Origin of the sequence: Acidovorax sp. MR-S7 (genome assembly GCF_000400995.2) — a bacterium.
Taxonomy (GTDB): domain Bacteria; phylum Pseudomonadota; class Gammaproteobacteria; order Burkholderiales; family Burkholderiaceae_C; genus MR-S7.
In genome coordinates, this window is record NZ_DF238893.1 from 54,112 (window position 1) to 111,782 (window position 57,671).

Below are 57,671 nucleotides of genomic sequence, written 5' to 3' on the forward strand. Positions count from 1 at the left end.
CGCGCACCTCGTCTAGCTTGAAGGGTTTGATGATGGCGGTGACCATTTTCATGATCGGCTCCTTGGAAATCGGTTAGAGGGTCTTGGTGAGCGTGAGGATCAGGCGCGCCTTGTTCGCGTCGCCGAAGAAGCCCTTCTTGTTGGCGCCCGCCACCATGGCCGACAGCGACAGGCCGTCGCCGAAGTCGTAGGCGCCGCCCACGCTGTAGTCGACGTAGTTGGGCACGCCGAGGTCCTTGATGTCGCTGGCGAAGCGCGTGAAGCCCACGGCTGCCTTGAGCGTGACCGAGGGCGCCACCTCCTGCGCGAAGGCCAGGTTCAGGTAGCCCGTATTGCGCCCCTTCAGGCTGGAGGTCTTGGCGCCGGCCCAGCCGAAGTAGTCCTTGGAGACGGTGTGCGAATACTTGGCCGTGAGCGGCCCGAAGGTGGCCGCGCCATACAGCTCGGTGGTGTTGCCGTTGGTGTTGCCGGGGTAGACGTAGGTGAGCGCGCCCACGTCCAGGTCCACGTCGCCGGCCTTGAACTTGTAGCCGCCGTAGAAATCGACCTCGACCGAGTTGCCGTCCAGCCAGTCGACGCTGGAGTTCCAGTTGCCCACGTAGAAGCCGCTCTCGCCGAAGGTGTAGTCGAAGCCGCCCTGGATGGCCGGGTTCACGCCCTTGATGCGGTTCACGTCCTGGTCCTGACCGCGGAACTTGTAGTTGCTGGTCAGCGACACGTTGGCCGTCAGTTCGGCGCTCGCCAGGGTGGGCACGACCGCAGCGGCCAGCGCCAGGCTCAGGGACTTCAGGGATGCAGGGGACATGGTTCCTCCGGGATGTGTTGAAAGCGGATGCATCCCTGCAATGCATGGAGCGTGCCAGGCGCCGTTGCCGCTACATTTGGCGACATGCGTGCACGGGAGCAGGTCCATCGCGCACCAGATTGGGGAGAGTCCGCGCAATGAGTCTTGCTTTGGTGCAAAGCCGCGCCCTGATGGGCCTACAGGCGCCCGCCGTCACCGTCGAGGTGCATCTGGCCAATGGCCTGCCCAGCTTCACGCTGGTGGGCCTGGCCGAGGTCGAGGTGAAGGAGGCGCGCGAGCGCGTGCGCTCCGCGCTGCAGAACGCGGGGCTGGAGTTCCCCTCGAACAAGAAGATCACCGTCAACCTCGCCCCCGCCGACCTGCCCAAGGACTCGGGCCGGTTCGACCTGCCCATCGCCCTGGGGCTGCTCGCGGCCAGCGGCCAGATCAATGCCGCGCGGCTGGCGGGCTGGGAGTTCTCGGGCGAGCTGTCGCTGTCCGGCCAGCTGCGGCCGGTGCGCGGCGCGCTGGCCACGGCGCTGGCGCTGCGCACCCAGGAGCAGCCTGCGCGCATGGTGCTGCCGCTCGGCAGCGCCGAGGAGGCCGCGCTGGTGCCCGGCACGGAGATCTACGGCGCGCGCCACCTGCTGGACGTGGTGCGCCAGTTCCTGCCCGTGGACCCCGGCCCCGATACCCAAGCCGATGGCTGGCAGCGCCTGCAGTCCACGCCGCCGCCCATGCCCGCCAGCGGCCCCGACCTCGCCGACGTGAAAGGGCAGGCCGCTCCCAAGCGCGCGCTGGAGATCGCCGCCGCCGGCGGCCACGGCCTGCTGCTGGTGGGCCCGCCGGGCTCGGGCAAGTCCATGCTGGCCCAGCGCTTCGCCGGCCTGCTGCCGCCCATGGACGTGGAGCAGGCGCTGGAAAGCGCAGCCATCGCCAGCCTGGCCGGGCGCTTCACGCCCGCGCAATGGATGCAGCGCGCCACCGCCAGCCCGCACCACACGAGCAGCGCCGTGGCCCTGGTGGGCGGCGGCTCACCGCCGAGGCCCGGCGAGATCTCCCTGGCCCACGAAGGCGTTCTGTATCTGGACGAATTCCCCGAGTTCGCCCGCAGCGCGCTGGAGGCGCTGCGCGAGCCGCTGGAGACCGGCCGCATCACCATCGCCCGCGCGGCGCAGCGCGCCGAGTTCCCCGCGCGCTTCCAACTCATCGCCGCCATGAACCCCTGCCCATGCGGCTTCGCGGGCTCCACCCAGCGCGCCTGCCGCTGCACGCCCGACCAGGTCGCGCGCTACCAGGGCAAGCTGAGCGGCCCGCTGCTCGACCGCATCGACCTGCACGTGGAAGTGCCCGCCCTGCCCCCGCAGGAACTGCTGCACGCCCCGCCGGGCGAGGCCAGCCACGCCGTGCGCGCACGCGTGGCCGCCGCGCGCGAACGGGCCCTGGCGCGCCAGGGCAAGCCCAACCACGCGCTGCAGGGGCAGGAGATCGACACGCACCTGGCACTGCAGGACGCCGCCGCGCAGTTCCTGCAGACCGCTGCCACGCGCCTGGGCTGGTCGGCACGCAGCACGCACCGGGCGCTGAAAGTGGCCCGCACCATCGCCGATCTGGCGGGCAGCGACATGGTGGGCACGGCCCACGTGGCCGAGGCCGTGCAGTACCGGCGCGTGCTGCGGGGCACGTCGCTATAGAGGCAGCCTTGCGGCTACGCCAATGCGTCGGTGATCGGCTTCATGTTCTCCGCGCAGGCGTGCAGGGCGGGCACGATGCGCCGCTCCACTTCTTCCGTCGTCCAGGGCTCGCCGATGGAGGTCACGTTGAGCCCGACCGTGCTCCACCCCGTGGCACTGGGCAAGGCGATGGCAGCACCGAACAATCCGTGCACCAGTTCGGAATTGACGAAGCTCCACCCGCGTTCGCGGATACGCGACAGCTCCTGATGGAGGCTCGCGCGCGTCGTGACGGTATGCGGCGCGAGCCGGTTGAGCGCGCCCGCAGGCAGGTGGTCCGCGAGCTGCGCGGGTGGCAATTGCGCCAGCAGCACCCTGCCCAATGAATGCGCGAAAGCGGGCAGCCGGTCGCCGGCACGCAGATCCAGCTTGATGGGCCGGTCCGCCTCGATCCGCTCGATGAACAGCACATCCGGGCCAGACAGCACGCCCAGCGCCACGCCCACACCCATCTCGCGGGACAGCGCGAACAGGTGGGGCCGCGCCGAGGCCGCCAGGCCCAGGGAGCGGAAATAGCGGTAGCCCAGCTCGATCGACTTGGGCGCAAGCGAGAAGAAGCGGTCGCGCACCTGCAGGTAGCCCAATTCGGCCAACGTCAGCAGGATGCGCCGCGAGGCCGGCCGCGTGATGCCCAGCAGCTCCGCGGCGGACTGGATGGTGACGCTGTGCGTCTGCTCATCGAACATTTCCAGCAACTGCAGGCCGTTGGCCAGAGCATCGAGAAATTCGCGTTTCCCTTCGTTCCCGGCAGCCGCGGCCACCCCCTTGCGTTCCATACGTTCTCCATGTTCACCGCCGCGCGCACGGCGCGCAGCGCGTTTAACAGCCTAACCCAATGCCGATAGAGTTATTAGCGAACATTTGTTCGCCATTCATTGATCGGAAACAAACCCCATGCAGATTTCCCCGCTTTCCGAGCGATTCGGCGTTGCCATCGACGGCATCGACCTGGGCAGCGCGCTGGACCCAGAGGCGTTCGACCGCCTGCACCGGCTGTTCGTGGACCACAAGCTGGTGTGCTTCAAGAACCAGTCGCTGTCGGCCGAGGCGCAGATCGCTTTCAGCCGCCGCTTCGGCCCCCTGGAAGTCCACATCCTGTCGCAGTACAACCACCCGGAGCATCCCGAAATCTTCCGCCTGTCCAACCGCGTCGTGGATGGCAAGCCCATGGGCATCTCCGATGGCGGCTCCTACTGGCACTCCGACCTGGCGTTCCAGGAACAGCCGGCCAAGGCCACCATCCTGAACGCGCTGGAAATCCCGCCCGAGGGAGGCGACACGCTGTTCGTGAACATGGAGGCTGCCTATGAAGCCCTCTCCGACGAATGGAAGCAACGGCTGCAGGGGCTGCAAGCCGTCCACCGCTACCGCCGCAAGCAAACCACCGACGGGCAAAGCACCCAGGTCGAACTGAACGACGCGCAGAAGAACCAGACCCCCGACGTGGTGCACCCGCTGATTCGCACCAACCCCGACACGGGCCGCCAATCCATCTTCGCGCACAAGGGCATGACGGCCGAGATCGTGGGCCTGCCCCGTGAGGAAAGCGACCGCATCCTGGACTTCCTGTTCGAGCATACGGTCCAGCCGCAGTTTCGCTACGACTTCCGCTGGAGCCCCGGCGACGTGGTGATGTGGGACAACCGCTCCACCATGCACAGCGCCACCACGCGCGACCTGCCGCCCGGCCAGTACCGCAGCCTGTACCGCACCACAGTGCGCGGCGAGCGCCCCATCTGAGCGCCAGCCGCATGCACTCCGTGGCAACGCAGCACCTGCACATCGGCGGCTTCCGCCTTGCCGATGGCACGCCTGTGAACTTGCGGCTGGCCTACACGCGCTGCGGCCCCGAGGATGCTCCCGCCTACCTGATCCTGCACGGCTATGCGGGCAGCCACCATGCCCTGGCCCCGCATCCTGACGCGATTGATGGCGGCTGGGCCGCGGCCTGGGCCGGTCCGGGCCGGGCCCTGGACACGGACAGCGTGCAGGTGCTGACCGTGAACCTGCCAGGCTCCGCCTACGGCTCCTGCTGGGAGGGCGCACCGCACACCCATGCGAGCGTGGAGGGCATGGCGCAGGCCATCGCCCGGCTGCTCGACCACCTGGGCATAGCGCAATTGGCGGGCGCCATCGGCTACTCCTTCGGCGGCTACGTCGCGCAACAGCTCAAAGCCAGCCACCCCGGGCGGGTGCGCCGGGTGCTGGGGCTGTGCACCGCGCCCCGCGGGCGCGGCAACCCGGACGAGCTCGCGTTCCTGCGCGGGCTCACCGATGCCGCCGCACGCGCGGACTTCCGCCGGTCCGTCCTGCTGCACGCCGGCGTGCGCGAATGGGCACAAGACCATGGAGACGCCGCGCTCGCGCGGGAATGGCAAGCCGTCGACCGATGGGCACTGCAATTCAATGCGGCCGCGCTGTGGCGCCTGCGCGCAGCGGCGCTCGGCTTCGCGCTAGAGCGCAGCCCGGACGGCACCACCCTGCTCTACGCCTCTTCCGATGCCCTGTTCCCGCCACCCTTTCCTCTGGCTACCCATGAGGCCGTGGTGAGCACCCGCTACGGCCACCAGGCGCTGTTGCTCGACCCCGGCCCGTGGGTGGAGCCGATACGCGCCTGGATCCAGCAAAGCTGACCCACCCCTTTTTCCCGCAAGCCCCACTTCACAAAAAGACGAGACAAACCATGAAGCTCCTCCGCAGAACCCTGCTCGCCCTCCTGCCCCTGTCCACGCTGCTGGCGCCCTCGGGTGCTGGCGCCCAGGCCCCGGCCTGGCCCACCAAGCCGGTGCGCATCATCGTGGCCTATCCACCGGGCGGCGCCACCGACATGCAGGCCCGTCTGGTCGGCCAGCGCCTGTCCGAGAAATGGAAGCAGCCCGTCATCGTGGAAAACAAGCCCGGCGGCAATACCGTGATCGCCACCGACGCGGTGGCCAAGGCCGCCCCCGACGGGCACACGCTGCTGCTCACCGCCATGCCGTTCGCGCTCAACCCCATCCTGATGGACAAGCTGCCCTACGACTCGGCCCGCGACCTGGCGCCCGTCACCGTGCTCACCACCATTTCCAACGTGCTGGTGACCGCTCCCGAAACGGGTATCCGCAGCGTGCAGGACCTGATCGCGCGCGGCAAGGCGGAGCCGGGCTCCATCTCGTTCGCCTCGACCGGGCTGGCCACGTCCACCCATCTGTCGGGCGAGCTGTTCTCCAGCATGGCAGGCGTCCAGCTCACGCACGTGCCCTACAAAGGCAGCGCGCCGGCGCACCAGGATCTGCTGAGCGGCCGCGTGAAGGTCATGTTCGACAACGGCGTGCTGCAGCACATCAAGTCGGGCCGGGTGATTCCTCTGGGCGTGACCTCGGCCAAGCGCCTGCCCTGGCTGCCCAACGTGCCCACCATCGCGGAGCAGGGTCTGCCGGGCTATGAGGCGTCGGCCTGGTACGGCATCTTCGCCACCGGCGGCACGCCGGCCGACGTGGTGCAGCAGCTGGCGGCCGACATCACCGCCGCGATCCGGGCTCCCGACATGGAGCCCAAGCTGGAGGGCATCGGCGCCACCGCCGGCGGCGGCACCCCCGAGGAATTCCGCCGCTTCCTGGCACAGGAAACCACCCGCTGGGGCCAGCTGGTACGCGAGCGCAACATCCGCGTGGAGTAGCCGCGCCTGCCGCGCAGGGACAGGCGGTACAGTGGCGGCCGTGCTTCCCAAGGAGCCTTCCATGTCCTTCCTGCTGCGCCATGCCCTGGCCTGTGCCGTCGCTGCCTTCGCCCTGCCCAACGCCCAGGCGCAAGCGCCCTGGCCGCCAGTGCCCGCGCTCAGCGCCCACCGGGGCGCCTCGGCGCTCTACCCGGAGATGACCCAGCCCGCGTTCGTGCAGGCCCTGCAGGACGGCGCCGACCTGCTGGAGCTGGACGTGGTCCTGAGCAGGGACGGCGTGCCCGTGGTGCGGCACGATGCCGCCCTGGCGGCGCCCGAAGTGGGCGAAGGCACGCCGTTCGCGACGACCGACGTCGCCACGCGGCCCGAATTCGCGCAGCGCAAGACCACCAAGACGGTGGACGGCGTCCGCCAGACCGGCTGGTTCGCGGAAGACTTCACGCTGCAGGAGCTCAAGACCCTGCGCACCGTGGAGCGCTTCGCCCAGCTGCGCCCCGGCAGCGCGGCGCACGACGGCCAGCACCCGCTGCTGACGCTGCAGGAGGTGGCCGACCTGGCCAAGGCGCACACCGCCCGGACGGGCCGCACGGCGGGCCTGCTGATCGAGCTCAAGCACGCGGCCTACCTGCAGGCCCAAGGGCTCGACCTGGGCCGTGCGCTGCTGGAGTTCCTGGAGCGCAACCAATGGAGCAGCGCCCAGGCGCCCGTGATCGTGCAGTCGTTCGAGGTGCAGGTGCTCAAGGAGCTGCGCGCGCGCAGCCCCGTGCGCATCCTGCAGCTGCTGGGCGGCAAGGGCGGCCCGCCGGACCGCGCCACGCAGGGCGCGACCTATGCGCAGATGGCCTCCGCGCAAGGCATGGCTGCCATCGCCGCCTATGCCCAGGGCGTGGCCCTGCCGCGCCAGCTGGCGATGGCGATGGACAAGGGCCGCTGGATCGCCCCCTCGGCCGCCACGCGCGAGGCCAAGGCGGCCGGCCTGGTCGTGCACGTCTGGACGCTGCGGCCGGAAAACCAGTTCCTGCCCCCCGCCTACCGCAAGGGCACGAACCCTGCGGACCGGGGCGACGCGCTGGCCGAGGCGCGGGCCATCCTGGGCAGCGGCGGCGTGGACGGGCTCATCGCGGACGACCCCGCCGCCATCCGCGACGCGTTCCGGCGCTGAGCGCGCTCACGCGCCTGCGGGCCGTGCGCGCTGGTGCCACTCGGTGGGCGACAGTCCGAAGCGCGTCCGGAACAGCTTGGCGAAGTCCGACGGGCTGGCGAAGCCGCAGCGCCACGACAGCGCGCCCACGTGCAGCCGCGGGCTTCGCACGATGAGCGCCTGGGCGCGCTGCAGGCGCAACTCGCGCAGCGCGCCCATCACCGTCTGGCCTTCGGCCGCGAAGGCTTCGTAGAGTCGGGTGCGTGAGCAGCCCACGCCGCGCGCGATGGCCGCGGCATCCAGGTCGGCACGATGGGCATGCAGCTGCATGAAGCGCAGCGCCGCCGCACGGCGGCCGGCGTGCAGGCTCTCGTGGGTATCGGCCAGGTCGGTGCTGTTGCCCTGGCGGCCCAGGTTGCGCAGCGTGAGCAGCGCCAGCGCGCGGGTGGCGTCCAGCAGGCCCGCGTACTCGGCCGCATCGACGTGCCGGGGTTGCCGCGCCAGCAGCGCCAAATGGCCCAGTTGCGCCGCGAGCAACGGCGCCAGGGCGCGCCGCCGCGCGCATGTCGTAGGCCGTCGACGCCATGGTGCCGAACACGCTGCCGCCGCCGCGCAGCATCAGCAGCTCGACCTCCAGTGCGGCGCCCGGCGGCGGAGGCAGCATCTCCACCCACTGGTGCGCACGCTCGCGCCAGGCATCGAAGCGCAGTGCCGGCTCCACGTCGTGGGTGTGCAGGCGCTCCAGCACGCAGGGCGGCGGCAAGGAGGGTGGCATGGGGCGGGATTGCATTTTTAGTCTTTTGGGCCTGCAGCGCTTGTCCATCCAGCGCAAGCAGCTATCAAAACCATAGGAACCGGTGTCAGCACGGCCCGCTCAGCCACAGGCTCATCAATTCGGCACGGCTGCGCACGCCGAACTTGCGGAACAGCGCCACGACGTGCTGGTGGGTGGTGGAAACAGCCAGGCCCAGCTGCTCGGCGATGCGCTTTTCCGGCGCCTTGGTCAGCAGCAGCCCGAGCACCTTGCGCTCGGTGGGCGTCAAGGGTGCCCTGGCCACCAGCGGGCCGCTGGTGAGCATCACCTGCCGGTGGAACCACTTGATACCGCGCAGCGCATAGGCCAGCAGCGCGATCTCGCGTTCGGTGAAGACATGCCGCGCGTAGAACCCGAAGTGCGATTCGGCGTCGCCGTTGATCGGGAAGCCCACCCAGACCGAATCGACGGTGCCGTAGCGGCCGCAGAAGGCCTGGTAGACCGGGCCGTCGAACCAGTCCGCGGGCATGTCGCGCCGGTGCCCGTAGGTCCTGAACGTGCCCACGCCGCGCATGGGCAGCAGGAAGGACGGGTCCATGTCGCGGCGGTTCCAGCGCTCCTGCAGCTCCTTGAACGGTCCGTCCTCCACAGGCGCCTCGAAGGGGTGAAGCAGCCGCGTGACGGCCACACGCCAGCCCTGCAGCGGGTCCCCGACCGCACTGCCCGGATCGAAGCGGATCGCCCCGCCCCAGGTCGAGTTCCAGGCACCGACCATGCGGCACAGCCGCTCCTGCAGGTGCCGGGCAGCCGCGTCGGTCTGGCCCGCATCGAAGTCGGTGATCTCGTCCCACAACCGGTGGATGTCCTCCAGTTCGCCTTACTCCAGCACGCCCGCACCCCTACTGATTAGTGGATAGGAGCGGCGCGGCTTCGCCACTACGCTCCCGATAGCCATTGCCCGGCGCAGGCCCGGCGTCATTTGCTTTATTCAATCACAGCATTCACCCGTCCGGCCGGCACCGGACCGGGTGGCACGGAGGGACGGCACATGGGCCGTGGGGATCGACGATCAGGCACCGCGGCGCAGCGCCGGCTCCATCCACACCCGCCGGTGCCATTCGGTGGGCGACAGCCCGAAGCGCGCGCGGAACAGCTTGCTGAAGTCCGACGGATCGGCGAAGCCGCAGCGCCACGACAGCGCGCCCACGTGCAGGCGCGGGCTGTGCTCGACGAACGCGCGGGCGCGCTGCAGGCGCAGCTCGCGCAGGGCGCCCATCACCGTCTGGCCCTGCGCCGCGAACGCCTCGTAGAGCCGGGTGCGCGAACAGCCCGCGCCGCGCGCGATGACTGCAGCGTCCAGCCCCTGGCGGTGCGCATGCTGCTCCATGAAGCGCAGTGCCGCCGCGTGCCGGCCGGCGTGCAGGTTTTCTTCGAGGTCGGGCAGATCGGCCGCCTCGCCCTGGCGGCCCAGGTTGCGCAGCGTGAGCAGGGCCAGCGCGCGCGTGGCATCCAGCAGCCCCGCGTATTCCACCGCACTGACCCGGCCGGGCTGGCGCGCCAGCAGCCCCAGGTGGGCGAGCTGCGCGGCCAGCGCCGGGGCCAGGGCGCAGCGCTGCGGCGTCAGCAGCAGGTTGCCCGGCTCGCGCCCCAGCGCGGCCAGCACCACGCTGCGCGGCAGCGCCACGTAGGTCTGGCGCGCGCCCTCGCCCCAGTGGTAGCAGGCCTCCTGCCGGGGAGCGTACAGGCCCAGCATGCCCGCCGTGGCGTGCTGGTGCTCGCCGGGCGCGGCGTTCAGCCGCATCTCCCCGGCTTCCAGCAGCGAGATCACCACCATGTCCTCGCCCGGCGGCACGTGCCTGGGGCTGGTGCGCATCTCGTAGGCGGTGGAGCGCTTGGTGCCGAAGAAGCAGTTCTCGCCGCGCAGCAGCGACCACGACGCCTCCAGCGCGTCGCCCGGCGAGAGGGGCTGCACGTCCACCCAGTTGTGCGCCACGTCGCGCCAGTAGTCGAGCCGGATCGAAGGATCGACCTCGCTGGAAGACCAGTGCTCCAGCACGCAGGGCGGTGGTGTGGACGTCATGCGCGGGATTGTAGTTACGACTGGATACGCGGGATACATGCCGCACCGCTGCGATCAGCGGCCGTGAGGCTCAACACAGTTTTGGCCTCCAGCGCTTATCCAGTAAGCGCAAGCAGCTATCGAAAACAAAGCGTATCAACCGCCATGGGCCGCGTCCGCCCACGCCCGCTGGTGCCACTCGGTGGGCGACAGTCCGAAGCGCGCGCGGAACAGCTTGCTGAAGTCCGACTGGCTCACGAAGCCGCAGCGCCACGACAGCGCCCCCACGTGCAGCCGCGGGCCCTGCTCGATCAGGCCCCGGGCGTGCTGCAGGCGGATCTCGCGCAGCGTGCCCATCACCGTCTGCCCCTGCGCAGCAAACGCCTCGTACAGCCGCGAGCGCGAGCAGCCCGCGCCTTGCGCGATGGCCGCGGCATCCAGGCCGTGGTGGTGGGCCTGCCGCCGCATGAAATGCACGGCCGCCGCATGCCGGCCCCGGTGCAGGTGGTCTTGCAGGGCGGCGCCCCGGGGGTCGGGCGCATCGGCGCGCTCGCCCTCGCGGCCCAGGTTGCGCAGCGCCAGCAGCGCGAGCGAGCGCACGCCCTCCAGCAGGCCCGCGTATTCCACGGCGTCGAGCTGGCCGGGCCGGCGCGCCAGCAGAGCCAGGTGGCCGAGCTGGCCGGCCAGCGCCGGGGCCAGCGCGCAGCGCGAGAGGTCCAGATTGCCCGGCTCGCGCCCCAGCGCAGCCAGCACCTCGCGGCGCGGCAGGTCGATGAACGCCTGGCGCGCGTGGTGGCTCCAGCGGTAGTGGCCTGCCAGGCGCGGCATGAACAGCCCCAGCGCCCCCGCACCCATGTGCCGGGGCTCGCCGGGCGCGGCATTCAGGAGCAGATCGCCCGCCTCGATCAGCGAAATCACCACCAGCTCCTCCAGCGGCTCGGCGCGGTGAAAGCCCGTGCGCATGTCGTAGGCCGACGAGCGCGTGCTGCCGAAGATCGCGGCGCTGCTGCGCAGCATGTGCATATCGGCGTCCAGCGGCACGTCGGGCGAGGGCAGGAACTCCACCTGCCAGTGCGCCACCTCGCGCCACGCATCGCGGCGCAGCGCGGGCTCCACGTCGCCCGAATGGCGGTGCTCCAGCACACAGGGCGGCGGCAGAGCGGGCGCGGACGGCATGGCGCGATTCTAGGAAGCGGCAAGCCCCCGGCCCGGCAGTGGCGCGCACGCCGCGGGACGCATTCCCCCGACCTGGGACGCCTGCCCTTCACTCGGCCCGCAGCGCCGCAGTCCGTGTAACTAGACTTTTCTCGAAGTGCATCCAGCCCCGGAAAGAACCTCGTATTTCTTCCATGAACGCTGACTGAGCAAGCGCATGAAGCTATTAAAAATGAAGCACTCACAACGCCGCCACTTCATGGCCGCTGCCGCCGCCAGCCTGGCCCTGCCCGTGCTGGCACAGCCCCGGCCTGCCGCCGGGACGGAGCGCGGCAGCACCCGCGTGGCAGGCTTTGCCAACGCCGAGATGGACTACCAGTTGATGCGCCAGCTCGGCACGGCGCGCTACGGCGGCGCGGCGGTGGGCGAATGCCTGGCGCTGGCGCAGCGCATACAGGACGGCGTACCGGCCAGTTGGGTGATGGAGTTCAGTGCAGCCGCGCAGCGCCAGGAGGCCGGCGCACAGGCCCGCGCCCTGCGGGGCCATGCCGTCAGCGCGCGCGAACAGTACCTGGTGGCCTGCAACAGCTACCGCGCCGCCGAGTACTACTGCGGCGTGCTGGATCCGGAGCACACGCGCCTGGGACGCAAAAGCCGTGAATGCTTCCTGGCCGCCGTGCGCGGGCAGGACGTGGAAGAGGTGTTTCTGCCCTTCGGCGGCGCGCAGTTGCCCGCGTACTACGTGCGCGCGCCCCGCCCGCACGACCAGCGTCCCGGGCGCCCCGGCAAGACGCTGCTGCTCATCAGTGGCTACGACGGCACGCTGGAGGAAACCTGGCCGTCCTACGGCCTGGCGGCGCTGGAGCGCGGCTACCACCTGCTGCTGTTCACCGGCCCGGGGCAGATGGACACGCTGCGCTTCCACCCCGGCATGGCCTTCATCCCGGAATACGAACACGTAGGCCGCCTGGCGCTCGACTACGTGCTGGCGCGTCGCGAGACCGACCCGCGCCGCGTGGCACTCATGGGCATCAGCTTCGGCGGCTACTTCGCCACCCGCATCGCGGCGCACGAGCCGCGCGTGCGCGCCCTCATCGCCAACTCGCCCATCGTCGATCTGCACGCCTACATGGCCGCGTTCGTGGGGTTCGACCCGGCCCTGCTGCCCGATGACGAGGACGTGCGGCTGGAAGACATCGACCACATCCCCGACAGCGCCATCCCCCCGCAGACCCGCGAGATGATGCGCAACCTGATCGTGCGGCTGGGCCAGGCCAGTTTTCGCCAGGCCTACCTGCGCCTGCACGACTTCCGGGTTCCGGATGCCAGCCTGCGCAACATCCGCTGCCCCTCGCTGGCCCTGGTGGGCGCAGGCGAGGGGGGTGAGCCTCTGGCCCAGTGCGAGCGCTTCCAGCGCGCCGTCGGCGGCCCGGTCTGGGGCCACGTCTTCACCGCCGAGGAAGGGGCCGAAGGCCACTGCCAGACCGGCAACCTGGCCTATTCCGCCGCCGTGTCGATGGACTGGCTGGACGAAGTGTTCGGCGGCTGACCATGCGGACGCTCCACCTTCTCCGTTCCTCCCTCGCCGCCGCGCTGCTGGCCGCCGTCCTTTCGGCCTGCGGCGGCGGCAATGGCGCCGACGCGCCCAACGCCACCACGGTGCGCCAGGCCGCCGCCCGGCTCGACACCCTGGTGCCTCAGTGGATGGCGCGCACCGGCGTGCCCGGCGTGGCCGTTGCGGTGGTGCATGGCGGCCGGACGGTGTATGCCCAGGGCTTCGGCCTGCGCCGGGCGGACGGCAGCGAGGCCGTGGATGCCGACACGGTGTTCCAGCTCGCCTCGGTCTCCAAGTCCCTCGCCGCCACGGTGATGGCGGCGCAGATGCCCCCCGGCGTGGATTGGGACATCCCTATCCAGCGCCTGCTGCCCGGCTTCGCGCTGGCCTACCCCGAGGCGCAGGACAACGCCCGCCTGAGCCTGGGCGACCTGTTCGCCCACCGCAGCGGCCTGCCCGACCACGCGGGCGACCATCTCGAAGACCTGGGCTACACGCGCGGCGACATCCTGCAGCGCCTGCGCCACGCCGCCCTGAACCCCTACGGCAGCTACGCCTACACCAACTTCGGCCTGACGGCCGCCGCCGAGGCGCTGGCCCAGGCGCGCGGCACCGACTGGGCCACGCTCTCCGCGCAGGCCCTGTACCAGCCACTGGGCATGGCCCACGCCAGCTCGCGCTACGCCGACTTTGCCGCCCGGCCCAACCGCGCCTGGGGCCACGTGCAAGCGGGCCTGGGCTACGACAGCTACGGCGCGCAGCCCGCCCGCTACACCGTGCAGCAGCCCCCGCGCCAGCCCGATGCGCAGTCGCCCGCAGGCGGTGCCAGCGCCAGCGCGGCGGACATGGCGCGCTGGATGGCGCTGGTGTTGGAGCAGGGCCGTTGGCAGGGCCAGCAGCTCGTTGACCCCGCCGCGCTGCAAGCGGCCATGACGGCCCGCCCCGGCGGTGCCTACGGCTACGGCTTCAACGTGGGGCCGGACCCGCACGGCCACGCCAGCGTCTCGCACTCCGGCGCGTTTTTGCTCGGCGCGCACACCGCCTTCATCCTGTGGCCGCAGGCCGGGCTGGGCATCACCGTGCTCACCAACGCGCAGCCGCGCGGCCTGGCCGAGGCCATTGCGCTGGCCTTCGGCGAGCGGGCCTGGGGCGACGTGGCCGAGGGCGCGCCCGGCACCGATTGGCTGGCCACCATGCAAGCCAGGATGCACGAGATGTACCGGCCGCTGGGCCGCCTGGCCGGTCAGCCCGCACCCGCAGCGCCCGCGCCAGCCCAGCCCCTGGCCCGCTACGCCGGGCGCTATGCCAACGCCTATTACGGCGATGCCCAGGTGGTTCTCGGCGCGGATGGCACGGCGCTGGACCTCGTCCTCGGCCCCGCCCAGGCGCGCTACCGCCTGCGCCACCACGACGGCGACCTGTTCGCCTTCGACCTGGAGGGCGAGAACGCCCCGCCGGGCTCTGTCTCAGCCGTGCAGTTCAGCCTAGGCGACCCAGGGCGGATGCAGGTCGAGTTCTACGCCGAAGACCTGACGCACGGGCTTTTCGAGCGCGTGCCCGATGGCCAATAACACCTACGAGGAGTCTCTGAAATGCACAACACCCCATCACCTTCCCACATCGCCCTGCTGGCGGCGCTTGCCCTGGCGGGCTGCGGCGGCAGCGGCGGCTCCAGCCCCGGCGGCGAAACCGCGCCCCCGCCGGGCGCGGGCGCGCCCCAGGGCTCCGTCGTCTGCAAGGACTACGACATGCAGGACGTGACGATCGCGCCCAAGACCATCACCATCCGCAACAACGCCGATGAGCAGATCTACCCCGTGCTCTCCACCAGCACGAATGCGGAGAACCTGTGGGTGCAGGGCTGCCTGCGCACCACCGAGGCGCTGCCCACCGACGTGGTTTACAAGCTCTACGTCAACGACGGCCAGGGCATTCCGCCCGGCTCCGAAGTCACCATCACCCTGCCGCTCTACAGCGAACTCGGCCCCCGGCAGTACATCACCTGGTGGAACGGCGGCCGCGTGCTGCTGGCCGACCGCAACAAGCGCCTGCGCAACGACGAAGACAAGTCCATCGCCACCCCCGCCGAGGTGACCTGCCAGGCGCAGGGCACGGCGTGCGCGCTGACCACGTACGCCAGCAAGGTGCAGTTCCCCGAGGACGCCTTCGCGCAACTGTCCGAATACACCTTCGGCGACTCCGACATCCCCGCGGGGCAGGCCGCACGGCTGCTCAAGCCCGCCAACGTGGGCTACAACATTTCCTACGTCGATCACGTCTACATGCCCGTGGCGATCGGCCCCAAGGACAACCCCTACATCGGCTACAGCGGCTCCGTGCAAAAGCCCGCCGATTTCCGCAAGGCGCTGCACAGCTTCCTGGGCGGCCTGGGCGAAGGCTGGCCGGTCTACAACATGAGCGAAGTGCGCCTGCCCGGCGGCTACAACATCTTTGCCCAGCGCGGCGGCTACCTGATCCAGGACCCCGACGTGCCCGTGCAGCCGCCGGACGGCCAGAACCCGCCCGTGCTCACCGTGCAGAAGTGCATCGACAAGCAATGCACGCCCGAGGAGCAGCGCAGCCTGCAATGGGGCCAGTCGGTGCAGAACATCCAGGATTTGTGGGGCGCGTGCGTCGATTGGGGCAGCGAGGACATTTCCGCCTACACCAGCAAGAAGTACCCGCAAGACTGCCCCGCCCCGCAGGAGATGCAGGGCAAGCTGGCCCTGGTCAAGGACTTCTTCGCCGAGAACCACAAGAAGTATTTGGCGATGTACGACGCCAAGCAATGCACCGGCGAGCCCAAGGGCTCGGGCAAGATTCCGCCGCACGTCGCCGAGTTCAAGTTCTGGGAGGCCATCAAGCACATCTACGGCTGGGTGCCCTACAACGAAGGCTGCGGCGCGGGCGCCAACAAACTGAGCGCCACCACGGCCCACGGCCGCGACCACGCCTACGTGCAGGCCATGTACATCCAGGACCTGCAATACAACTACGGCCAGGCCGCCGTCCAGGCCAACCCCAAGCTCGCCTTCAACCCCTACGTCAAGCTGATCCACGACGACCTGGGCATGAGCGCCTACGGCTTCTCGGTGGATGACGCCGTGGGCTTCATGAGCGAGCTGGGCAACGGCCTGGTGTTCACCGTCGGCGGCGTGCAGGGGCTGGAGAACGGCAGCGCCTTCAACTACCACGACGGCTTCGACGTGCTGCTGGGCAACCCCGCCGACCGGGTGCCCGAGAACAAGCCGCTGCTCAAGAAGTACGGGGCCTGCTCGCTCGGCCACGACGCCAGCGACCCGGACTGCAACAACGTCAAGCAAGACGTGCTCATGCCCGACGCCAACCGCATCGTGGGCTTTCGCGTCGGCACCATGCCCTCTTACCCCATGAAGGTGCGCTTCACCGACGCGCAGGACAACGTCTATACCTTGCTCGTCAAGGAGAAGTTCGCCGCCTGCACCGGCAAGCTCGCCGACTGCCCGCCCAACCGGGCCGCCATCGTCGATGCGGGCGCATGCAGCGTCACGACCCCGGCGGGGGCCAAGCACCCCAAATCCGACATGTGGTGCGTGGGTGCCAACCCCAACCAGAGCCGCGAGAACGACGAGGCCGCCATCAAGAACCACCTGAGCTACCCCGTGCCGGTGGAATACCTGCCCTGAGGTTTTGCAAGCCAAATCAGGCTACAGCGCTTACTGGGTAAGCGCTGGCAGCTATGAATAACGGAGTATCCGCATGCTCAGAAGCCAAACACCCCCCGCCCTGCTGCCCACCGCGCTGGCCTGCCTGCTGCTGCTCGCCAGCTGCGGCGGCGGCTCGGACGACGCGCCGCCCACCCATGCCTCGCGCTACCCCGCGCTGGCCGCGCACGCCGACATGGACGAGGAAGACTTCGAGCGCCTCCTGCTCGCCGCAGGCCGGGGCACCGACATCACGACCGAAACCATCAAGTCGCTCTCCGTCGGCTCCAGCATCAACTCGGCCGCCTCCACCTACAACCTGCGCCCCATCTTCGACCTGGGCCGCTTGAAGGAAGACGGACGGCTGAACGTGGACACCACCCGCTCGCAGCAGGTCACCGCGCTGCGCATCACCAGCAACAGGAACGCCAGCACGGAAAGCAGCCAGTTCACCCTCGACGCATCGCTCTCGGGCTCCCTCGGCCACTACAAGGCCGCCGCCGCCTTCCACCATGCCGAAGCCCGGCGCAACACCCAGTCCGACGGCACCGTCAACGTGCAACTGGTGTCGGCCAACACCAACAACCTCGTCTCGATCCTCAGCAGCGGCTTCAGCGGCAGCGAGAACTTCACCGGCTACCTCACCGGCACCAAGCTGACCGACGAGCTGCTGCGCGGCTACGTCAGCACCACCGAAAGCACGCCCACCGGCATCTGCGGCGGCAAGCCCTACACCACCAGCGTCACCGTCAGCCGCTACAAGCTGTCCGACACCGAGCCCTACGCCAACATCCAGATCCTCTCGCGCATGGAAAGCGTCTTTGCCGACCTGCGGGCGCAATATGACCTGTGCGCCGACGCCTCCATCCAGACCGTGCTGGTGCGCCAGATGACCGAGCTGCGCGGCAAGATCCAAAGCGCCATCGCCGACTTCTACGCCTTCAACGGCGACTCGTTCGTCTCCCGAACCGCCTCGATGAACCAGGCCGTCGGCAATGGCCAGCTCACGTTCAACACCTCCGACGGCAACGCCGAGGCACAAAACGGCGCATCCCTCTCGGGCAAATACCAGACGCCGGCCGGCGGCGCGGGCGGGTCAACCACCTTGCAGTTCTACAAGCAGAACGGCTGGGCCAAGGCCCTGCAAAACGTGCAAGTCTCCGCCGAGGCCAAGCCCGCCGGCGTGGCCGACACCACGGCCTGGGTCAGCAGCATCCACACCATGCTCAAGGACCAGGGCAGCTCCCTGGTGCCGCCCATGGGCAGCCTGCCCAAGGACCCCGGCGTGAAGCTGCCCGACCCGGTCGGCCCCCACAAGGACGAGACAGACCCGCCGGACGTGGCCTTCACCTCCTACGACCAGTGGAAGAAGTTCCAGGAGGACAAGAAAGCCGCCAAGGACGCGGCGGAACTGGCGCGCGCGCAACAGCGGGTCGAGCAGGAACCCCTGGTCGTCAACGAAAACAGGTTGCTGCTCAAGGCCGGCGAGGCCGATGCCTACCAGCAGCTCATCGCCGAGCTGGACGCGCTCAAGGAACGCGCCAAGGCCCCCCAGGCACCGCCGCAGGCCAATGACGGCAACCTGGTGCGCTTCGACAAGATGTACGTCAGCGGCTTCGAGACGCTGCCCTACGACGCCGTCATCCCCCAGCTGCGCCCCAACCTGGACATACCCGGCCTGGACAAAGCCATCGGCAGCTTCCCCAACCTGATGGAAATCATGCTGGTGAGCGAAAAGCTCGGGCGGCTCGACGCCTACCTGGCCTTCCTCGCCACCCTCTCGGTCAGCAACGTCACGCCCCAGATGAGCGAGCGCTACCACCAGTTCTTCCAGAAGGCGTCCAGCCGCGCGTACGACCTGGTGGGCCTGGCCTTGAGCCAGGGCACCGACCTCGCGCCCGCCGTGCTGGCAGGCTACAAGAAAGCCATGCTCGGCACCGAATCCACCAAGACGCAAAGCGAGCTGTACCAGAACCTGCAAGACATCGACTACTACAACTACGTGGTGGGCACGCTGCTCGACCCCGCCAAGGGCAAGGCATGGACCGTCGCGCCCGGCGGCTACATCCCCATGCGCTGGAAGAACGACGGCAGCGGCGGCGTGGAACTGGTCACCTGGACCGCGCTGTCGCAAGAGCGCGGCGGGCACCGGGGCAAGGAAGGCGTGGTGGCCATCGACTTCAGCAACCCCAACGCCGACCCGCTCAAGCTCTACCGCGACGGCATGAAGACCCCGCAAACCCCCTGGTACCCGGTCTATGTCTTCAACCTGAGCCAGGCACCGTCGCTGGTGTTCGTGCAGCACTTCGGGGCCTACCAGGCCATCTACGGCCCCCGGTGGGTGACGCGGCCCAATGACGGGGACACGCCCGTCACCCCGAGCCTGGTGCCCAAGTGGCAGGACTACCAGCCGCTGGGCCACAGCGACATGCGCACGGTCATGACGCACAACAGCAACGACTTTCTGCCGTTCATGCGCTGGCAGTATTCGCTGTACTTCCCCAATGCCAGCAACGACCCCCCGCGCTTGCAGAAATACAAAGCGCTCCTTCTGGAGCCGCCCGCCGATTACAAGGAAAGCGATGGACAGACCGTTCATGCCGCCGCGCATTCGGCGGCGGTGCGCGACTTCAAGAAAAGCGAGTACGACCGCACAGCCCGATCCGACGCCACCTACAACGCCTTCCGGCTGCCCCTCAAGGAGCGCTGGATGCGGCTGACTGATGACCACGGATTCAAGAGGGACGTCACGCGTAGCCAAGACATCACCATGTCGGACCCCTGGACGAACTTGCTGCTGCTGCCCCTGAACACCACCACCACCGGCGAGAGCCTGAAGCAGGCGTTCAACTACGCCCCCGAGCGCGCGCCCCTGGACATCGTCACCACCACCAGCCTCGACCTCGTCAACAAGCTGGCCGTGCTGCAAAAGTAAGCAAGTGCCTTTTTGGCTGCTTGCGCTTTGCGGACAAGCGCAAGCAGCTATCAAAATAAGAGTGACCCGCGCATGCACATCCCCCGCCTTGCCACCCTGGCCGCGCTGACCGCACTCTTGGCCTGCGCCCACACCCATGCCTTCGATGTGACGGTGACCACCGCCCCCACCAGCGGCGGTGCATGGGCCGGCAGCACCTTCACCCCCACGACGCCGGGCGCCACCGTGAACGCGGGCGAGGTACAAACGCGCCTGGCCGGCGGCGCGGTCACGGTGCAGTCCACCGGAGGCGACGCGCTGGCCGTGCGCGCGCCCATCGCCTGGGCCGCCAACGTGCTCACGCTGGCGGCGGGCGGCAGCCTGGCCGTGCAGGCGCAGCTCGACGCCACGGGCGCCGCCGGGCTGGCGTTGCACTACGGGCAGGGCGCGGTGGCGGCGGGCAACACGGCGGACTACCTGGTCAGCGCGCCCGTCAACCTGGCCGCCACCGGCAGTTACCAGACGCGGCTGGGCAGCGACGGCGCGGTGCGCAGCTACACCATCCTGACCACGCTGGGCGCCGAGGGCAGCACCACGGGCGCGGACTTGCAGGGCATGAACGGCGACTGGGCGCGCAACTACGCATTGGGCGCGGACATCGATGCCAGCGCCACGGCGGGCTGGGCAGGCGGCTTTGGGCCGATTGCGCCCAGCACCACCCGCATCGACGGCTTCACGGGCCGCTTCGACGGGCTGGGCCATGTGATCGACCGGCTCACCATCGACCGGCCCAGCAACAACTACGTGGGCCTGTTCGGCAACTCACGCGATGGCGCGCTGGTGAACGTGGGCCTCACCCACGCCAGCGTGGCGGGGGGCGTGAGCGTGGGCATCCTCGCGGGCGGCACCAACACCATGACGGTGCGCAACGTCCATACCACCGGCAGCGTGACGGGCGCGAACGCCGTGGGCGGCGTGGCGGGCGACAGCTTCGTCGATCTGATGCTGGACGGCGTGTGGAGCAAGGCCTCCGTCACCGCCACGCAGATGGGCGCGGGCACGGGCGCGCCGTCCCTGGGCGGCATTGCGGGCGGGCTGGTGGGCGGCAGCGTCTCGCGCGGCCCCACCATCGTGCGCAGCTACGCGCTGGGCGCGGTCAGCGGCAGCGACTTCGTGGGCGGCCTGCTGGGCCACACGGGCCAGCGGCCCGAGATCCACGACAGCTACTTCGCGGGCACGCTGGCCTCCAACAAGGCCACACCCCTGGGCCTGGGCGCCATCGCCGGGCGCACCCAATTGGGCAACGTGGGCAACGTGACGTGGAACAGCGACAGCGCGGGCGCCGCCGGCATCGGCGAAAACACCGGCAACAGCACCAGCGTGGTCGCCACCACGCCGCTGACGCTGGCCCAGATGCGCAACGCCGCCAACTACCCGCCGCTGTTCACCTTCACCACCACGCCGGGCGCGGGCACGAATTCAGGCTGGGTGCTGCTGGGCAGCAACGGCGGCCTGAACAACGCCAGCGGCACCGTGCTGCCCCTGCGGTCCAGCGAATGGGCCGCCAGCGTGGGCAGCGCGCACCAGCTCCAGTTGATGGCCCTGAAGCCTGACGCCGCCTACACCCTGGCGCGCGACGTGGACGCCGCCCCCACCGCCGGGGCCGCCAACGACGTGTGGCAGGGCAGCAGCTTCATGCCCGTGGGCAAGGGCACGGCCTTCAGCGGCAGCTTTGACGGGCTGGGCCGCACGATCAGCCAGCTCGCCATCGCCCGCCCCGGCGCGCTGAACGTGGGCCTGTTCAGCCAGACCAGCGGCGCGGCGCTGAGCAACGTGGGCCTGCTGGGCAGCACCGTGGAAGGCGGCACCAGCGTGGGCGCGCTGCTGGGCCTGGGCAGCGCCACCATCACCCACGCCTATGTGCACGGCGGCGCCGTGGTGGGCGGCAGCGGCGTGGGCGGGCTGGCCGGCGTGCTGCTGGGCGGCAGCGTGGTCGAGAGCTACGCCCACGCCGCCGTGAGCAACAGCACCGGGGGCAATGCCACCGGCGGCCTGGCCGGCAGCGCCGCCAACGCCCTCATCGCCGACAGCTACGCCAGCGGCAGCGTGGCGGGCTTTTTCCATACCGGCGGCCTGGCGGGCAGTCTGATGAACAACGCCGTCGTCGCCCGCAGCTACGCCACCGGCGCCGTCTCCGGCCCCAGCTTTCTGCGCGGCCTGGTGGGCGATGTGAACACGGGCGCCAGCGTGGTCAGCAGCTTCTGGGACACGCAAACCACCGGCCAGGGCACCAGCGCGGGAGGCGCGGGCGCGGTGGGCCGCACCACGGCGCAGATGCAGCAGCTCGCCACCTTCACCGCCGCAGGCTGGGCCATCGACGACGCGGGCGGCACCGGCACCGGCTGGCGCATCTACGAAGGGCATACCGCGCCGCTGCTGCGCCACTTCTTCACCGCGCCGCTCACCGCCACCGCCGCCAGCGGCAGCAAGCCCTTTGACGGCACCGCCGCCACCAGCCTGGCCGTGACCTACACCCCCGCCGCGCCGGATGCCCGCCTGCTGGGCACCGCCAGCGTGGTGGCCGATGACAGCGCACCCGGCACGCATACGGCGCGCGTCACCGGCATTTATTCGGCCCAGCATGGCTACGACATCGCGCGCGTGGCGGGCACCATCACCATCACGCCGCTGGCCCCCCCCACCGCCGCCATCACCACCAGCGCGGGAACGGGCGGCACCCTCGCCTGCACGCCCAACCCCGCGCCCCTGGGCGCGCCCGCCACCTGCACCGCCGCGCCCAGCGCGGGCTACACCACGCAATCGATCAGCGGCTGCGGCGGCACGGCCACGGGCGCGGGGGCCAACGGCTACACCACCGGCAACATCACCGGCGCCTGCACCGTCACCGCGCAGTTCGCGCTGAGCCACTACACCATCACCGTCACGCCCGGCGCTGGCGGCAGCGCCAGCTGCACCCCCAACCCAGTGCCGCACGGCGCCAGCGCCACCTGCGCGGCCGCGCCGGATGCAGGCTACACCTTCACCGGCTGGAGCGGCGCTTGCACCGGCCCCGCCTGCACCCTGGCCAGCGTGCAGGCGCCCCAGGCCGTGGGCGCGCAGTTCACCCGCGCTGCGCTCGTGCCTACGCTGTCGCAGTGGGGCATGCTGCTGCTCACGCTGGTTTTGGGTGTTTTAGGCCTCCAGCGCTTGTCTTTCAAGCGCAAATAGCTATCAAAAAGAGAGTGTTTCGACCATGACCCTGTCCTTGAAAAACCTGCTGCGCCGCGTGGCGCTGCCCCTGTTGCTGGCGGGCGCGGCCGGCGCATCGCACGCTGCCATCTGCCGCGCCGCGCCCACGGTCAGCGGCAGCGCCAACGGCACCACCTGGGCCGACGCGATGACGCTGCAAGCCGCCTTGGGCAACAGCGGCTGCGACGAAATCTGGCTGAAGCAGGGCCTGTACAAGCCCGGCACCCAGCGCACCGACGCCTTCGCCATCAACCGGCCCGTGCAGCTCTACGGCGGCTTCGCGGGCGGCGAGACGGCGCGCGGCCAGCGCGGCACCAGCAGCCGCCTGACGGTGCTGTCGGGCGACATCGACAACAACGACACCACCGATGCCAACGGCATCGTGCTGGACGCTGACCACCAGACCGGCGGCGGCAACAGCTACCACGTGGTGACCGTCCGATGGCTTCAAACCTTCTCCGCCACGCGCAGCAATACGGTCATCGACGGCCTGACCATCACCGGCGGGCGGGCCACTGGCAGCGTCGACGACAGCCGGGGCGGCGGGTTGCACTGCAATACGCAGGGCGGCCAATGCAGCCCGACCCTGCGCAACGTCACCTTCAGCGGCAACTACGCCAGTTCCGGCGGCGCCATCTACAACTCGGGCAACAGCGGCGACGCCAGCCCGCTCATCACGCACGCCACCTTCACCGGCAACGTGGCAGGCGGCTCCGGGGGCGCCATCTACAACCGTGTTTCCGGCACGGGCAGCGCAAGCCCTGCCATCGAACAGTCCACCTTCAGCAGCAACCGGGCTGGATATCGTGGCGGCGCCGTCCTCAACGACGGTGCAGTCCAGCTCGGCATTGCGTTCTCCACTTTTTACGGCAACACCGCCGCCAACCAGGGCGGCGCCATCAGCAGCGAGGGTGGCGCCCAGGCCGCCATCACCGCATCGGTCTTCTGGGGCAACACGGCCAGCGGCCCGGGCAAGCAGGTCTTTGACGACGGCAGCGGCGCCCAAGCCTTCGGCGGCAATCTGGTGCAGGGCGGGTGCAGCGGCGTGTACCTGCCCTACGGCACCTGCACCGGCAACCCGCTGCCCGGCGACCCCCTGCTCGGCACGCTGCAAGATAACGGCGGCCCCACCTGGACGATGCTGCCCGGTGCGGGCAGCCCAGCCTTGGGCGCCGCCACTTGCAGCGCGGGCGAGACCGACCAGCGCGGCGTGGCGCGCCCCACGGGCGCCTGCGCCCTCGGCGCGGTGGAGCGGCAGGCCAGCCTGCCCGGCTTCCCTGCCAGCATCAACACGACCAGCAACCAAGTGCGCCAAATCACCCTGGATTGGCCGCCCGTTGCATACGCGGCGGCCTACGTGGTGGCGACGGTGCCGGGCGGCCAGGAGGTCTGCCACACCTCGGCTGCCGCCTGCGTGGTGACGGGGCTGGACAACGGCCAGACCTACAACTTCACGCTGACCGCGCTCAACGAAGTGGGCAGCGGCACACCCATCGGGCTCTCAGGCAGCACCCTGGCCCTGCCCGATGCACCCGCCAGCTTCACCGCTTCCCCGGCAGGCGAAACGGAAATTACCCTGGCCTGGACAGCCGCCAGCGGCGCCACCGGCTATCGGGTGGTCAACACCGCCACCAGCGCCACCGTGTGCGCCACCGCCAGCACCAGTTGCAGCCACACCGGCCTGGCGGCGGGCACGGCCTACGGCTACAGCCTGGTCGCCACCAACGCGGCGGGCGACAGCAGCCCCCCGGCGGCCACCGCCAGCGCCACCACGCTGCGGCGCAGCTTCACCAGCGGCGGGGTGACGGCCAGCGTCATCGGCGGCGGCGCCCTGTGCACCTTCGACACCGCCGCCCTGCTGGCCGCGCCCGCCGCCGTGCCCGGCAGCGTGCCCGCCTTCGCGCAGGGCGTGCTGGACTTCGAACTGGCGGGCTGCACCGGCCCCGTGACCATGACCGTGGCCTACCCCGCGCCGCTGGCTGCGGGCACTAAATACTGGAAGCAACGCGGCGGCGCCTGGAGCGAATACCCCGCCGCCATCGACCTCGCCGCAGGCACGGCCGTCTTCACCCTCACCGACGGCGGGCCGGGCGACGATGGCCCTGCGGGCGACGGCCGCATCCAGGACCCCTCCGGCGCAGGGCTGATGGCGCTGGCCCCAGGCAACGCGGCGGCCATTCCCACTCTGTCGCAGTGGGGCGCGCTGCTGCTCACACTGGTTTTGGGTGTTTTCGGCCTCCAGCGCTTTTCCAGTCTGCGCAAGCAGCTATCAAAAATTGAGTGAAGCGGAGAACGCCCCCCATGCCCTGCCCACCCCTTTCTCCCCTGCGCGCCCTGGCCGCCTTCGCATTGCTGGCAGCTTTGGCGGTCCCGGCGCGGGCCGACACCGTGGTGTTCTCCGAGGACTTCGGCACGCAGGACTGGGGCACGCCCGACGCCCAGTCCTGCAACCCTGACTTTCCCGCTGGCTGGACGCGCCACGACGTGGACGCCCGCCCGCCCGCCGCGCAGACCGCCTGGGTCAACGATGCCTGGGTGGTCAGCAGCGTGTGGGCGGCGGCCGAGGGCAACTGCGTCGCCTACTCCACCTCGTACTACGACCCCGCGGGCGCGGCGGACGACTGGCTGGTGACGCCCGCCATCGCCATCCCCGCCGTGAACCCCCGGCTGCGCTTTCGGGCGCAGGTGTCCGATGCCGCCTACGCCGATGGCTACGAGGTGCGCTGGGGCACCGCCAACAGCGTCCCGGCCCTGTCCGCCAACCCCGCGCTGCTCACGGTGGCGGCGGAGAACGCCACGTGGACCATGCGCGAGATCGATCTGTCCGCCCTGGCCGGGCAGACGGTGCACCTCGCGTTCCGCAACACATCCGTGGACAAGTTCCTGCTGATGCTGGACGAGGTGCAGGTGGTCAGCGTGCTGGTGCACGACGCCGCCATCACCGCCGCGCTGCGCCCCCATGCCGAGCTGCTGCGCGTGCCCGTGGGCCAGGCCCCGGCGCTGCAACTGGGCGCCACCGTGCGCAACGGCGGCGCCAGCGCCCTCACCAACGCGGTGGTCACGGCGCAAGTGCTGCTGGACGGCAGCCCGGTGCACAGCGTGCAGGCCGCCGCCATCCCCAGCCTGGCCCCCGGCGCCACGGCGGACGTGACCATGCCCGCCTACACCGTGGTCACGCCCGGCGCCGTCACCGTGCAATACACCGTGGCCACGGCCGAAGCCGACGACGACGCCAGCAACAACGCCATGGCCTCCGCCAGCCTGGAGGTGACGGACTGGGAGCTGGGGCGCGACGACGGCGCCGCCGTGCTGGCCCTGGGCATCGGCGGCGATGGCGGCCAGGTCGGCACGCACTACACCCTGGCGCAGCCCGCCTGGGCGCATGCCGTGCGCTACTACGCCCGCGCCACCAACGCCGAACTGGCGGGCGCGGCGATCACCGGCGAGATCCGCGCCATGAGCGCGGGCCAGCCCGGCGCGCTGCTGGCGCAGACGCTGCCCTTCACCGTGCCCACGCCGCCGGCGGCGGGCTTCGTCGATCTGCCGCTGGCCGCACCGCTGCTGCTGCCCGCAGGGGACTATTACTTCGGCCTGGTGGAGCCCGCGTCCGCCCCCGGGCTGAATAGAACCCTGGACCTGGGGCTGTCGGCCACGCTATACCAGGCTGGGCGCAACTGGGCGCGGTTCACGCCCGGCGCGCCGGACTGGAGCCTGGTGGAGGCGCTGAACCCCGTGTTCGCCCGCGCGGCGATGCTGCGCGTGGTCTTCGGCCCCGCCGACACCACGCCCCCGGCCTTCACCGCCAGCCCCACGGTCACGCCGCCCGCGGCGGGCGGCACCACCGCCACGGCCAGCGTGGCGGTGAACGAGCCCGCCACCGGCTACTGGCAGGTGCTGCCCGCCGCCGACCCGGCGCCCCTGGCGGCAGACTTGCTGGCGAATGGAGCGCCCGTCTCCCTGACCGGCACGGCGGCGGCCACCCTCTCCCTCACGGGACTGGTGCCCGGCACCGCCTACCGCCTGCACTTCATCGCGCGCGACGTGGCGGGCAATGCGCAGGCCACCGTGGCCAGCGTGGTTTTCGTGGTGCCGCTCGATACGTCCGGCCTGCCCCTGACGGGCGGCGGCACGGCACAGGTGGCGGTGAGCGACGACGGCGGCAACACCTGCTACTTCAGCACCGCGCAGTTCACGGCCAACGGGATCGCCGACCCGCTGCCCACGGGCGTGGCGCTGGCGGGCGATTTGTTCGACTTCGTGCTCGACGGCTGCGCGGCGGGCGCCACGGCCACCATCAGCATCACGTACCCCAGCCTGCCCGCCGGCGCGCAGTACTACAAGCACGGCCCGCGCAGCGGCCAGCCCCCGGGCTGGTACCCGCACCCTGCCACGGTGAACGGCAGCACCGTCACGTTCTCCATCACCAACGGCGGCGCGGGCGACGACGACCTGGACGCCGCGAACAGCCAGATCGTGGATGCGGGTGGGCCGGTGGTGGTGGCGGCGGCTGCCGGCGCGGCGGCCATCCCCACGCTCACGCAATGGGGCGTACTGCTGCTGTCGGCCCTCTCGGCCCTGCTAGGGCTGGCGGCGCTGCAGCGTAGAAGAATTTAGAGTGTTTTTGGCCTCCAGCGCTTGCCAGCCAAGCGCAGGCAGCTATCAAAATTGTGATCCACCACAAAGGGGCCTCATGCACATTCGCCGACTCCTGCACGCCCTGGCCGCCACGGCGGCGCTGCTGGGGGGCGCGGGCGCCATGGCGGCGCCCTATGCCACCACCTATACGGGCACCGTCGCCAATTCAGGCATCCCTGCGGAGGTACCCGATGGCGCGGTCTTCACCCTGACTCTGGTGTTCGACAACGGCGGCACGACCGCCGCCAGCCAGTCCTGGACCATCGGCCAGTTGACCTGCGGTTTCTGGCGCTGGAACAGCGTGGCCGTGGCGCTGGATATGGGCGGCGGCGTGGCCCGGGGGACGGGCACCACGACGACCCATGCGGCGGGGGCGCTGACGGGGGTGTTTTCCGACGTCAACACCAACGGCCCGCTGGCCGTGGCGGACTACGGCGTGAGTGGCCTGCCTGTGGCCCCTGGCGATTCGATCGGCTGGAACGCCGATGGCGGGCCGCTGGTCTTCGGACTCATGATGGGCGGGGGCGGCGGCAGCTTTAACGACGGCTCCGGCACCCTCGCCGGAGGCATCGAGATGGCCGCCAGCCGCTGGAGCGCGCCGCAGCCCTTCACCGGAGCGTGCGATGCCAGCGCCATGCCGCCCCCCAGCCCGCCCGCGCCCGCCACCGCCGTGCCCACGCTGGGCCCGTGGGGCGCGCTGCTGCTCGCGGCCCTGCTGGGGCTGGAGGCGCCGCGCCGCAGGGTTTAGAGGGTTTTTGGCCTCCAACGCTTACCCATCAAGCGCAGGCAGCTATCAAAACAAAAGCATTCCGATGCCACTGCGCGCACGCTGGTTGCGGCGCTGCGCGGACCATCGCGCCCTTTTCCTTTCTCCCTGCAACCATGAAGAACCTCAATATCGGCACTCGCCTGGGAGGCGGCTTCGCCCTGGTCCTGCTGCTGATGGCGCTGATGACCGCGTTCGGCGTCTGGCGGCTGAGCGCCGTCGCGCAGGCCACGAGCGACATGACGCACCAGCCCCTGGCCGTGGAGCGCATGATCAGCGACTGGTACCGCTACGTGTACAGCGCCGCGCGCCGCACCACCGCCATCGTCAAGAGCACCGACCCGTCGCTGGGTGAGTTCTTCGCCGCCGAGACGGCCACCAGCACGCGCGAATCGGCCGAGCTGCAAAAGCGCATCGAAGGGCTGCTGCAGCGCGACGAAGAGAAGGCTCTGTGGGCCGAGATCCAGAAGGCGCGCACCGGCTACCTGTCGTCGCGCGACCAGGCCGTCAAGGCCAAGACCGAAGGCCGCTCCGAGGAGGCCGAACGCCTGCTCACGCAGGCCTACCTGCCGGCCACCGAGCAGTATTCGGCGCTGATCCAGCGCCTGCTGGACATGCAGCGCGCCAGCATCGACGCCACGGCGCAGCAGATCGGCGCCACCTACGCGCAGAGCCGGGCGTGGCTGATCGCGCTGGGCGCGCTCGGCGTGGCGCTGGGCGCGGCGTGCGCCTGGTGGCTCACGCGCGGCATCACCCGGCCGCTGGCGCAGGCCGTGCAGGTGGCGCGCGCCGTGGCCTCCAGCGACCTGACCAGCCGCCCCGCGCCGCGCGCCAGCGACGAGACGGGCCAGCTGCTGCAGGCGCTGGACGACATGAATGCCAGCCTCTCGCAGGTGGTGGCGCGCGTGCGCCAGGGGGCGGACAGCATCGCCACCGCATCCAGCCAGATCGACGCGGGCAACCAGGACCTGTCCTCGCGCACCGAGGAGCAGGCCAGCTCGCTGCAGCAGACCGCCGCGTCGATGGAGGAGCTGACCAGCACCGTGCGCCAGAACGCGGAGAACGCGCGCCAGGCCAACCAGCTCGCGTCGTCCGCCTCGCAAACTGCCGCCCAGGGCGGGCAGGTGGTGGCGGGCGTGGTGCAGACCATGGACGCGATCAACGCATCCAGCCGCAAGATCGCAGACATCATCGGCGTGATCGACGGCATCGCGTTCCAGACCAACATCCTGGCGCTCAATGCGGCGGTGGAGGCGGCGCGCGCGGGCGAGCAGGGCCGGGGCTTCGCCGTGGTGGCCAGCGAGGTGCGCGCCCTGGCGCAGCGCAGCGCGGCCGCCGCCAAGGACATCAAGGGCCTGATCGGCGACTCGGTCACCAAGGTGGACGAAGGCTCGCATCAGGTGGCCGAGGCCGGCCGCACCATGGACGCCATCGTGCAGAGCGTGCAGCGCGTGAGCGACCTGGTGGCCGAGATCACCGCCGCCAGCCAGGAGCAGAGCGCGGGCATCGACCAGGTGCACCAGGCGATCACGATGATGGACCAGGTGACCCAGCAGAACGCCGCGCTGGTGGAAGAAGCCACGGCGGCCACCGGCGCGCTCAAGGCCCAGGCGGGCGACCTGGCCTCGGCGGTGAGCGTGTTCCGCATCGAGGGCGGCCAGAGCGCGCGCGCCGCAGCGCCCGCACCCCGGCCGGCCCCGGCACCCATCGCCGCACGCGCTGCGCCCGCACCGGCCCCGGTCGCGCGGCCCGCGGCGCCCAAGGCGCTGGCTCCAGTCAAGGCGCCTGCCGCGGCGCGCGGAACGGACGACGATTGGGAGAGCTTCTAGGCGGCCCTATACCCCCAGGTACGCCTGCCGCGCCTGGGCGTCGCCCGCAAAATCGACCATGGGCGCAGCGTGCACGATGCGGCCCTTTTCCAGCACGCAGACGCGGTCGGCCACGGCTTCGGCGAGGTGCAGGTTCTGCTCGCTGAGCAGGATGCCCACGCCCTGTTCTTTCAACGCGCGGATGGCATGGGCCATCTGCTCCACGATGACGGGGGCTACGCCTTCGCTGGGCTCGTCGAGCAGCACCATGAAGGGCTGGCCCATGAGCGTGCGCGCGACGGTGAGCATCTGCTGCTCGCCGCCGCTCATGCGCCCGCCCGGGCGGTGGGGCATTTCGCCGAGGTTGGGGAAGAGTTGGAACAGGCGCTCGGTCGTCCAGTGCGGCGCCGGTTCGCCGCCGGACCATGCGCGCGGCGGCTGGCGGCCGGCCTCCAGGTTCTCCAGCACCGTCAGGTCGGTGAAGATGCGCCGGTCTTCCGGCACGTAGCCCAGCCCCGCGCGCGCGATCTGGTGCGGGGCCTTGCCGCGCAGGGGCTGGCCCAGGAAGTCCACGCGGCCCTCGGTGCGCGCCAGCAGCCCGGCGATGCTTTTCAGCGTGGTGGACTTGCCCGCGCCGTTGCGGCCCATGAGGGCCACGACCTCGCCGCGCCCCACGGTGAGCGAGACGCCGTGCAGGATGTGGGCCGCGCCGTACCAGGCATGCAGCCCTTCCACGGCGAGTAATGGTGTTTTTGGCACTTTGCGCTTATCTATCAAGCGCTGGCAGCTATCATTTTCAGAGCTTCCCAGGTACGCGGCCTGCACGCGCGCGTCCTGGCGGATGGCCTCGGGCGTGCCTTCGGCCAGCAGCTGGCCGCGCACCAGCACGGCCACGCGGTCGGCCTGGCCGAAGACCACGTCCATGCTGTGCTCGGTGAACAGCACGCCCATGCGCCGCTCGCGCGCGATGCGGCGCACGAGCTGCATGAGGGTCACGCGCTCGGCGGGCGCCATGCCGGCCGTGGGCTCGTCCATGAGCAGCAGGCGCGGCGCGTGCGCGAGGGCGATCGCCAGTTCCACGCGCTTCACGTCGCCGTAGGCCAGTTCGCTGCACGGGCGCTGCGCCTGTTCCTGCATGCCCACCTGTGCGAGCAGCGCCAGCGCATCCTGCGGGCGGTGCGCGGCGGCGCGGCGCCACCAGCGCCAGGCGTGGCCGTCGTGGGAGAGCAGCGCCATCTGCACGTTCTCCAGCACGGTGAAGCTCATCAGCGTCTGCGCGATCTGGAAGGTGCGGCCCACGCCCAGGCGCCAGATGGCGCGCGGCGGCAGGCCGGTGATGTCGCGGCCATCCAGCACCACGCGCCCGCCATCCGGGGCGAGCTGGCCGCCCGCCATGTTGAAGGTGGTGGTCTTGCCCGCGCCGTTGGGGCCGATGAGGGCGAGCAGCTCGCCTTCGGCCAGCGCGAACGAGATGCCCTGCACGGCCTGCACGCCGCCGAAGGATTTGGAGAGGCCCTCCACGCGCAGCAAGGTCATGGCGCTCCCTTTTTGAGAGCTGCCCGCGCTTGCCAGTATTGCGCGAACCCCGAAATTCCCTGTGGAAACAGCAGCACCAGCAGCAGCATCACGCCGCCCAGCAGCGCGCGCCAATACTCGGTGCCGCGCGCCACGCTGTCGTGCAGCCACGTGAACGCGCCGGCGCCCACGATGGGGCCGGCCAGCTGCTGCATGCCGCCCAGCAGCACCATGACCAGCGCATCGACCGACTTGGTGACCCAGAGCGCATCGGGCGCGATGCTGCCCTTGGAAAACGCGGCCAGCGCGCCCGCCAGCCCGGCGAACAGGCCGGCCACGACGAAGGCCGCCCACTGCGTGCCGCGCACGTCGACGCCGATGGCCTGCGCGCGCGCGCCCGAGTCGCGCGCGGCGCGCAGCGACCAGCCGAAGGGCGCGAACAGCATGCGCCGCAGCACGTAGAGGCCGGCCGCGCACACGGCCAGCGCCAGCCAGTAGAAGCCCGCACCCTGCGCGAGCGCCTCGGGCGGCCAGACGCCGGTGAGGCCGTTGCTGCCGCCCGTGAGGCCGTCCCACTGGAACGCGATGGCCCAGGTGATCTGCGCGAACGCGAGCGTGAGCATGGTGAGGTACACGCCCGAGAGGCGCACGCAGAACCAGCCGTAGAGCAGCGCGCCCGCCGCCGCCAGCAAGGGCGCGAGCAGGAGCGCGACGCCGAACGGTGCATCCGCCCAGCGCACCAGCAGCGCCGCGCCATAGGCCCCCAGGCCGAAGTACGCCGCGTGGCCGAAGGAGTGCATGCCGCCCGGCCCCAGGATGAAGTGCAGGCTGGCGGCGAACAGCGCGGCGATGGCCACGTCGGTGAGCAGCACGGTGGCGTAGCTCTCCTGCCCCGCTGCGAAGGGCAGCAGCGCCAGCGCCCCCAAGAGCGCGCACCACGCCCAGATGGCGGCGCGGCCCGCGGGGCGCAGCGGCCGTTCCGGCTCGCCGGGGGTGCGCGCGGCGGCCTGCGCGCGCCCCATCAGGCCCCAGGGGCGCCAGACCAGCACGGCCGCCATCACCAAGAATTCAACAACCAGCGTGAGCTTGGAAAAGGAAATCTCCACGCCGCCGATCTGCACGAGGCCGAGCCAGATGCACACGGCCTTCAGCTCCGCGATGACCAGCGCGGCGACGAACGCGCCGGGCAGCGAGCCCATGCCGCCCACCACCACCACCACGAAGGCCGCGCCGATGGTGAGCATGTCCAGCTCCAGGCTGGCGGGCTCGCGCGGCAGCTGCAGCGCGCCGCCCAGGCCCGCGAGCAGCGCGCCCAGCGCGAACACGCCGGTGAACAGCCACGCCTGGTTCACGCCCAGGGCGCCCAGCATCTCGCGGTCCTGCGTGGCCGCGCGCACCAGCGTGCCCCAGCGCGTGCGCGTGAGCAGCAGCCAGAGCAGCAGCAGCACGACAGGGCCGACGGCGATCAGGAACAGGTCGTAGGCGGGAAAGCGCCGGCCCAGCAGGTCGACCGCGCCCTCCAGCCCCGGCGCGCGCGGGCCGAAGAGTTCTTCAGGCCCCCAAAGCCAGAGCGCCGCATCCTTGATGACGAGCGCCAGGGCGAACGTGGCGAGCAGCTGCAGCAGCTCGGGTGCGCGGTACAGGCGCCGCAGCAGCAGCACCTCCACCACCGCGCCCAGCAACCCCACCGCCAGGGGCGCGAGCAGCAGCGCGGGCCAGAAGCCGATCGCGCCGGAGAGCCGCTCCACGCAGGAATACGCCACGTAGAGCCCGAGCATGTAGAACGAGCCGTGCGCGAAGTTGACGATGCGCGTGACGCCGAAGATCAGCGACAGCCCCGCCGCCACGAGGAACAGCGTGGACGCGCCCGCCAGCCCGTTCAGGAGCTGGGCGAGGAGGCCGGAGAAGTCCATCAGGGCGCCGCGGGGCGGAGCTTTTTCACCTCGTCATCGCTGGGCTGGAACTTGCCGCCGTCCTGGTAGGTGAAGCCCACCATCACGCCCTTGCCCTTGACCTGCGCGGTCTTGCCCACGTAGGCGCCCATCGTGGATTGGTGATCCTGCGCGCGGTAGGTGATGGGGCCGAAGGGCGTCTTCACCTCCAGGCCCCGGAACGCGGCGATAAGCTTCTCGGTGTCGGCCGAGCCAGCCTTCTTCAGCCCCGCCGCGATCGACAGGATGGCGTTGTAGCCCACCACCGAGCCCGCGCGCGGGTAGTCGTTGAAGCGCTTCTGGTAGGCGTCGAGGAACGCTTTGTGCTCAGGCGTCTCGATCGCGTACCAGGGGTAGCCGGTGACCACCCAGCCCGAGGGCGTCTCGGTCTTGAGCGTGTCCAGGTACTCGGGCTCGCCCGAGAGCAGGCTCACCACGCCCTTGCCCTGGAACAGCCCGCGCGTGTTGCCTTCGCGCACGAACTTGGCGAGATCGGCGGCGAACAGCACGTTGAAGATCGCGTCGGGCTTGGCATCCGCCAGCGCCTGCACCACGCTACCCGCATCCACCTTGCCCAGGGGCGTGGCCTGCTCGGCGACGAACTCGACGCCCGGCTGCGCGGCCTTGAGCAGTTGCTTGAACGTGGCGACGGCCGACTGGCCGTATTCGTAGTTGGGGTAGACGATGGCCCAGCGCTTCTTCTTCATCGCCACGGCCTCGGGCACCAGCATCGCCACCTGCATGTAGGTGGAGGGGCGCAGGCGGAAGGTGTAGCGGTTGCCGTGCTCCCAGACGATCTTGTCGGTGAGCGGTTCGGCGGCGAGGAAGAAGCGCTTCTTCTGCTGCGCGAAGTCGGTCAGCGCCAGGCCCACGTGCGAGAGGAAGCTGCCGGTGAGCACGTCGATTTTCTCGCGCGCGATCAGCTCCTCGGCCGCGCGCACCGCGTCGGCGGGGTTGCCGTTGTCGTCGCGGGTGACGAGCTGCAGCTTCTTGCCGCCCACGCCGCCGGCGGCGTTGACCTGTTCCACGGCCAGCTCCATGCCCTTCTTGTAGGGCTCCAGAAAGGCCGGCTGGGCCTTGTAGCTGTTGATTTCGCCGATCTTGTACGCCCCCTGCGCATGGGCCGCGCCCAGGCCGCAGGCCAGCGTTGCGAGACAGACGGCGAGGTGCTTGTGCATGGTCGGATCCTTTGCCACGGGTCAATTGCAAGGCACAGAAATGTACCCCCGCGGCGAGTTTGCCCCACAATGCGCGGGTTTGCCCGCATGCCGGGCGGGCAGGCCGCACTTTTCGGCTTATGCCCAACACGAATAACAAAACGGTGAAACTAGCCGAATCGGCACAAGCCCTCTCCTTTTCACTCTTTCTTCCAGTCCATCCATGAGCGCATTCCTCGAAGAACGGGTTCTCTCGGTACACCACTGGACCGACCGCCTGTTCTCCTTCACCACCACGCGCGACCCCGCGCTGCGTTTCTCCAACGGCCACTTCACCATGATCGGCCTGAAGGTGGACGGCAAGCCGCTGCTGCGCGCCTATTCCATCGCCAGCCCGAACTGGGAAGAGCACCTGGAGTTCCTCTCGATCAAGGTGCCCGACGGCCCGCTGACGTCGCGCCTGCAGAACATCCAGGTGGGCGACACCATCGTCGTCGGCAAGAAGCCCACGGGCACGCTGCTCATCGACTACCTGCTGCCCGGCAAGAACCTGTACCTGATCGGCACCGGGACGGGCCTGGCGCCCTGGCTGTCGATCGTGCGCGACCCCGACACCTACGAGCGCTTCGAGAAGGTGATCGTCGTGCACGGCGTGCGGCAGGTGAACGAGCTGGCCTACCAGGAGCTGTTCGAGAAGGACCTGCCCAACCACGAGCTGCTCGGCGAGATCGTGCGGGACAAGCTCATCTACTACCCCACGGTGACGCGCGAGCCCTTCCGCAACCAGGGCCGCATCACCGACCTGATCGCCAGCGGCACCTTCCCCGCCAACATCGGCCTGCCGCCGCTGGACCCGCTCACCGACCGCGTGATGCTCTGCGGCAGCCCTGCGATGCTGGCCGACCTCAAGGTGATGCTGGAAAAGCGCGACTTCGAGGAAGGCAACACGAGCACGCCGGGCGACTTCGTCGTCGAGCGGGCTTTTGTAGAGAAGTAAAAAAGCAGCTATCAAATAGATAGCTGCCCACGCTTGCTGGTATTGGCCTGAAGCCAGAAAGCGTCAATAATTCCGGTCGGAGGCGTACACCGGCTGCGCGCCGGCCGCCGCGCGGTCGTCCACGCGGAAACCCTTGCCCTCCACGCGCACCGGCGTGCCCTCGGCCACGGGCTGTGCGCGGGTGAAGGTGCGCAGCGAGCCGTCGTCCATGCGCACGCGCATCTGGTAGACGGTCGTCGTGCGCGTACGCTGCTCCACCTGGTGGCCCACGTAGCCACCGCCCACCGCGCCCAGCACCGTCGCGGCCGTGCGGCCCGAGCCCTTGCCGATCTGGTTGCCGAGCACGCCGCCCAGCACCCCGCCGGCCACCGCGCCCACGCCCGTGGCGGGTGCGGCCTGCGCGACCGGCTGCACCGACTCGACGCGCCCGCAGCTCGCGCAGACCGGCGCCGGGGCCTGCGCCACCGGCAGCACGCGGTTTGCTCTTGAATCAGGAGCTGGCGGCGCTTGCCTGGCAAGCGCTGGGGGCGCTTTTTCCTCGATCACCTGGGGTGCTGCGGGCGCAGCCTGCGGCGCATCGCCCGGAAGCTTCTGCGCCAGCAGCGTGCCCCCCAGGGCCAGCACGCAGGCACCGAGCGCGCCCACGGCAATCCAGAGGTATTTGAGAGAGGCAGAGGAACCCGCGGCGGGAGAGGAAGCGGTGGTATGCATGGGTCGGTTCTGGTCGTGCGATAGCAAGCCTGCAGCCTATCCCGCCATGGCCGGCACAATGCCGCGCCGCCCGTAAAGAACGTAATGAGACGTTCAGGCCTGTGGTGCAGCCTTGGCCGTGCGCGATTCGTGCAGCGCCCGTGCGCAGCTCGCCGCGAACAGCAGCACCGCCGACGAGAAGTAGATCCACATCAGCAGCACCACCAGCGAGCCCGCCGCACCATAGGCCGACACGACCGCCGCCGTGGACAGGTACAGCGCCAGTGCCTGCTTGCCCACGGTGAACAGCACCGCGCCCACCACCGCGCCGAACACCAGGCAGCGCGTGGGCGGCCGGGGCCCGCCGCCGATGCGCATGAGCCCCACGAACAGCAGCACCGTCACCCCGAACGACACCGTCTCGTTCACCGCGCCCAGCAGCAGGCCCGAGCCGAACGGCAGCATCTCGCCGGCCCATTTCGCCACCATGTTGATGACGGTGGACAGCACCAGCGACGTCAGCAGCAGGAAGCCGATCACCAGCACGTAGGCCAGCCCGCGCAGCCGCAGCGTGGCCATGCGCCACCAGGCCTTGTCCTCGTGCACGGGTTTGCCGCCCGTCCACAGGCGCTCCAGGGCCGACTGCAGCTCCACGAACACCCCCGTGGCACCCGACATCAGCAGGACGAAGCCGGCGATGGAAGCCAGCCGCCCCTCGCCGGGCGCCTGCGCGCTCGCCAGCGCCAGCCGCACCACCTCGGCACCGCGCTCGCCCATCACGCTCTGCACCTGGCCGATCAGGTTGCTCTCCAGGTACGACTTGTCGATCCACCAGCCCAGCACGCCCACCAGCAGCAGCAGCAGCGGCGCCAGGCTCAGCATGCCGTAGAACGACATGGCCGCGCTCATGCGCAGGCCCTCCGCGTCGAGCCACATCTGCACCGCGCGCACGAAGGGCGTGACCAGCGGCATCACCGGGCGCAGCAGCCGCTGCGCGCGCTCCTGCAGGGAAGTCAAGAAAGAAGGCATGCCCGATTGTGACCACTGCCGCACGGGCGCCGTGTCGGCGCACGCCGCTAGCCGCGCCGCTGGCCGCGCGCCGCTACACTCGGCGCTCCCCCATCCCACAGGATTCCGAAGAATGCAAACGCGCTGCGCCCTGGTCGGCATGCCGGGCTCCGGCAAATCTACGGTGGGCCGCCAGCTCGCCCGCCGCCTGGGCCTGCCGTTCGTGGACCTGGACCAGCGGCTGGAGCAGCAGCTGGGCACGAGCATCCGCCAGTTCTTCGAGCAGCACGGAGAAGACGCCTTCCGCGACCGCGAGGCCGCCCTGCTGGCAGCGCTGGCGGCCGAGCCCGGCCCCATGGTGCTCTCCACCGGCGGCGGCGCCGTACTGCGCGAGGCCAACCGCGACGTCCTGCGCCAGGGCTTTCCCCACGTGCTCTACCTGCGCGCCTCGCCCGAGGAAATCTTCAAGCGCGTCAAGCACGACCGCAGCCGCCCCCTGCTGCAGGTGGACGACCCCATGGCCCGCCTGCGCGACCTCTACCGCACCCGCGACCCGCTGTACCGCCAGGCGGCGCACTACGTCATCGAGACCGGGCGGCCGACGGTGAACACGCTGGTGAACATGATCGTGATGCAGTTGGAGATGGCGGGAGAAAATACCCATTCATAATGATCACTATTCGTGCATTGGTGGATGCCATTAATATTTGAAATGAGATTGCTGTAAAAATATATTTAGCAAAATAAACACAATGGTAGCGGCTACCGGATGCACGCGTTCCAGCCAGTGCGCATATCCCAGTTATCTAGAATCTGCCGCCCGAGCACGGTGAACAGCCGGCTGTTCCGGTCAGTGCGCATATCCCAGTGATCTAGAATCTGGCCGGTCCAGTTGAGTACGCGGTTCATGTTCCGGTCAGTGCGCATATCCCAGTGATCTAGAATTGCGTCACCAGCTCGCCCATCAGGTCGATGCGTTCCGGTCAGTGCGCATATCCCAGTGATCTAGAATCTGGAGCGAGTGGCGCGCTGCGTTCGTGGAGTTCCGGTCAGTGCGCATATCCCAGTGATCTAGAATCGAGCAGCGCGCTCATTGCGCTGCGCCACGGTTCCGGTCAGTGCGCATATCCCAGTGATCTAGAATTTCGCGCCCCTGCTGGAGGCCGACATCCAGGTTCCGGTCAGTGCGCATATCCCAGTGATCTAGAATATATATCCTTAAGTCTTACGTTGGTGCCGGGTTCCGGTCAGTGCGCATATCCCAGTGATCTAGAATCCCGGCGATGCCACCACAGGCGGCGGCGTGTTCCGGTCAGTGCGCATATCCCAGTGATCTAGAATCGAGCAGCGCGCTCATTGCGCTGCGCCACGGTTCCGGTCAGTGCGCATATCCCAGTGATCTAGAATTCAATAGGGCCGACCCCGATGCCTGGGACAGTTCCGGTCAGTGCGCATATCCCAGTGATCTAGAATCATCGGCACCTGCGAATATCGCCCGCGCTTGTTCCGGTCAGTGCGCATATCCCAGTGATCTAGAATCCTCTCGCCGTTCACCGCTCAGGCGCGCAAGTTCCGGTCAGTGCGCATATCCCAGTGATCTAGAATCCGGTCCGTGATTTCCGGCTCGGGGAACACGTTCCGGTCAGTGCGCATATCCCAGTGATCTAGAATTCCGTGGTTCATGGCTTGACTGCTGCGTTAGTTCCGGTCAGTGCGCATATCCCAGTGATCTAGAATCGCAGACAGCGCAGCCCGCGCCGCGTTCTAGTTCCGGTCAGTGCGCATATCCCAGTGATCTAGAATCCGGCACGCTGCTGACTTCGTTGAGCCAGAGTTCCGGTCAGTGCGCATATCCCAGTGATCTAGAATGGACAGCGCCTGCAAGACGCGGATGGTCCGGTTCCGGTCAGTGCGCATATCCCAGTGATCTAGAATGCGCGGAGCCGTGGCGGACGGGACCATCCAGTTCCGGTCAGTGCGCATATCCCAGTGATCTAGAATTCCAGGAGTTGGCAGGCATCAGCCAGCCAAGTTCCGGTCAGTGCGCATATCCCAGTGATCTAGAATCGAGCAGAAAAACGCAAGTTCGCAACCTTGGTTCCGGTCAGTGCGCATATCCCAGTGATCTAGAATTTCCTCGGACAGGACCAGCGCGGTGGAAGTGTTCCGGTCAGTGCGCATATCCCAGTGATCTAGAATCCAAGCCCTAGCGGGGTGTCACCACTGCATGTTCCGGTCAGTGCGCATATCCCAGTGATCTAGAATTTTCCGCGCCGGATTCACCAAGCGCTATCTGTTCCGGTCAGTGCGCATATCCCAGTGATCTAGAATCGCGCGAACCACTAGGCTCGGTCTTTCTTGTTCCGGTCAGTGCGCATATCCCAGTGATCTAGAATTCAGGCGGTAAAGATGAGCCACGCTGCCCCGTTCCGGTCAGTGCGCATATCCCAGTGATCTAGAATTAGATAGGGGGTCTTCTTGTATGCGTTCGCGTTCCGGTCAGTGCGCATATCCCAGTGATCTAGAATTGCATCTGCGCATCCAAGGTGCTGCGCCAGGTTCCGGTCAGTGCGCATATCCCAGTGATCTAGAATGCCTGGCCGATGCGCTGCTCGCGTGCCAGGGTTCCGGTCAGTGCGCATATCCCAGTGATCTAGAATGCGTGTGCGGTCTGCTCGCTGTGTAGCCGCGTTCCGGTCAGTGCGCATATCCCAGTGATCTAGAATGCGGTCGCCGATGAGCTTCTTGTCTCCGCCGTTCCGGTCAGTGCGCATATCCCAGTGATCTAGAATCTGGCGTGCGGAGTTCAACGCCAAGCGCGGGTTCCGGTCAGTGCGCATATCCCAGTGATCTAGAATGCTTCTTGGCGGCGCCTGCTGGAACGTCAAGTTCCGGTCAGTGCGCATATCCCAGTGATCTAGAATCCTGACGCATTGACAACGCCGTAACCTCTGTTCCGGTCAGTGCGCATATCCCAGTGATCTAGAATTCGCGGTACGTCCTCAAGACGGGCCTGGCAGTTCCGGTCAGTGCGCATATCCCAGTGATCTAGAATACATCGCGCGCAACGGCATTGACGAAGTGCGTTCCGGTCAGTGCGCATATCCCAGTGATCTAGAATCGTGTTGTTCGACATGATCCCTTCGGCAGAGTTCCGGTCAGTGCGCATATCCCAGTGATCTAGAATCTGGCGGGGACGTAACCGTTTCAAGCTCGAGTTCCGGTCAGTGCGCATATCCCAGTGATCTAGAATGCGCAGCGGCCGCAAGCGCCATGGTCGCCGGTTCCGGTCAGTGCGCATATCCCAGTGATCTAGAATGGCAGTTGCCATGATGGCCGACGCCGACCGGTTCCGGTCAGTGCGCATATCCCAGTGATCTAGAATGTCCGGCGCGGCGTCATGCATCGCGTTCTCGTTCCGGTCAGTGCGCATATCCCAGTGATCTAGAATCACGGGCAATAGGCGGTCTTTCCTCGATAAGTTCCGGTCAGTGCGCATATCCCAGTGATCTAGAATCACCCTTCACTCGGTTGTCGCCTGCCTTCAGGTTCCGGTCAGTGCGCATATCCCAGTGATCTAGAATTGATGATCTTGAGCGCGTTGATGCCTTCGTGTTCCGGTCAGTGCGCATATCCCAGTGATCTAGAATAGCGCATGTTATCCAGGTCATGCGCAGCAAGTTCCGGTCAGTGCGCATATCCCAGTGATCTAGAATCATCCGTTGCTCCATAACCTTGGCTAGCAGGTTCCGGTCAGTGCGCATATCCCAGTGATCTAGAATGACTCTACACGCGGTATTCAAGAGCTGACTGTTCCGGTCAGTGCGCATATCCCAGTGATCTAGAATGTCCCAGGTCGTGAGGGCAATGTCCAGGCGGTTCCGGTCAGTGCGCATATCCCAGTGATCTAGAATGTCTTGATGAGTCCAACGGCGTACTCGGTAGTTCCGGTCAGTGCGCATATCCCAGTGATCTAGAATTGCAGCATCACTCACCAAGCCCGCACCACGGTTCCGGTCAGTGCGCATATCCCAGTGATCTAGAATATAGAGTTCAGAGCGGGAACGCGAGAGTTGGTTCCGGTCAGTGCGCATATCCCAGTGATCTAGAATGGCGTCGACCATCAGGCGAAGGGCGTCAAGGTTCCGGTCAGTGCGCATATCCCAGTGATCTAGAATCGAGGCGCGCTTCCTGCGCACGCCCGGCTCGTTCCGGTCAGTGCGCATATCCCAGTGATCTAGAATTGTCCAAAATGTGCTGAACGTCAGGCGGTGGTTCCGGTCAGTGCGCATATCCCAGTGATCTAGAATCATGGGCGCACGCGTCGGCATGGCGCCCTAGTTCCGGTCAGTGCGCATATCCCAGTGATCTAGAATCGGCCGCTACGTCGATGGCGGCCAGCGCCTGTTCCGGTCAGTGCGCATATCCCAGTGATCTAGAATCTGCTCGTCGTCCAGGGGCAGCAGCTCGACGTTCCGGTCAGTGCGCATATCCCAGTGATCTAGAATGCCCTGCGTGCGGTAGGTCATGGTGTAGCAGTTCCGGTCAGTGCGCATATCCCAGTGATCTAGAATCTGGCCGTCAAGGAATGCAGGAAGGATCAGGTTCCGGTCAGTGCGCATATCCCAGTGATCTAGAATAAGATGGACGAGCTGGCCGCGCTCAACGTAGTTCCGGTCAGTGCGCATATCCCAGTGATCTAGAATGGTGGCCGACAACGACGCCAGCAAGACCGGGTTCCGGTCAGTGCGCATATCCCAGTGATCTAGAATGCTGCTCTGGTGGGTATTAGCGCTCCACAAGTTCCGGTCAGTGCGCATATCCCAGTGATCTAGAATACGGCCTGGTATCGGTGCGCAAGTCGCGCGGTTCCGGTCAGTGCGCATATCCCAGTGATCTAGAATTCGCGAAGGCCGCATCGCTTACCTGCAAAGTTCCGGTCAGTGCGCATATCCCAGTGATCTAGAATTCACGCACGCGGCAGGGTATGGCGCATGCAGTTCCGGTCAGTGCGCATATCCCAGTGATCTAGAATAGCTTCACGCGACTGACTTTTAGTACTGTAGTTCCGGTCAGTGCGCATATCCCAGTGATCTAGAATGGGCCTTTGTGGGGCATAACGAGGGCGCCAGTTCCGGTCAGTGCGCATATCCCAGTGATCTAGAATGCTTGCGTCCCTGATAAATGCAAGGAGGGGGTTCCGGTCAGTGCGCATATCCCAGTGATCTAGAATCTCGCAAAGCCGACACCCTGCGGCACAAATAGTTCCGGTCAGTGCGCATATCCCAGTGATCTAGAATTCGGCCTTGGTGTCGTCGGCCGTCAGGATGGTTCCGGTCAGTGCGCATATCCCAGTGATCTAGAATAGCACCGAATCACACATAGACCGCCTTCGGGTTCCGGTCAGTGCGCATATCCCAGTGATCTAGAATGACAAACTCGCCTTCCAGATAGGCGGCAAGGTTCCGGTCAGTGCGCATATCCCAGTGATCTAGAATGTGCGCCACCATGAACACCAGGCTACCCAGTTCCGGTCAGTGCGCATATCCCAGTGATCTAGAATTTGGCCCAACTGAATGGGCAGATCACGCAAGTTCCGGTCAGTGCGCATATCCCAGTGATCTAGAATAAAACCACGGGTGAATCCCGACGCGGAAAAGTTCCGGTCAGTGCGCATATCCCAGTGATCTAGAATTGCATCAGTACACCTTGAAACGGTCGAGCAGTTCCGGTCAGTGCGCATATCCCAGTGATCTAGAATCGGCTGGCCCCACAACAGCAGGCCGACCGAGTTCCGGTCAGTGCGCATATCCCAGTGATCTAGAATCACGAAACCTATCGAGGCGGGAGCATCTGGGTTCCGGTCAGTGCGCATATCCCAGTGATCTAGAATTAAAAAGCGCGGCAATGATGGCGGCTTGCGGTTCCGGTCAGTGCGCATATCCCAGTGATCTAGAATGCGCCGCAATGGCCTCCACCAGCGCGCCTAGTTCCGGTCAGTGCGCATATCCCAGTGATCTAGAATTGTGGTGACGGACTTCACGCGGGCTGCGCGGTTCCGGTCAGTGCGCATATCCCAGTGATCTAGAATCCCCTTCGGAGACGAAGACGGCCGCGCCCAGTTCCGGTCAGTGCGCATATCCCAGTGATCTAGAATTGGCCGCAAGGGCGGCCCGCAACACGAGCAGTTCCGGTCAGTGCGCATATCCCAGTGATCTAGAATACAGGTGCGATCTAGCATTCATGCGGGTTTGTTCCGGTCAGTGCGCATATCCCAGTGATCTAGAATGAAGTTAATCTGCTGCTGAAGGCGGCGTGTGTTCCGGTCAGTGCGCATATCCCAGTGATCTAGAATCGAAACCGTAGTCGCAGGCCAGCGCTCCGAGTTCCGGTCAGTGCGCATATCCCAGTGATCTAGAATCCAGCCCGCCTACAACGGCAGCATGGCGCTGTTCCGGTCAGTGCGCATATCCCAGTGATCTAGAATAACGGCGCGCTGCCACTCGCGCGTCATCTCGTTCCGGTCAGTGCGCATATCCCAGTGATCTAGAATCCAGCTCGCGGTGCTGGCGCATTTCGTCGTGTTCCGGTCAGTGCGCATATCCCAGTGATCTAGAATTTCCGCGCCGGATTCGCCCAGCGCTATCTGTTCCGGTCAGTGCGCATATCCCAGTGATCTAGAATTCAAGCACATGCGTCTCGACCCCGCGCACTGTTCCGGTCAGTGCGCATATCCCAGTGATCTAGAATCCAGACGAACAGCGTTGCCTTCCTCACGGAGTTCCGGTCAGTGCGCATATCCCAGTGATCTAGAATGGAATGGCTCACCACCGGTCAGGACGATCAGTTCCGGTCAGTGCGCATATCCCAGTGATCTAGAATGATCTCTTCGACATCAACATCAGCACGGGAGTTCCGGTCAGTGCGCATATCCCAGTGATCTAGAATCAAGCCGTTCCGCAAGCGCTGCATGTCCTGGTTCCGGTCAGTGCGCATATCCCAGTGATCTAGAATCCATGCGCAGCGCGAGCACGTCGGGCAGCTGTTCCGGTCAGTGCGCATATCCCAGTGATCTAGAATACCGACAGCCGTCGCTCAGCGGACTCGCGGGTTCCGGTCAGTGCGCATATCCCAGTGATCTAGAATGCTGGGCTGGCACGAGAGCCGCGCCGTCCAGTTCCGGTCAGTGCGCATATCCCAGTGATCTAGAATCCCGGTTACGCGGCCCAGTGCGCGCACATTGTTCCGGTCAGTGCGCATATCCCAGTGATCTAGAATCTGATCGCGCTAACCACTTGATTCTTCAAGGGGTTTTGCGCTTCTGGAAGCCAGGAAACAGGCTGCATGCTCAGAAAAGGTCGAACTGGTCAGGTGCTTTTTGGCCAGGCTGACGACGCTGACCATGGAAGGTGATGGCGCGCTCGTACTGCTTGTCGGTGAATTGGAAGATATGGACTTTCCCCCCTGATGGCAAGGCCAGTTCCACGTTGCGGCACAGGGTGTCCACCTGGGTCTGGCTGGTGCAAAAGCGCATGTAGACGCTGAACTGGCTCATCTCGAAGCCCAGATCCAGCAGCGTGTTACGAAAGCCCGTGGCCGCGCGCCGTTCGGCCTTTTCCACCACGGGCAGGTCGAACATCACCACCATCCACATGAGCCTGTATCCGGAAAGCATTGAAGTTGATCAATCCGGCTCAAGGCTGCCCGCCAGCGCCAAGGGCAAGCCCGGCAAGGGTAGATCGAGCTTGGTGCGCTCGCCCAGATACACCTGCGCAAGCGACACCGCAAGCTTTTGCATGCACACCATCACGGGCGTCACACCAACACTGGTTTGCATGTCGTCATGCAGCACCCGCACAAGTGCACGTTTAGTCTCCGGAGTGACATGTAATTCTCCCTGCCCCAGCAGTTGCCAGACTTTCAAATCCACCACTGGCCGAAATGGCTCCATCAAGTCGTCAACGAGACGCATGGCGTTGGCATCATTGCTGTGGTGCAAGCCAATGCTGGGATGCAAGCCCGCGGACACTACGGCCCGCGCCGTGGCGGAACGAAGCACCGTGTAGCCATAGTTGAGCAGCGCATTCACTCCATCCCCATCCTGATCACGGCGGAAAGCACTGCCAAACAGCAGCCCCCAATAACGGCGTGCACCCTGTCCCTCGATATTGTCCGGATCGCCGCTCTTCACCTTGTTCACCAAGGCCAGCAGCGGTGCGGTGGGTGCAGCCGCAGCCTCCAATGCTGCGGCTTGCTGCTCCAGCTTGGACTTGACCACCGAGGCCCACAAACGTTTGTGCACCGGCAAACTGGCTGCGATCTGCGCTTCGATGCGCTTGGCCTGCACGTGGTGTCCATCGATGGAGAGCAGCATGCCGACTGCGTTGTGATTGGGGCCGCACAGCACGAAAGGGGCGCCACGTTCCGCCAGGGCTACGAGCAGGTTGTTGGTATAGGACAGCCCATGGGCATTGGCGATAACGGCGGCGATGTCGTCCAGCGGCACCTGGCCCAGTTCCTTGCGCTCGCCCTCGGTATCTCGTACGACCAGGAAGCCGCGATTGACGAAAAGATGCCGCCGGTCGTCCGCGATTTCGACAATGCGGCCGATCATGGAGATCAGCCTTTGAAACCGAGGTCGCGCACCTCGCCAATGGGAGAGATGGTGACGAAGCGCGCCTTGGTTTTTTGCAGGGAACCCGCGTACTTCGACGTGTAGGCAAAGGCATCCTGCTTGTCGCTGTTGCGGGCATCCACGTTGGCTTCATGGATAGGAGCCATGAAAATCTGCCCGTTGCTGCCACTGATCTTGACGATCCTCATCGTGCGCTCGATTCCATCGATCTCCAATCGCACACTATCGCCAATCACCAACCGCATCACCAGTTCGCGGCCGTTCTGTCCCACGCGGGGATGCCGCAATTGCCCCAATCCGCTTGTGCGAACGATGCCATAGGCCCGGAAGGTCGAAATCACCTCGCCCTCCCATTTGCCCTTGTCGTTCCTCGTGATCTCGATGCAGTAGTTGCTGCCCCCCACGTATCCCTTATAGGGCAACGGTTGCCCGTCCGGCCCTGCTCCGTGCCGCTGGGGCTGCGTGGCCTCATGGATACGTATCAGGTTGGTGATCTCGCGCCCCGGGCTGCCATCCGCCTTGCGCCGTTGCTTGATGGAGCCATCCTTGCCGATGCCATAGGACGTTTCTTCCATCATCGCGCCCTCGAACCCATGGTCGGGCCGGTGGCTCACCCAGATATGACGCACCGCCCGCTCGACATGGGCGCGATAAGTCGGCCACGGTCGCGGCATGTCGTCCACCAGCCGCGTGAGGCCATCCTCTCGGGCCTGGGCACTGGCGTTGGCAAAGCGCTGCATCAGCCCCTGGTCGGTCACACCAATCACGCAGGCATCCACGGCATGGTGCCGATGGTCGTTGCGGTTCTTCTCGCCATCCGGGCCCAGCACGCCGTTCAGGCCGAACTTCCCGCGCAGCCGCGCCGTCATCTGGCCTGGAATCACGCGCGTGCCGCTGCCGGGGCAGACCAGCCGCAGGTATTCGGCCGCCACGCGCGAGAGGTAGCGCGTGTCATTGAGCGCACGAGCCAGAAAGTCCTTGTCATCGCCCAGCCAGCGCTCGTAGCCATCGGGTGCGAAACGGTAGCGCTTGCGCAATGGCATGCGCTCAGCGCGCTGCAGGATGCCCTCGTAGCTCCAGCCCTGCGCCTCGAAATCGTCTCGCGCCGTCCAGGGCGTGCGGTTGCGCTTGATGCGATTGGCCTGGCGCATGGCGACGGTGCGGTTGTTCAGGCTGTCATCCAGCGTCTTCGAGAAGGGCAGGATGTGCTCGACCTCCACCTCGTCACTCAACAGCATGCGCGCGCTGATCTGCACGCCGCTGTAGGGGCAGCGCCGTTCCGCGACATCGAAGCTCAACTCCTCCCAGCAAATCCACTTCTGAATATCAGCCCCGCGTACCTGCTCTTCGCCGATGCCCAGCACTTCCGCGATGGATTTGCGTATGCGCGCATTGCGCCGCTGGTTCTCGGCTTGCTTACGCTGCGCCTCCACCTTTTGCTCGCGGGATTGCTTGAGGTCGCGCGCCAGCTCGATCACCACCTCGGTGGGGCGGCCATAACGGCGAATCAGCGCATTGACCACCGTGCGCACCTGGTTCAGTCCGATGTGCACCGTGGGGTTGGCGATCTTGCCGTAGCGTCTTTCATCCGGATCTTCCGGCTTGCCGCTGCCGAAGGCGACGTGCCGCTGCAGCGGCTTGCCGTAGTAGGGCAATTGCTTGAACACGGGGCGGATTTCGCCCGTGTCCGGATGCACCCAATCCTCCACCTCGCCCGCGTCGTATTCAAAGCCCAATTGGCTGTGGTGGTCGAACCCGGCCGCCTGCACGGCCTTGTCGTAGGTGACAACGCCGGCGCGCAGCGCGGGCACGATGCGCGCGAGCGCCTTGCGGCTCAAGCTGCCGTAGCCCTCGGGCAGGCTCGCATCGGCAATCGCCTGCGCGCGGGCCTCATCCACGCCGGTGTGTGCCTGCAGCCAGGCGATCAGCGCGCCCTCACCCTCCTCGGTGACCAATTGCCAGACGATCTCGTCCTGCAACGCTTCGCCAAACCCGCCCCATGCCGCACCGAACAGTTCCTTGCGCGCCAGCGCCGCACTCGTCGCGTTGCCTTTGAGTTCCGTCCGTTTGGCGTCTTCCAAATTGAACTGCACGCTGCCGGAGAGCTTGAGCAGCTTGCGGATCTGCTCGAACGTCAGCCTGGCCTTGGATTCCAGTGCGTTCGCCACGGCGTCGCGCTGCGCCAGCGTAAGCGCCACCTCACGCAGGTCCTCGCCCAGCAGGCGCAGGTGGTTCACTTCCTGGTAGATGCGAAAGCGCTGCGTGCTCGGCAGAGCGAGCGGAGCGCGCTCTTCCTCGGGCAGCAGCGTGCAGCGGCCGGGCTTGACGGGACGCAGGCGCCGCTGGTGCAACAGCGTGTCCTTCAGGTCGGCGCGGGCGACTTCGTGGAATAGCGCGGGATTGAACGCGGCCTGCGCAGCCCAGAGTGCATCGAACTCCTGCTCGATCATCGCGCGGTCGATGTAGAGGTCATAACTCTTGTCGATGCGCTTCTTGCCTTCGTCATTGGTGAAGGGCGTCTCGCGATAACGTGCCCGCACGCCCAGCCCTTGCTGCAAGCGGCTCCACAGATGGTCCCCCACCGTGCGGTGGCCGCCGGCCTCCATCTGTTGGCGCAGGTGGCTGATGGCCTTCTTCAGTGCTCCGCTGTCGTTGTCCTTCTTGTCCGTCTTGCGGTTGCTCTTGAACCCGCGCCGCTGATTGATGTGAAACAGCGCACGTGCAAATTCGCCAGGGGTGAGCGCCTCACGCAGGCCCTTGGCGCGCAGTGCATAGGGGTCGAGCCGCTCCAGCGCCTTGCGCTCATCCATGTCGCTCGGGAAAAAGCCATGCTTCACGAGCTTGTCCTGCATGCGCGCCTTGCGCTTGAGCAACCGGTCGCGGCGGCGGCGCATGGCGCGGGCGGCGCGGCGGGTCACGGCAAGCGAAGCGCCATCCTTGGGATTGCGGCCGTCGCTGAAGATGCGCACACCCGCCTTGATGATGGCAATCGGTTCAAGCGCTGCAGGCTCCAGACGGAGAACTGCCCACCCCAGCGAAGTAGACCCCAGATCAAGCGCCAGACGATAGATAGCAGGCATGCAGCAACTCCCTCCAAAGTATTTGCTATTTGTAACCCATCCGGATACACTTGCCTCCACATATTTCACTGGGATATGCGCTCTGTCCGCTAACAAGCTGAAAGATGCACCAAATGGAAAGCCCCGCATGCGGGGCTTTCGTCTTTTAAGCATTTTTCGCCTCTCGCGCTTGTCCAGCAAGCGCAGGCAGCTATGCTTTATATAGTATTCAGAGGTTCGGCGCCAGCCGCCGCCGCAGTTCCTCCACCTCCATGCCACGCCGCACGGCCATGTCCTCCACTTGGTCCTCGCCGATCTGGCCCACGTTGAAGTACGTGGCGTCGGGGTGGCCCAGGTAGAAGCCGCTGACGCTGGACGCCGGGAACATCGCCATGCTCTCGGTGAGCTGCATGCCGATCTCGCCCGCAGCCAGTACCTTGAACAGGTCGATCTTGGCCGTGTGGTCGGGGCAGGCGGGGTAGCCAGGCGCGGGGCGCACGCCCCGGTACTTTTCCTTGATGAGGTCTTCGTTGCTCAGGTCTTCATCGGCCGCGTAGCCCCACAGGTCCTTGCGCACGCGCTCGTGCAGGCATTCGGCGAAGGCTTCGGCCAGGCGGTCAGCCAGGCCCTTGAACATGATGTTGCTGTAGTCGTCGAGCGCGCCCTGGAATTCCTTTTCCTTCTTCTCGGCGCCGATGCCGGCCGTCACGGCGAAGAGGCCGGCGTAGTCGGGCGTGCCTGCGGGCGCGACGAAGTCGGCCAGGCAGCGACTGGGGCGCAGCCGGCCTTCGGCGTCCACCTGCTTCTCGGTCTGCTGGCGCAGGCCGTACCAGGTCATCAGTTCGGTGGTGCGCGACTCGTCGGCGTAGAAGACGATGTCGTCGCCCACGCGGTTGGCGGGGTACAGGGCCATGACACCGTTGGCCGTGAGCCAGCGGCCTTCGATGATTTTCTTGAGCATGGCCTGGCCGTCGGCGAGCACCTTGCGCGCTTCCTCGCCGACGATTTCGTCGTCGAGGATCGCGGGGTACGGCCCGGCCAGGTCCCAGGTCTGGAAGAACGGGCCCCAGTCGATGTAGCGGGCCAGCTCCGCCAAGTCGAAATTCCTGAACACGCGCCGGCCCAGCGCGCGTGGCACCACCGGCGCGTAGTCCAGCCGCGTGGCGTTCTCGCGCGCCTTGGCGATGGGCCACAGCGGCACCTTCTTGCGCTTGGCGTGCAGTTCGCGCACGTGGTCGTAGTCGGCCTGCACCTCGGCCAGGTAGCCGTCCTTGTTCTCGCCGAGCAGGCTCTGCGCCACGCTCACGCTGCGCGAGGCATCGGGCACGTAGACCACGGGGCCTTCGTACTTGGGTGCGATCTTCACGGCGGTGTGCACGCGCGAGCAGGTGGCGCCGCCGATCAAGAGGGGGATCTTCTTGATGCGGAAGTACTCGTCCTTGTCCATCTCGCCGGCCACGTACTGCATCTCCTCGAGGCTCGGCGTGATGAGGCCCGACAGGCCGATGATGTCCGCCCCCTCGGCCTTGGCGCGCGCCAATATCTCGTGGCAGGGCACCATCACGCCCATGTTGATGACCTCGAAGTTGTTGCACTGCAGAACCACGGTGACGATGTTCTTGCCGATGTCGTGCACGTCGCCCTTGACGGTGGCGATGACGATCTTGCCCTTGCTCGACACGTCCAGGCCCGCGGCTTCCTGCTGGCGCTTCTCTTCCTCGATGTAGGGGATCAGGTGGGCCACGGCCTGCTTCATCACGCGCGCGCTCTTGACCACCTGGGGCAGGAACATCTTGCCCGCGCCGAACAGGTCGCCGACGATGTTCATGCCGTCCATCAGCGGGCCCTCGATCACGTGCAGCGGGCGGCCGCCGCCCTTGACGACGATGGCCTGGTACGCCTCCTCGGTGTCCTCGACGATGAAGTCGGTGATGCCGTGCACCAGCGCGTGCGACAGCCGCTCGCCCACGCTCTTGGGGTGCTCGGGCGTGCCGCGCCATTCGAATTTCTTGCTGTCGTCCTTGGCGGCGCCCTTGGCGGCCTCGGCGATCTCCAGCAGGCGCTCGGCCGCGTCGGGTCGGCGGTTGAGCACCACGTCTTCCACGCGCTCGCGCAGCTCGGGGTCGAGGTCGTCGTAGACGCCGACCATGCCCGCATTGACGATGCCCATGTCCATGCCCGCTGAAATAGCGTGGTAGAGGAACACGGTGTGGATGGCCTCGCGCACCGGGTCGTTGCCGCGGAAGCTGAAAGACACGTTGGACACGCCGCCGCTCACCTTGGCGCCGGGCAGGTTCTGCTTGATCCAGCGCGTGGCCTCGATGAACTCCACGGCGTAGTTGTTGTGTTCCTCGATGCCGGTGGCGACGGCGAAGATGTTGGGGTCGAAGATGATGTCCTCGGGCGCAAAGCCCACCTCATCAACCAGCACGCGGTAGGCGCGCTCGCAGATCTCGATCTTGCGCGCGTAGGTGTCGGCCTGGCCCTGCTCGTCGAAGGCCATGACGACGGCAGCGGCGCCGTAGCGCTTGACCAGGCGGGCCTCGTGCTTGAACTTCTCGATGCCCTCCTTCATGCTGATCGAGTTGACGATGCCCTTGCCCTGGATGCAGCGCAGCCCGGCCTCGATCACCTCCCACTTGGACGAGTCCACCATCACCGGCACCTTGGCGATGTCGGGCTCCGACGCGATGAGGTTCAGGAAGCGCACCATGGCGGCCTTGCTGTCGAGCATGGCCTCGTCCATGTTCACGTCGATGACCTGGGCGCCGTTCTCCACCTGCTGGCGCGCCACCGACAGCGCTTCCTCGTACTGCTCGTTGAGAATCATGCGCGCGAAGGCCTTGGAGCCGGTGACGTTGGTGCGCTCGCCCACGTTGACGAACAGCGTGCCCTCGCCGATGAAGACGGGCTCCAGGCCGGAGAGTTTCATGGGGGGGACGAGGGCAGCGGACATCGGACTCACCTGTGCAAATGGTTCGGGGGGACAGGTGAGCGTCGTTGCGAACGGGGGACGGCCCCAAGCCTGACGGGCCGGTGGACGGCCCGCTGCAACGCTCCTTGGGGGAAAGGGCGATTTTACCGGCTGATCTTGTTACATTGCGCGACAGGATCAGGCGCAGGGCCTTTTCCCCGACACCGACAAGAAGAGGACAACGATGTTTCGATGGACACGATATGCGGGCGCGGCCATGGCGCTCGCGCTGGCGGCGGGCTGCGGCGGTGGCGACGACGATGACGGCTACGTGCTGCCGCCCACGCCCAAGGTCACCGGCGCCGAGGGCTTCTGGGCCGGCAAGGCCTCCACCGGCTACGACGTGGCCCTGGCCATCCTCGACAACGGCGACACCTGGGGCGTGTATGCCCGCGATGGCGTGATCCACGGCGCGGTGCACGGCACCACCATCTCGGCCGACGGGCGCCTGCGCGGCTCCGGCGCGCAGTTCGACCTCGCCGGCAACACCGTGGCCTCGCGCGCCTACGAGGGCACCTACGCCACACAGAAGGACATCCAGATCGGGTTCGGCTTCGATGCGTTCTCGGGCACCTACAGCGCCGCCTACGAGCAGCCCGCGTCCCTCGCCCAGCTGGCGGGCACCTACCGGGGCATGGGCGTGAGCACCGGCGCGGCGAACATGCCGGTGACGCTGTCGATCTCCGCGAACGGCGCCGTGGCCACCGAGCCCATGCAGGGATGCACGGCCCAGGGCTCGGCAGCGCCGCGCCCGGGCGGCAAGAACATCTTCGACCTGCGCATCGCATTCGCGGGCGACGCCTGCGCGCTGGGCCACGGGGCCATCGCCACGGGCGTGGCGTACTACGACAGCGGACGCCTGATGGCCGTGGGCCTGCTGCCCTCGCAGATCCAGGGCTTCGCCTTCCTGGGCGGCAAGTAACGCTACCGCACCGGCAGGAACTGCATGAACGTGCCGCCCGCCAGCCCCTGCACATAGCCGATGACGGCGCGGCGGTACTTCTCCGTGGTGACCTGCGCCAGCAGGTCCACGCGCGCGATGATCTTGCCGAACTCGCGCTCGTAACTCAGGTTGCGCTCGGCGGCGCTGATCTCGTCGGCCAGCAGCAGCGGCGCGCCCGTGGCGGCACGGCGCTGCGCGAGCATCCACACGGCGACCTCCAGGTTGCGCGCGGCGTTGTAGAGGTGCTGCGCGTCCTGGCCGTCGACCAGGTAGAACTCGGTCTTGCCGCCATGGGCGGTGATGAGCATGTCGGCCACGGCGTAGATGAAGCCCGCCACGCGGTCGCCCGTGAAGTCGGGCGAGAGGGCCAGGGCCAGCGCGTCGATGTCGCGGCGCTGCTGCAGCGCGGGCCAGCCGCTGCGCTGGGCGATGGCGGCGCGCAGCTGCGCCACGGCCTGGTCGCGGCTGGCGGCGCCGCCCTTGCGCCACTCGGCCGGGTTGCGGCGGTAGAGCTTGTCGGCCAGGCGGTGGAGGCTTTCCAGGTTCTCGCGCATGGCCACGGTCGCCACGCGGTTCATGTCGGACTGCCCCCATTCCTGCATGCTGGCGTCCGCGCCCTTGACCTCGCCTTTGTGCGTGGGCGCGGGCGTGCCGCAGGCGGCCAGCAGCAGGGCGGCGGCGGTGGCGAGGGTGAGGCGGCGGGCGTGCATCTGGGCCGCATTATGGCCAAATCGGCCTGCAGCCCTTGTCCATCAAGCGCGACCAGCTATCATTTTTTCACATTCTTCCTGCTCCAGCGCGCGCAGGCGGCGGTACAGCGTACGGGGGCTGACGCCCAGCGCCCGCGCCTGCTCGCGGCGCGTGGCCGCGTGGGTGGGGGCGCCGGGCTGCAGCGCGGCGCGCAGGGCCGCGTTCTCGATGCCGCGCAGCGTGGCCCGCATGGCGGGGGCGGCGGGCGCGGGGGCGGGACTGTCGAACCCGAGGGCGCGCTCGACGGTCTGCGCGGTGACCACGGGGCCGTCGGTCAGCAGCGCGGCGCGCTCCAGCACGTTGCGCAGTTCGCGCACGTTGCCGGGGAAGGGGTGCTGGGCCAGGCGCCGCTGGGCCGCGGGCGCCAGCGCCAGGCGCCGGCCGGGAGCGACGCGCTCCAGCAGCGACGCCGCCAGCAGGGGAATGTCCTGCACGCGCTCGCGCAGCGCGGGCAGCCGGATGGGGAAGGTGCTCAGGCGGTAGTACAGGTCTTCGCGGAAGCGCCCCTCGGCCACCAGCGCGCGCAGGTCGCGGTGGGTGGCGGCGACGAGGCGGATGTCCGCGCGGCGCAGCTCGGTCTGGCCCACGCGGCGGTAGGTGCCGCTTTCCAGCAGGCGCAGCAGCTTGACCTGCATGGTGAGAGGAATATCGCCCACCTCGTCGAGGAACAGCGTGCCGCCGTGCGCGGCTTCGACCAGCCCGGCGCGGGCGGCGTGCGCACCGGTGAAGGCGCCGCGCTCGTGGCCGAACAGCTCGCTCTCGAACAGCGTCTCGGGCAGGCTGGCGCAGTCCACCACCACCAGGGGGCGCGCGGCGCGGGCGCTGGCCTCGTGCACGGCGCGGGCGGCCAGCTCCTTGCCGGTGCCCGATTCGCCCAGCAGCAGCACGCTGGCCTGCGAGGGGCCAACGCGCGCGATCAGCTCCAGCAGCGCCTGGAAGGGCGCGCTGCGGCCGATCATGCCCGGCGCACCGGAGCGGCCCTGGGCGATGCGCAGCGGCTCCATCTTCTCCACGAAGTAGCGCGGCTCGCCGTCCGCGCCGCGCAGGGGGACCAGCTCGATCTGCACGTATTCCTCGCCGCCCGGCGTGTGGTGCAGGTGCAGCACGCGCTCGCGCTGGCCGCTGTGCAGCGAGCGCGCGAGCGGGCAGGCCTCGCCCGCCTGGTCGCAGGGCACGGCCGAGTGGTGCGACACCGCGTGGCAGGTGCGTCCCACCACGGGCGCTCCCTGGGCGAACTGGCCGCGGTAGGCGGCGTTGGCGGCCACGATGCGGTAGGCGCGGTCGAACAGGATGTGGGGCTCGGGCTGGGCCTCCAGCCAGGAGGCCAGCAGGGACGGCAGCGCCGCCGGGGGCGCGTCGTCGGGCAGGGAAGGGGCGGTGGTCACGGGCGCTGCGGCGGGAGTGGAAGTGCCATAGGGTGACGCCAGTGGCAGCGATGGCACTTGACTGGCATCAAACCTCGTGCGCGCCGCAAGCGTAAGCGCCTGTCGGCATTGGTTTTTTTCTGCCGCTCCGGCACGGCGGGCGCTGGCACGGGTCTTGATGTGCAACAGGGCCTATCCCCGCCTTGCATTGGAGTTCCGCCATGTCCGCACCCGCCCTGCCGCCCGACGCCCAACGGCGCACCCTGATCCACGCCACCGCCGCAGCGGGCGGCGCCGCCGCCGTGGCGGCGGCCGTGCCCTTCGTCTCCAGCCTGGCGCCCAGCGAGCGGGCGCGCTCCATGGGCGCGGCGGTGGAGGTGGACATCGCCGCCCTGCAGCCCGGCGAGATGCTGACGGTAGAGTGGCGCGGCAAGCCGGTCTGGGTGGTGCGGCGCACGCCCGCCATGCTGCAGTCGCTGCAGGGGCACGACGGCGAGTTGGCCGACCCCGCCTCCGCCAAGGACCAGCAGCCGCCCTATGCGCGCAACGCGCACCGCTCCACCCGGCCGGAGGTGTTCGTGGCCGTCGGCATCTGCACGCACCTGGGCTGCTCGCCCACGCAGGTGCCCGAGGGCGCGCCCCAGGCGACCCTGCTGGGCGCGGGCTGGCCCGGCGGGTTCTTCTGCCCCTGCCACGGCTCCACCTTCGACAACGCCGGCCGCGTGTACCGCAACAAGCCCGCGCCCACCAACCTGGAAGTGCCGCCGCACCGCTTCCTGAGCGCCACGCGCCTGCTCATCGGCGAGGACGGCGACGCCGCCTGAGCCACGCCCCACCACAACAACAACGATCCGCCATGCCCACGCCCCAGACCTCCACGCCCGCCGCACACGACGGCTACATCGACCTGTACGAGGCCAAGAAGAAGATCTACCCCCGCGCCATCGGCGGCCTGTTCACGCGCTGGCGCTGGGCGCTGGTGTGGCTCACGCAAATCGTGTTCTACGGCCTGCCGTGGTTCCAGTGGGGCGGGCGGCAGATGGTGCTGTTCGACCTGGGCGCGCGGCGCTTCTACCTGTTCGGGCTGGTGCTCTACCCGCAGGACTTCATCTATCTCACGGGCCTGCTCATCATCTCGGCGCTGTCGCTGTTCCTGTTCACCGCCGTGGCCGGGCGCCTGTGGTGCGGCTTCGCCTGCCCGCAGACGGTCTACACCGAGATCTTCCTGTGGATCGAGCGCCGCATCGAGGGCGACCGCAGCGCCCGCATGCGGCTGGACCGCAGCCCCTGGAGCCTGGACAAGCTCTGGCGCAAGGCGCTCAAGCAGGCGGCGTGGATCGCCGTGGCGCTGTGGACCGGCTTCACCTTCGTGGGCTACTTCGTGCCCATCCGCCAGCTCGCGCCGCAGCTGCTGGCCCTGCAGGGCACGTGGCAGATCTTCTGGGTGGGCTTCTACGGCTTCGCCACCTATGGTTTCGCGGGCCACATGCGCGAGCAGGTGTGCAAGTACATGTGCCCCTACGCGCGCTTCCAGAGCGCGATGTTCGACAAGGACACGCTCATCGTCACCTACGACACCCCCCGCGGCGAGCCGCGCGGCGCGCGCGGCAAGAAGGCGCCGGCGCAGGGCCTGGGCGACTGCATCGACTGCGGGCTGTGCGTGCAGGTCTGCCCCACGGGCATCGACATCCGCGGCGGGCTGCAGTACGAGTGCATCGGCTGCGGCATGTGCGTGGATGCGTGCAACTCGGTCATGGACAAGGTGCATCTCCCCCGCGGCCTGGTGCGCTACGCCACGCAGAACGGCATGCGCCAGGCCTGGAGCAGCGCACAGATGCTGCGCCGCGTGCTGCGCCCGCGCGTGCTGGTCTACAGCACGGTGCTGCTGGCGCTGTGCATCGCCATGCTGGCCAGCCTGGCCACGCGCACCCCGCTCAAGGTGGACGTGGTGCGCGACCGCGCGGCCCTGGCGCGGCTGGTGGAGGGCGGGCAGATCGAGAACATCTACCGCCTGCAGGTGATGAACGCCACCGAGGGACCCCGGCGCTACCGCATCGAGGCGCAGGGGTTGCCGCAGGTGCGGGTGGCCTCGGAGCCCGAGGTGGATGTGGGCCCCGCCGAGTCGCGCTGGGTGCCGGTGCGGCTGCGCGCGCCCTACGGCGCGGCGCCGGCAGGGTCGCACGCCGTGCGCTTCGAGGTGCGGGAGGTGGACGGCACGGCGCAGGTGTCGGAAAAGTCCGTGTTCCTCGTGCCCCGCTGATCAAGCATCGAATGCGGCCCCAGCGCTTGACAGACAAGCGCTGGCAGCTATGGAAACAGGAGCCTACGAGGCCGCGGCCACCGCCTGGGCCGAGGCCGGCAGACCGAAGACGCGGTCGAACGACCAGTTGAACACGTAGGTGTAGACCAGGAAGAACAGCAGCAGCCCGGCCTCCATCAGCGTGGCCTCCCACAGGCCCACGCCGAACCACCACGCCATCAGCGGGATCAGCACCAGCGCCAGCCCGCCCTCGAAGCCCACCGCGTGCACCACCCGGCGCAGCACGGAGCGGCCCTTGACACGCTGGCGCGCCTCCCACTTCTCGAACAGCGTGTTGAAGCTCACGTTCCAGACGATGGCGATGACGGACGCGGCCACCGCCATCGCGCCGGAAGCGCCCGCGCCCTGGCCGATGGCCATGAACAGCAGGCTGGAGACGGCGATGGCGATCAGCTCGTACAGCGCCACGAAAACCACCCGGCGCTTGGCGCCCT

At 67.9% G+C, this 57,671-nt stretch carries 39 protein-coding genes, 1 CRISPR repeat array and 1 riboswitch (2 of these 41 only partly in view); of the genes, 20 read left to right on the plus strand and 19 right to left on the minus strand.

Annotation, left to right across the window (positions count from 1 at the left end):
- Both glnK and AVS7_RS01410 read right to left on the minus strand, forming a co-directional pair.
- Positions 1-52, minus strand: partial view of a P-II family nitrogen regulator gene (gene glnK / locus AVS7_RS01405; protein ID WP_020226721.1) — the start only. 287 nt of this gene lie to the left of the window's left edge; only the first 52 of its 339 coding nucleotides appear in the window; the start codon lies at positions 50-52; its stop codon lies beyond the left edge, outside the window.
- A gap of 21 nt (positions 53-73) precedes the next feature.
- Complete coding sequence (locus tag AVS7_RS01410) at positions 74-805, minus strand: TorF family putative porin (protein ID WP_020226722.1); 732 nt, start codon at positions 803-805, stop codon at positions 74-76.
- A 137-nt stretch (positions 806-942) separates the two neighbouring features.
- On the opposite strand from AVS7_RS01410, the gene AVS7_RS01415 reads away from it, so the two are divergent.
- Positions 943-2,478: a YifB family Mg chelatase-like AAA ATPase gene (locus AVS7_RS01415; protein ID WP_034689682.1), complete on the plus strand. Its 1,536-nt coding sequence runs from the start codon at positions 943-945 to the stop codon at positions 2,476-2,478.
- A gap of 14 nt (positions 2,479-2,492) precedes the next feature.
- Here the strand turns inward: AVS7_RS01415 and AVS7_RS01420 are convergent, their stop codons facing one another.
- Positions 2,493-3,293, minus strand: a complete 801-nt coding sequence (locus tag AVS7_RS01420; protein ID WP_020226724.1) for an IclR family transcriptional regulator C-terminal domain-containing protein — start codon at positions 3,291-3,293, stop codon at positions 2,493-2,495.
- Between the two features lie 118 nt (positions 3,294-3,411).
- Here AVS7_RS01420 and AVS7_RS01425 point away from each other — a divergent pair, with 118 nt between their 5' ends.
- The 4 genes from AVS7_RS01425 to AVS7_RS01440 all read left to right on the plus strand — a co-directional run bounded on the left by AVS7_RS01425 (position 3,412) and on the right by AVS7_RS01440 (position 7,337).
- A complete protein-coding gene (locus tag AVS7_RS01425) occupies positions 3,412-4,257 on the plus strand; it encodes a TauD/TfdA family dioxygenase (RefSeq protein WP_020226725.1) in 846 nt (281 codons plus the stop codon).
- An 11-nt stretch (positions 4,258-4,268) separates the two neighbouring features.
- Positions 4,269-5,150 carry an alpha/beta fold hydrolase gene (locus AVS7_RS01430; protein WP_020226726.1) on the plus strand — a complete coding sequence of 294 codons (882 nt, stop codon included), beginning with the start codon at positions 4,269-4,271 and terminating at the stop codon, positions 5,148-5,150.
- A 50-nt stretch (positions 5,151-5,200) separates the two neighbouring features.
- The gene (locus AVS7_RS01435) at positions 5,201-6,175 is read left to right on the plus strand and encodes a tripartite tricarboxylate transporter substrate binding protein (protein ID WP_020226727.1); all 975 of its coding nucleotides are present in this window, start codon (positions 5,201-5,203) and stop codon (positions 6,173-6,175) included.
- A 61-nt stretch (positions 6,176-6,236) separates the two neighbouring features.
- Complete coding sequence (locus AVS7_RS01440; RefSeq protein ID WP_020226728.1) at positions 6,237-7,337, plus strand: glycerophosphodiester phosphodiesterase family protein; 1,101 nt, start codon at positions 6,237-6,239, stop codon at positions 7,335-7,337.
- A gap of 6 nt (positions 7,338-7,343) precedes the next feature.
- On the opposite strand, the gene AVS7_RS01445 is transcribed toward AVS7_RS01440, so the two are convergent.
- Positions 7,344-7,853 (minus strand): helix-turn-helix transcriptional regulator, encoded by a 510-nt coding sequence (locus AVS7_RS01445; RefSeq protein WP_020226729.1) that lies wholly within the window; start codon positions 7,851-7,853, stop codon positions 7,344-7,346.
- 47 nt (positions 7,854-7,900) lie between these two features.
- Here AVS7_RS01445 and AVS7_RS24985 point away from each other — a divergent pair, with 47 nt between their 5' ends.
- Positions 7,901-8,167, plus strand: a complete 267-nt coding sequence (locus tag AVS7_RS24985; protein WP_234449954.1) for a hypothetical protein — start codon at positions 7,901-7,903, stop codon at positions 8,165-8,167.
- Between the two features lie 9 nt (positions 8,168-8,176).
- Here the strand turns inward: AVS7_RS24985 and AVS7_RS01450 are convergent, their stop codons facing one another.
- The 3 genes from AVS7_RS01450 to AVS7_RS01460 form a co-directional block, all read right to left on the minus strand.
- On the minus strand, positions 8,177-8,923 hold the full coding sequence (locus AVS7_RS01450; RefSeq protein WP_020226730.1) for a helix-turn-helix transcriptional regulator: 747 nt from the start codon (positions 8,921-8,923) through the stop codon (positions 8,177-8,179).
- 216 nt (positions 8,924-9,139) lie between these two features.
- Positions 9,140-10,150, minus strand: a complete 1,011-nt coding sequence (locus AVS7_RS01455) for an AraC family transcriptional regulator (RefSeq protein WP_082176303.1) — start codon at positions 10,148-10,150, stop codon at positions 9,140-9,142.
- Positions 10,151-10,285: 135 nt separating this feature from the next.
- Positions 10,286-11,305, minus strand: a complete 1,020-nt coding sequence (locus tag AVS7_RS01460; protein WP_020226732.1) for an AraC family transcriptional regulator — start codon at positions 11,303-11,305, stop codon at positions 10,286-10,288.
- A gap of 211 nt (positions 11,306-11,516) precedes the next feature.
- Here AVS7_RS01460 and AVS7_RS01465 point away from each other — a divergent pair, with 211 nt between their 5' ends.
- The 9 genes from AVS7_RS01465 (at position 11,517) to AVS7_RS01505 (ending at position 29,915) form a co-directional block, all read left to right on the plus strand.
- Positions 11,517-12,833 (plus strand): S9 family peptidase, encoded by a 1,317-nt coding sequence (locus AVS7_RS01465; protein ID WP_024000758.1) that lies wholly within the window; start codon positions 11,517-11,519, stop codon positions 12,831-12,833.
- 2 nt (positions 12,834-12,835) lie between these two features.
- The gene (locus AVS7_RS01470; protein ID WP_020226734.1) at positions 12,836-14,410 is read left to right on the plus strand and encodes a serine hydrolase; all 1,575 of its coding nucleotides are present in this window, start codon (positions 12,836-12,838) and stop codon (positions 14,408-14,410) included.
- A gap of 21 nt (positions 14,411-14,431) precedes the next feature.
- Positions 14,432-16,504 (plus strand): hypothetical protein, encoded by a 2,073-nt coding sequence (locus AVS7_RS01475; RefSeq protein WP_020226735.1) that lies wholly within the window; start codon positions 14,432-14,434, stop codon positions 16,502-16,504.
- A 73-nt stretch (positions 16,505-16,577) separates the two neighbouring features.
- On the plus strand, positions 16,578-19,457 hold the full coding sequence (locus AVS7_RS01480) for a hypothetical protein (protein ID WP_020226736.1): 2,880 nt from the start codon (positions 16,578-16,580) through the stop codon (positions 19,455-19,457).
- A gap of 72 nt (positions 19,458-19,529) precedes the next feature.
- Positions 19,530-22,664 (plus strand): IPTL-CTERM sorting domain-containing protein, encoded by a 3,135-nt coding sequence (locus AVS7_RS01485; protein WP_020226737.1) that lies wholly within the window; start codon positions 19,530-19,532, stop codon positions 22,662-22,664.
- Between the two features lie 25 nt (positions 22,665-22,689).
- Entirely contained in the window at positions 22,690-24,969 is a 2,280-nt protein-coding gene (locus AVS7_RS25365) for a choice-of-anchor U domain-containing protein (protein ID WP_020226738.1), read from the plus strand.
- 17 nt (positions 24,970-24,986) lie between these two features.
- Complete coding sequence (locus tag AVS7_RS01495; protein WP_020226739.1) at positions 24,987-27,299, plus strand: choice-of-anchor J domain-containing protein; 2,313 nt, start codon at positions 24,987-24,989, stop codon at positions 27,297-27,299.
- Positions 27,300-27,375: 76 nt separating this feature from the next.
- Entirely contained in the window at positions 27,376-28,068 is a 693-nt protein-coding gene (locus tag AVS7_RS01500; protein ID WP_020226740.1) for an IPTL-CTERM sorting domain-containing protein, read from the plus strand.
- 134 nt (positions 28,069-28,202) lie between these two features.
- Positions 28,203-29,915: a methyl-accepting chemotaxis protein gene (locus AVS7_RS01505; RefSeq protein ID WP_020226741.1), complete on the plus strand. Its 1,713-nt coding sequence runs from the start codon at positions 28,203-28,205 to the stop codon at positions 29,913-29,915.
- A gap of 6 nt (positions 29,916-29,921) precedes the next feature.
- Here the strand turns inward: AVS7_RS01505 and AVS7_RS01510 are convergent, their stop codons facing one another.
- From AVS7_RS01510 to AVS7_RS01520, 3 genes are read right to left on the minus strand one after another with little or no spacing between them, the layout of a single operon-like run.
- The gene (locus AVS7_RS01510) at positions 29,922-31,430 is read right to left on the minus strand and encodes an ATP-binding cassette domain-containing protein (RefSeq protein ID WP_020226742.1); all 1,509 of its coding nucleotides are present in this window, start codon (positions 31,428-31,430) and stop codon (positions 29,922-29,924) included.
- A complete protein-coding gene (locus AVS7_RS01515; RefSeq protein ID WP_020226743.1) occupies positions 31,427-33,322 on the minus strand; it encodes an ABC transporter permease in 1,896 nt (631 codons plus the stop codon). The genes AVS7_RS01510 and AVS7_RS01515 overlap by 4 nt, the downstream gene beginning before the upstream one ends.
- Positions 33,322-34,518 (minus strand): ABC transporter substrate-binding protein, encoded by a 1,197-nt coding sequence (locus AVS7_RS01520; RefSeq protein ID WP_020226744.1) that lies wholly within the window; start codon positions 34,516-34,518, stop codon positions 33,322-33,324. The genes AVS7_RS01515 and AVS7_RS01520 overlap by 1 nt, the downstream gene beginning before the upstream one ends.
- 202 nt (positions 34,519-34,720) lie before the next feature.
- Between AVS7_RS01520 and AVS7_RS01525 the strand changes: the two genes are divergently transcribed.
- Positions 34,721-35,494, plus strand: a complete 774-nt coding sequence (locus tag AVS7_RS01525; RefSeq protein ID WP_020226745.1) for a ferredoxin--NADP reductase — start codon at positions 34,721-34,723, stop codon at positions 35,492-35,494.
- A gap of 63 nt (positions 35,495-35,557) precedes the next feature.
- On the opposite strand, the gene AVS7_RS01530 is transcribed toward AVS7_RS01525, so the two are convergent.
- Both AVS7_RS01530 and AVS7_RS01535 read right to left on the minus strand, forming a co-directional pair.
- A complete protein-coding gene (locus tag AVS7_RS01530) occupies positions 35,558-36,205 on the minus strand; it encodes a glycine zipper 2TM domain-containing protein (RefSeq protein WP_024000760.1) in 648 nt (215 codons plus the stop codon).
- 93 nt (positions 36,206-36,298) lie between these two features.
- A complete protein-coding gene (locus AVS7_RS01535; RefSeq protein WP_082176306.1) occupies positions 36,299-37,213 on the minus strand; it encodes a YihY/virulence factor BrkB family protein in 915 nt (304 codons plus the stop codon).
- A gap of 112 nt (positions 37,214-37,325) precedes the next feature.
- Between AVS7_RS01535 and AVS7_RS01540 the strand changes: the two genes are divergently transcribed.
- On the plus strand, positions 37,326-37,862 hold the full coding sequence (locus AVS7_RS01540; protein ID WP_020226748.1) for a shikimate kinase: 537 nt from the start codon (positions 37,326-37,328) through the stop codon (positions 37,860-37,862).
- A 107-nt stretch (positions 37,863-37,969) separates the two neighbouring features.
- A CRISPR array of direct repeats spans positions 37,970-44,470; the repeat unit is 36 nt; unit sequence GTTCCGGTCAGTGCGCATATCCCAGTGATCTAGAAT.
- Between the two features lie 70 nt (positions 44,471-44,540).
- On the opposite strand, the gene cas2 is transcribed toward AVS7_RS01540, so the two are convergent.
- The 4 genes from cas2 to metH form a co-directional block, all read right to left on the minus strand.
- Positions 44,541-44,867, minus strand: a complete 327-nt coding sequence (gene cas2, locus AVS7_RS01545; RefSeq protein ID WP_020226749.1) for a CRISPR-associated endonuclease Cas2 — start codon at positions 44,865-44,867, stop codon at positions 44,541-44,543.
- Between the two features lie 9 nt (positions 44,868-44,876).
- Positions 44,877-45,806, minus strand: coding sequence for a type II CRISPR-associated endonuclease Cas1 (cas1, locus tag AVS7_RS01550; RefSeq protein WP_020226750.1), 930 nt, complete (start codon positions 45,804-45,806; stop codon positions 44,877-44,879).
- Positions 45,807-45,811: 5 nt separating this feature from the next.
- On the minus strand, positions 45,812-48,907 hold the full coding sequence (cas9, locus tag AVS7_RS01555; protein WP_024000777.1) for a type II CRISPR RNA-guided endonuclease Cas9: 3,096 nt from the start codon (positions 48,905-48,907) through the stop codon (positions 45,812-45,814).
- 208 nt (positions 48,908-49,115) lie between these two features.
- Positions 49,116-51,842, minus strand: a complete 2,727-nt coding sequence (metH, locus tag AVS7_RS01560) for a methionine synthase (protein WP_024000778.1) — start codon at positions 51,840-51,842, stop codon at positions 49,116-49,118.
- Positions 51,843-51,871: 29 nt separating this feature from the next.
- Positions 51,872-51,954: riboswitch (S-adenosyl-L-homocysteine riboswitch) on the minus strand.
- 90 nt (positions 51,955-52,044) lie between these two features.
- Here metH and AVS7_RS01565 point away from each other — a divergent pair.
- Entirely contained in the window at positions 52,045-52,782 is a 738-nt protein-coding gene (locus AVS7_RS01565; RefSeq protein WP_024000779.1) for a hypothetical protein, read from the plus strand.
- 2 nt (positions 52,783-52,784) lie between these two features.
- Here AVS7_RS01565 and AVS7_RS01570 read toward each other — a convergent pair whose 3' ends face one another.
- Complete coding sequence (locus tag AVS7_RS01570; RefSeq protein WP_020226754.1) at positions 52,785-53,513, minus strand: hypothetical protein; 729 nt, start codon at positions 53,511-53,513, stop codon at positions 52,785-52,787.
- Between the two features lie 42 nt (positions 53,514-53,555).
- A complete protein-coding gene (locus tag AVS7_RS01575; protein WP_020226755.1) occupies positions 53,556-54,938 on the minus strand; it encodes a sigma-54-dependent Fis family transcriptional regulator in 1,383 nt (460 codons plus the stop codon).
- 200 nt (positions 54,939-55,138) lie between these two features.
- Here AVS7_RS01575 and petA point away from each other — a divergent pair, with 200 nt between their 5' ends.
- Together petA and ccoG are read left to right on the plus strand one after the other, a co-directional pair.
- Positions 55,139-55,741: a ubiquinol-cytochrome c reductase iron-sulfur subunit gene (gene petA / locus AVS7_RS01580; RefSeq protein WP_020226756.1), complete on the plus strand. Its 603-nt coding sequence runs from the start codon at positions 55,139-55,141 to the stop codon at positions 55,739-55,741.
- Between the two features lie 32 nt (positions 55,742-55,773).
- Positions 55,774-57,177 carry a cytochrome c oxidase accessory protein CcoG gene (gene ccoG / locus AVS7_RS01585; protein WP_020226757.1) on the plus strand — a complete coding sequence of 468 codons (1,404 nt, stop codon included), beginning with the start codon at positions 55,774-55,776 and terminating at the stop codon, positions 57,175-57,177.
- 63 nt (positions 57,178-57,240) lie between these two features.
- On the opposite strand, the gene AVS7_RS01590 is transcribed toward ccoG, so the two are convergent.
- Positions 57,241-57,671, minus strand: partial view of a PACE efflux transporter gene (locus AVS7_RS01590; protein ID WP_020226758.1) — the 3' portion only. Its footprint extends 34 nt past the window's final position; 431 of the gene's 465 nt are visible here — the last part of the coding sequence; the start codon falls outside the window, past its right edge; the stop codon is at positions 57,241-57,243.

Excerpts from the sequence above, each read along its gene's own strand:
- AVS7_RS01410 (WP_020226722.1), bottom strand. The coding sequence starts at position 805 with ATGTCCCCTGCATCCCTGAAGTCCCTGAGCCTGGCGCTGGCCGCTGCG.
- AVS7_RS01480 (WP_020226736.1), top strand. The coding sequence starts at position 16,578 with ATGCTCAGAAGCCAAACACCCCCCGCCCTGCTGCCCACCGCGCTGGCC.
- cas9 (WP_024000777.1), bottom strand. The coding sequence starts at position 48,907 with ATGCCTGCTATCTATCGTCTGGCGCTTGATCTGGGGTCTACTTCGCTG.
- AVS7_RS01520 (WP_020226744.1), bottom strand. The coding sequence starts at position 34,518 with ATGCACAAGCACCTCGCCGTCTGTCTCGCAACGCTGGCCTGCGGCCTG.
- AVS7_RS01540 (WP_020226748.1), top strand. The coding sequence starts at position 37,326 with ATGCAAACGCGCTGCGCCCTGGTCGGCATGCCGGGCTCCGGCAAATCT.
- AVS7_RS01535 (WP_082176306.1), bottom strand. The coding sequence starts at position 37,213 with ATGCCTTCTTTCTTGACTTCCCTGCAGGAGCGCGCGCAGCGGCTGCTG.
- AVS7_RS25365 (WP_020226738.1), top strand. The coding sequence starts at position 22,690 with ATGACCCTGTCCTTGAAAAACCTGCTGCGCCGCGTGGCGCTGCCCCTG.
- AVS7_RS01525 (WP_020226745.1), top strand. The coding sequence starts at position 34,721 with ATGAGCGCATTCCTCGAAGAACGGGTTCTCTCGGTACACCACTGGACC.
- AVS7_RS01485 (WP_020226737.1), top strand. The coding sequence starts at position 19,530 with ATGCACATCCCCCGCCTTGCCACCCTGGCCGCGCTGACCGCACTCTTG.
- AVS7_RS01570 (WP_020226754.1), bottom strand. The coding sequence starts at position 53,513 with ATGCACGCCCGCCGCCTCACCCTCGCCACCGCCGCCGCCCTGCTGCTG.
- AVS7_RS24985 (WP_234449954.1), top strand. The coding sequence starts at position 7,901 with ATGGTGCCGAACACGCTGCCGCCGCCGCGCAGCATCAGCAGCTCGACC.
- ccoG (WP_020226757.1), top strand. The coding sequence starts at position 55,774 with ATGCCCACGCCCCAGACCTCCACGCCCGCCGCACACGACGGCTACATC.
- AVS7_RS01435 (WP_020226727.1), top strand. The coding sequence starts at position 5,201 with ATGAAGCTCCTCCGCAGAACCCTGCTCGCCCTCCTGCCCCTGTCCACG.
- AVS7_RS01425 (WP_020226725.1), top strand. The coding sequence starts at position 3,412 with ATGCAGATTTCCCCGCTTTCCGAGCGATTCGGCGTTGCCATCGACGGC.
- AVS7_RS01465 (WP_024000758.1), top strand. The coding sequence starts at position 11,517 with ATGAAGCACTCACAACGCCGCCACTTCATGGCCGCTGCCGCCGCCAGC.
- cas2 (WP_020226749.1), bottom strand. The coding sequence starts at position 44,867 with ATGCTTTCCGGATACAGGCTCATGTGGATGGTGGTGATGTTCGACCTG.
- AVS7_RS01415 (WP_034689682.1), top strand. The coding sequence starts at position 943 with ATGAGTCTTGCTTTGGTGCAAAGCCGCGCCCTGATGGGCCTACAGGCG.
- AVS7_RS01475 (WP_020226735.1), top strand. The coding sequence starts at position 14,432 with ATGCACAACACCCCATCACCTTCCCACATCGCCCTGCTGGCGGCGCTT.
- AVS7_RS01455 (WP_082176303.1), bottom strand. The coding sequence starts at position 10,150 with ATGACGTCCACACCACCGCCCTGCGTGCTGGAGCACTGGTCTTCCAGC.
- AVS7_RS01500 (WP_020226740.1), top strand. The coding sequence starts at position 27,376 with ATGCACATTCGCCGACTCCTGCACGCCCTGGCCGCCACGGCGGCGCTG.
- AVS7_RS01510 (WP_020226742.1), bottom strand. The coding sequence starts at position 31,430 with ATGACCTTGCTGCGCGTGGAGGGCCTCTCCAAATCCTTCGGCGGCGTG.
- AVS7_RS01470 (WP_020226734.1), top strand. The coding sequence starts at position 12,836 with ATGCGGACGCTCCACCTTCTCCGTTCCTCCCTCGCCGCCGCGCTGCTG.
- AVS7_RS01420 (WP_020226724.1), bottom strand. The coding sequence starts at position 3,293 with ATGGAACGCAAGGGGGTGGCCGCGGCTGCCGGGAACGAAGGGAAACGC.
- metH (WP_024000778.1), bottom strand. The coding sequence starts at position 51,842 with ATGTCCGCTGCCCTCGTCCCCCCCATGAAACTCTCCGGCCTGGAGCCC.
- AVS7_RS01515 (WP_020226743.1), bottom strand. The coding sequence starts at position 33,322 with ATGGACTTCTCCGGCCTCCTCGCCCAGCTCCTGAACGGGCTGGCGGGC.
- AVS7_RS01495 (WP_020226739.1), top strand. The coding sequence starts at position 24,987 with ATGCCCTGCCCACCCCTTTCTCCCCTGCGCGCCCTGGCCGCCTTCGCA.
- petA (WP_020226756.1), top strand. The coding sequence starts at position 55,139 with ATGTCCGCACCCGCCCTGCCGCCCGACGCCCAACGGCGCACCCTGATC.
- AVS7_RS01460 (WP_020226732.1), bottom strand. The coding sequence starts at position 11,305 with ATGCCGTCCGCGCCCGCTCTGCCGCCGCCCTGTGTGCTGGAGCACCGC.
- cas1 (WP_020226750.1), bottom strand. The coding sequence starts at position 45,806 with ATGATCGGCCGCATTGTCGAAATCGCGGACGACCGGCGGCATCTTTTC.
- AVS7_RS01530 (WP_024000760.1), bottom strand. The coding sequence starts at position 36,205 with ATGCATACCACCGCTTCCTCTCCCGCCGCGGGTTCCTCTGCCTCTCTC.
- AVS7_RS01440 (WP_020226728.1), top strand. The coding sequence starts at position 6,237 with ATGTCCTTCCTGCTGCGCCATGCCCTGGCCTGTGCCGTCGCTGCCTTC.
- AVS7_RS01430 (WP_020226726.1), top strand. The coding sequence starts at position 4,269 with ATGCACTCCGTGGCAACGCAGCACCTGCACATCGGCGGCTTCCGCCTT.
- AVS7_RS01505 (WP_020226741.1), top strand. The coding sequence starts at position 28,203 with ATGAAGAACCTCAATATCGGCACTCGCCTGGGAGGCGGCTTCGCCCTG.
- AVS7_RS01565 (WP_024000779.1), top strand. The coding sequence starts at position 52,045 with ATGTTTCGATGGACACGATATGCGGGCGCGGCCATGGCGCTCGCGCTG.